The following is a 56,821-nucleotide window of genomic DNA, read 5'->3' on the forward strand; positions in this document are numbered from 1 at the left end:
GTGGCGCTCACGCTGCCGGTGCGGCCGTCTTCGAACTTCACCTGGGTTTCAATGAACTGCTCGGTCTTGCCGCTGTACAGGGCGTCGACCAGCACGCTGTATTTGTCGGCGATGAAGCCGCGGCGGACCTTGTTGGTGCGCGTGAGTTCGCCGTCGTCGGCGTCCAGTTCCTTGTGCAGCACCAGGAAGCGGCTGATCTGGCTGCCGGCCAGCAGCTCGTCGCGGCTCAGGTCGGCGTTGACCTTCTCCACGCACTCGCGGATCAGCTCGTAGACCTCGGGCTTCTGCGCCAGGTCGGTGTAGCCGGCGTAGGGCAGGTTGCGGCGCTCGGCCCAGTTGCCCACGGCCTCGAAGTCGATGTTGATCATCGCGCAGACCTTCTCGCGCTGGTCGCCGTAGGCCACGGCTTCCTTGATGTGCGAGAAGAACTTGAGCTTGTTCTCCACGTACTTGGGCGCGAACATGGCGCCGTCGTTGGCACCGCCCTTGATGCGGCCCACGTCTTTCACGCGGTCGATGATCTTCAGGTGGCCCGAGGCGTCGATGAAGCCCGCATCGCTGGTGTGGTACCAGCCGTCGGCCGTCAACACCTCGGCCGTGGCCTCGGGGTTCTTGTAGTAGCCCTTGAGCAGGCCGGGCGATTTCACCAGGATCTCGCCGGTCTCGCTCAGCTTGATCTCCACGCCCTCGCAGGGAACGCCCACGGTGTCGGCGCGCGCTTCGTTGTCGGGCTGCAGGCAGACGAACACGGCCGTCTCGGTCGAGCCGTAGAGCTGCTTGAGGTTGATGCCGATGGAGCGGTAGAAACTGAACAGATCAGGCCCGATGGCCTCGCCCGCGGTATAGGCCACACGCACGCGGGAGAGCCCCAGGCTGTTGCGCAGCGGGCCATAGACGAACACATTGCCCAGCGCGTACTTGATCGAGTCCAGCAGGCCCACCGGCTTGCCGTCAAGCTTGTCCGGGCCGACGCGTCGCGCCACGTCCATGAAGCCGTGGAACATCTTGCGCTTGATCGCGCCCGCGTCTTCCATGCGGATCATCACCGTGGTGAGCAGGCCCTCGAACACGCGCGGCGGCGCGAAGTAATAGGTGGGCCCGACTTCCTTCAGGTCGATGGTGACGGTGGCGCCCGACTCCGGGCAGTTCACCACGTAGCCGGCCACCAGCCACTGCGCGTAGCTGAAGATGTTCTGCCCGATCCAGGCGGGCGGCAGGTAGGCCAGCACCTCGTCGTTTTCGGTCAGCTTGTCAAAGCGCGCGCCCACGGCCGCGCGGTCGATCAGCGTGTTGTGCGTGTGCACCACGCCCTTGGGGTTGCCGGTGGTGCCGCTGGTGAAGAACATCGCGGCCACGTCGTCGGGCTGGGCCATGTCCACCTGCTGCTGGAACAGCTGGGTGTGGATCTTCGCGAAGGCCTGGCCAGCGCCGATCAGTTCTTCCAGCGCGCCCAGGCCGGGTTGGTCGTAGTTGCGCAGGCCGCGCGGGTCGTCGTAGTAGATGTGCAAGAGCTGCGGGCAGCGGTCGCGGATTTCGAGCATCTTGTCCACCTGCTCCTGGTCTTCCACCACCGCGAAACGCACCTCGGCGTTGTTGATCGGGAACACGCATTCGGCGCCCACCGCGTCCTGGTACAGCGGCACGGGAATGGCGCCCAGCGACTGCGCGGCCAGCATGGTGGCGTACAGGCGGGGCCGGTTGGCGCCGATCACCACCATGTGTTCACCGCGCTGCAGGCCGGCCTGGTGCAGGCCGCAGGCGATCGCCTCGACCAGCTGCGCCATGGCGGCCCAGGTGGTGGTCTGCCAGATGCCGTATTCCTTTTCACGCATCGCCGCCGCGCCCGGGCGGCGTTTCGCGTGGTCCAGCAAGAGCCGGGGGAAAGTGTTTTGCATTGCCGAAGTCTCCTGAGTCCGAGGGTCGTGGCAGACCGCTTCCGGGGTCTGTGGGCACCCCAGGTTTGAATCATTCTGGGCGCGATGTTAGGCAGATGTTTGACGTTGTGTTGTCGGTACGACGACAATTGAAGGGTCTGCCCTCCTAGGACTTTCCCTAGGGAAGTCCCACAAAAACCGCCTCCCGAAGGGCATGCATGCTGTTTTTCCTCTCTCTGCTGTTGACGGTCTGGGTCTCGCTGCGCTGGGCCTCGTGCTTCGCCCGTTCACCGGCCGACGGCTATTGGATCTTTGTCGCCAGCGTGATGCTGCAGGTCGGTGCGATCACCAGCCTGACTTCATTGGTTCACCAGTTGACCCCGTCGATGTGGGTGCTGGTTCAGGTGCTCGTTGGCGCCGTCACGGTGCTGTTGACGGGCGGTCCGCGCCGGCCAACGGGGATGGCGTGGAGCCGGTGGTATTCAAGACTCGCAGCGTTCGTGTCGGGGCTCTCGCTCTGGGGGGGCTTGGCGCTGAGTGCCATCTGCGGTATGTCGCTGGTGTCGATGGTGGTGCAGGTGGCGACCCCCCTTCAGGGTTACGACGAGAGGATGTACCACGCCTCACGGGTCATCTACTGGATTCAGCACCAGACGGTCTTTCCCTTTGACACGCACAACATCCGGCAAACGATCGTTCCTTTCGGAAGTGAACTGTTCTTCTTGTGGCCGGTGCTGCTGACGAAAACCGAGGCAGTGGGCCGTCTGGTCTTCTGGTTGGCGCTCCCGTTGGCATCGGTCGGCCAGTACGTTCTCTTGCGCACGCTGAAGCTGAGCCAGACGGTGGCCCTGGTCGGTGTGCTGATCCTGATCTCGACCCCTCTCATTGCGTCCAGTACGGTGGGACTCAAGCCGGAAATCTGGTCCATCGTTGCCTTGCTGGGGCTTGCCTATTGGGCCGTTTCCATTGGCGCGGGAGCTGAGGAGGCAAAGGCGAAATTTTTCTTTCTGGGGGTGTTCGCGGTCCTGAGCATCAACGTCAGGTCCTTTCCCCTGTCGCTGCTTCCCAGCCTGTTGCTGATCGTGTGGTGGGCGCCCGGTCCGTTTTCGTTCGCCACGCGGTTGAAACCTTTCGCTGCCGGTCTGGTGGGCGCGGGTCTTTTGAGTTCGCTGCTCATTCCACTGGCATTCAACACCGCCCTCTACCACCACCCGCTGGGGCCGGGTGAGGTTCGGCGCATCATCCAGGCCGATGTCTCGCCAAGGGTGATGTACACGCACGCCGTCCGCTTTGCATCCTTGCTGTGGGAGCTGCCCGACGTGCCTGCTTCGGCCGAAACGCGAAGCCACTTCAGTGGCGCCGCCAACCGATTCATCTCGGCCATGGGCGCTGGCGTGCCCTTGGCCGACGAAAACGATCGCCCCTGGCCCGGCCGGTTCGCGTATTCATTGCCGGAGCATTCCACCCGGTTTTCACTGTGGGGGCTGCTGTGGATTCCCGTGCTGTTGACGGCGGTGCCACTCTTGATCCGCAACGTGTTGACCACCTGGCCCCGGGTGAGGCTGACGGCTGTTTCGGCACACGCGTTGCTGGCCATTCCATTGCTGGGAGCCATCCTCTTCGGCGCGCGGTGGATGGTCCAGTCCGAGGTGCCGGGGCGGTTTCTCGTGGGGCCCTATGCCTTGGCGTTGCCCATGGGCATCGCACTGATCGCGCCGTACCTCTCCAGCAGGAGAAAGCTCGCGCAGCTGCTCATCGCGGGGGTGGTCGCGTATGGCGTGTACCAGCCTATCCGGGGGCGGGCTGACGCTGCCGTGCAGGCCATTGCCGTGCCTGTTTCGGAAAGGGTGGTCAACGAACCCTTTGACGAAGTGGTGGGGGCGCTCATGCCACCCGGCTCTCGTGTGCTTTTTGTGGGGCATCAGCACGCCCGCGACTATCCGCTCTTCCTGCCCGAGGCCCACTATGCCAACGCCGTGATCCCCTGGGGCACAGGGTCTTTCGATCCGGCAAGAATGCGCCGGTTGATCGCATCGGAACAAGTGAGCCACGTGCTGATCCAGGACGAAAAGCGGGTGGTGTTCAAGTGGTTTCCCGCCCTCGATACCCGCGAAATGGTGACGTGGCTGACCGCGCAAGCAGGGCTGAAGGCCGTCCATCTCAAGACACCCCACATGCGACTGTTTGAGGTGAGTGGCGCCGCGGCAATGGATGAGTGGCCGTTCAGTACCACGGAAGCCCCGCCCGCTGCGCCCTTGATCAAAGTCGACGACACCCTCAAAACCCAGGTGGGCATCGATCCGACCCTGCTGGAGACAGCTTGGCCGGTCGAGAACCCAGGGGGCAGCGAGGGCGGATACCTGTGGATGGGGCAGGGGTCTGCCGAAGGCCTGGGGTTCGCGCTGTGGTCGCGGCAGGATCGCGACGTGGACTTCCGGTTCCAGGTGTCCCCCGGCCCCGGGCTGGACGCGCCCGGCAGGAGGGTCATGGTGCTCCACGACGGCATACCCGTTGGGGACGAGCACCGCTTCCAGGGCGAGGCGGCCATCGTGTTGCGCACCCGTCTCCATGCGGGGCGAAACCTCATCGACCTCTTTGCCGTGGATGCCGCCACGATCCGTCCGCTGCCCAATGGCGACCCCAGGGGCCTGGTGGTCGGTCTTCACGAGGTTCGCATCGAAGCGGTGCCCGTGGCCGCGGTGGACGACATTCGCCCCGATTCGCCGGGCCAGGTCGGCGAAAACGCCCGCAGCACTGGGAGCGATGACCTGGCCCGCAGCGCACGCCAGGCGGTGGGCCTGATCAACCGCCGGCAGCAGGCCGATGGCTATTGGCTCACCTCGCACACCAGCGAGGCGCAGTTTGACGAGCCGACGGAGGAAATGAACACCTACGTCACGTCGATGATGGTCGACCTGCTGGGATCCAGGCGTGACCCCGTGGGGCTTGGCGGAGGCCTGGAGCGGGCCCGCACCCATCTGCGCAGCCAGATCGAAGCCGGCGGACTCGTTCGATACCACGGCCGGCCAGGCACCCGTGCCATGGCCGCGCACGGGCTGTGCACGATCACGCCCGATGCCGACGACACCGCACTGGTCTGGCGGATCGCCCCCGGTGCCGATGCGTTGCGATCGCCGGCCTTGGAGACGCTGCGGCGGTACCGCACGGCCGAAGGCCTGTACAAGACCTGGCTGGGGCAGCGGCGTGAGTACCAATGCATCGACCCCGGTGCCAACCCGAATCCCACCGACGTGGGCATCCAGATGCATGTGCTCATGTGGCTGGCCCAGGCCGACCCACCGGCGGCCCGTGCGCTCTGCACGGCGCTTCGCCAAACCATCGACCAGGACCGCCTCTGGGTCTACTACGACAGGGCGCCGCTGGTGCCCGTCATGCGCCAGGCCGACCTGAAAGCCGCGGGCTGCGAGGTGCCACTGCCGCCATCGCGTTCACAAACGACCGTGGAAGGACAGGCGATCTGGTTGGCTGCGAGCCAGATGCTGCAGCAGCTGGAGGGCGGCCGGGACCACGCGCCCACCTCGGCGCAGGTGGTCCATCTGCTGCAAGCACTGTCGAGGGATGGCTTTGCGCCGGTGAGGCAGAACCCGCCCTTGCTGTACCACAACGATCTCACGGCCTCGGTGCGCAGGTTCTATTGGTCGGAAGACGTGGGCCATGCCCTCTGGTTGAGGCTGTATCTGGACAGCGTGCGTCTCGGCCTTCTGGCGGCCCCCGACAACGACAGCGACAAAGACCGTGTCGCCGACGGTGGTCGAATCCTTCGGAAATCACCATGACGGATCGTCCCAAAGGCGCCCGGTGGCTGCTGCGTCTGTTGTCGTGCATCCGGTTCGACGAGGTCCTGGTTCTTCAGGGCACGCCCCTGCTGGGCGCGGTGTTTGCGATGAACCACCTCACGATGCAGAGCGCCGCGGCGCTGTTGCTGCTGGCGGTGGGAAACGCCTTTCTGGTGGCCCACGTCTTTTTGCTCAACGATTGGGCCGGCATCCACCAGGATCTCCGTGATCCCGCCCGATCGGCCGGCGTGTTCCTGAACCGCGGCGTTCGGCGCCAAGAGATCGCGGCTTTGCTGCTGATCCTGCTGCTGCTGAGCCTGGTGGCTTTCGGCCAGCTGGGTCCGGCGACGCTGGGCATCGGTCTGATGATCGCCGTCGCGAGTGCCCTCTACTCCGTCCCGCATGTGTACATGAAGGGTGTCCCGCTGGCCAGCTCACTGCTGCATCTGGTCAGTGGGGTGCTGCACTTCTTGCTGGGCTATTCGGTGTTTCAAAGTCCCGACGTCCATGGCTTGCAGATTGGGCTGTTCTTTGCCGTGATCTTCGGCGCGGGGCACCTGACACAGGAGGTTCGCGATTGCGAGGCCGACCAGGCCAACGGCATTCAAACCAATGCCGTGACATTCGGCAAGAGGCGGAGCTTCATCGCCGGTTTCGTGCTCTTCACGTTCGCCGACGCCCTGTTGATCGTGCTGGCCATGGGCGGAGCCGTGCCGCAAGAGCTGGCCTTTTTCGTCGCCGCGCTCTACCCGTTGCATTTCCATTGGACGCTGCAGGCGATGCGTGAGGGCCTGCCGTTCGAGAGCGTGCGCCGGCTGCAGATACGGTACCGCGCCTTGTATGCGGGCATTGGCGCCGTCATGATCGTTTCCGTGCTTTTGACGTGAAACCGCCGACATTGAAACCACGAGTGACAGGATCCCTGCCATGGCTCCACTGACCCCCCTGCGCCCCGGCTCCGCGTTGCGCGAACGCGCCCGCCCACCCACCGCCCAGGAGCTGGCGGAAATCCCCTGGCTGCACAGCCTCACCGCGAGCGAGAGCGAGCGCGCGCGTGCTGCGCTGGTGGTCAGCGAAGTGCTGGCCGGCGAATACATCTGCCGCATCGGGCGGCCCGTCACCTACTGGTTTGGTCTGGTCGATGGCCTGCTCAAGATGAGCAACGACGACTCCATGGGGCCGGTCATCACCTTCACCGGCGTGGCGCCCGGCGGCTGGTTCGGCGAAGGCACCGTGCTCAAGCACGAGCACTACCGCTACAACATCCAGGCGCTGCGCAAGAGCCGTGTGGCCGGCCTGCCGGTGGACACCTTCGACTGGCTGCTCGACCACTCGCTCGGCTTCAACCGCTTCGTCATGCACCAGCTCAACGAACGGCTGGGTCAGTTCATCGCCGCGCGCGAGATCGACCGCATCAACAACCCCGACCTGCGCGTGGCGCGCAACCTCGCCGCCCTGTTCCACCCGCTGCTTTCGCCCAACGTGGGCGACATCCTGCGCATCACCCAGCAGGAGCTGGCCTACCTGGTGGGGCTGTCGCGCCAGCGGGTGAACGAGGCGCTGTCCACGCTGTCGGACAAAGGCTGGATACGGGTGGAATACGGCGGCCTGCGCGTGCTCGATCTGCCAGCGCTGCGCAGCGGCGAGTTATGAGGCTCTGTGCCTCGGTTCTCCGTGGCGCCGCGGGCCACCCGCATCGGGGTGTTTCCTCATCAGCGGATGAAGCGCCCGTTGCGCCCCACCAGTGTCAGTTCCACGAAACGCGAGGCGTTGCGTTCGGGCGTGCTGGCGTTGATCTCGAAGCCACCCAGGTCCCACTTCTTGAGGTTCCAGGTCGCGTCGATGAAGGCCGCGCGCGTGGGGTTGCGCCCGGCGCGCGCCAGGGCCTCGGCGAACACGCGGGCGTTGATGTAGCCCTCCAGCGCCAGGTGCGAGGGCTCCGCCGAAGCGCCCGATGCTTTCCAGTCGGCCTGGAAGTCGCGCACCACCGGCATGACCGCATTGGTGGGCAGGGGCACCACCTGCGAGATCGCCATGCCCGTGGCGTCGGCGCCCAGCGCCTTCACGGTGGCGGATGAGCCCATCACCGACAGCGCATACAGCGTCACGCCGCGCTGGAGCGCTCGGAAGGCCTTGACGAACTCCAGCGTGGGCTTGCCCGCCAGGCCGATCACGATGGCATCCAGGTTGCCCTGCGCGAGCTTGTCGGCGGCGGCGCCCGCGTCCGAGGCGTTGTTCTCCACCGTGACGGAAATGGCCTCGGGCAACTGGAGCTGGCCCATGGACTGCCTGGCGGCGTTGAACACCTCTTTGCCGAACGCATTGTTCTGGTAGACGACACCCAGGCGCCGGATGCCGATGGTGGACAGGTGCTGCACCAGCTTCTCGGTCTCGTCGGCATAGCTGGCGCGGATGTTGAACACGTTGCGGGCGGTTTTCACGCGGCTGAGCTGCGCGCCCGTGAACGGTGCGAAGAAGGGAATGCCGCTGTCGATCACCTTGGGCAGCATGGCCTCGATCATGGGCGTGCCCATGCAGTTGAACAGGGCGAAGGTGTCGCGCTCGGCCAGGAAACGATCCACGTTGGCCAGGGCCTTGGGCGTGTCGTAGGCGTCGTCCTGCGTGACCAGTTCGATGGCGCGGCCGTGCACGCCGCCGCGCGCATTGAGGGCCCCGAACGCGGCCTTGGCGCCCAAGTGCATGGCCGAGCCCAGATCGCCCAGCGGACCGGTGAGCGCGATGGACTGCGCGATCCTGAGCGCGCCTTCCTGTGCCTGGGCGTGGCCGATGCCCAACCAGGGCAGGCCGACGGCGGCGGCCAGGAGCTGGCGCCGGGCGATGCGGGATGGGGGGTGTTGCATGTTGTCTCCTCGATGGCTGGAGGCCGTGGGGCCCAGGGAGGCCGCATCATCCCGTATTAATTGGCGTTATTTTGTCGTTCTGACGACAATTGGAGTCGTGGTATTCCCGCATTCGCGCTCGGCTCGCCGCCTGGCGCCGAGCCTGCGGACACCGGAGTCAATCTGGGATGATCCCCCCATGACCACCGACAAAAAGCCCAGCACGCTCAAGCTCAACCCGGGCGCTGCGAAGAAGACCCCGGCCGACCCCTTCGCGCCGCGCCGCGCGCCCGTGCGCCCGCCCGGCCCGGCCCGTGCCAAATCGGTTTCCGCCTCCGCGCCCAAGCCGCCGCGTGAGCCCTCGCCGGGCTTCGGCGCCAAGCGCGCCGGCACCGAAAGCGAGCGCAACGAGCGCCCGCGCTATGGCGCAGACCGCCCGGGCAGCGACCGGCCCGCTGGCCCGCGCCCCACCGGCGACCGCCCGCGTTCCGGCCCAGCCGCCGGCCCGCGCGGCGACGACCGCGGCTGGAGCGAGCGCCCGGCCCCGCGCCGCACCGACCCGCGCGACCCACAACCCCATGGGGCGGGAGACCGTCCGCAGCGCGGCCCGTCCGCTGCACCGCGCTTGCCGCAGCCCCACCGGCCCGATCTCGCCCGCGTCGGCAACGTGCGCGGCGAGATCCGCCTCAACAAACGCATGGCCGACCTCGGCCTGTGTTCGCGCCGCGAGGCCGACGAATGGATCGCGCGCGGCTGGGTGCTGGTCAACGGCGAACCCGCCGTCATGGGCATGCCCGTGGCGCCCGACGCCCAGGTGGAGGTGCTGCCCCAGGCGCGCCACCAGCAGGCCGGGCAGGTCACCATCCTGCTGCACAAGCCCATGGGTTACGTGAGCGGCCAGCCCGAAGACGGCCACGAAGCCGCCGCCACGCTGATCGGCGCGCCCAGCCAGTGGCGGGGCGACGCCCGCCACCCGGCCGATGGCCGCCGTTTCGCCCCCGAACACACCCGCGGCCTCGCGCCCTGCGGCCGGCTCGACATCGACTCCGTCGGCCTGCTCGTGCTCACGCAAGACGGCCGCATCGCGCGCCAGCTCATCGGCGAGAGCAGCGGCATCGAAAAGGAATACCTGGTGCGCGTGCACTACGCACCCAACGGCCCGCAAGGCGCAGGCGTGGTCACGCAGAACGTGCAGGCCGTCTTCCCCGCCGACAAGCTGGCCCTGCTGCGCCACGGCCTGAGCCTGGACGAGCAGCCATTGAAGCCTGCGCAGGTCGACTGGATGAACCCCGAGCAATTGCGGTTCATATTGAAGGAAGGCAAGAAGCGCCAGATCCGCCGCATGTGCGAACAGGTGGGTCTGCACGTGGTGGGCTTGAAGCGCATCCGCATCGGCAACGTGGTGCTGGGCAATCTGCCGGTGGGGCAGTGGCGGTATCTGGGGGCGGGGGAGAGTTTTTGATCGCTTTCAAACAATGGCTCCGATTCGATCAAGGTACTTGACTCATCTGACGACCACCGGCGACTTCATCGTTCATCCAAAGAATGCCACCACGCCACCGCATCTTTGTCCGCTCCCACGCCATCCAGCAAGCCCAACGCAAACTGGAGGCTGAGTCCTACCCTCGTTTGCAGATGACCTTGATCGCGACATTGACAGGTGCTTTCGGGTTGCTCTCGTCTTTCCTGCTGTTGCGTCAAGGCGTGGAGAGCATGGCCATTCGATATCCGACGGCGGTACTGTCGGCCTACGTCATGTTTCTGTTCCTGATCTGGTTGTGGCTCAGGACCAATCGTGATGACTACGTCGATGTCCCGGACTTTTCGTCTCCGTCTGGTTCGGGCTCGGGATGCGGCAGTGGTGCGGAGTCCGCCGCACCGATCCGAAGTGGAAGCGGTGGCGATTTTGGCGGTGGCGGTGCGAATGCCAGCTTTGATGGAGCCGGCTCCTCGGTGGACGACGGCCCAGGTCTGGGGTCGGAGATGGGCGATGCGGCTGGGGCCATCGCGGAAGCCGACGAGCTGGCGATTCCGCTGCTGGCGGTTGTGATGGCGGTGGGGCTGGCCTTCGCCTCGCTGTACGTGATCTACATTGCGCCGACGCTGCTGGCCGAGGTACTGGTGGACGGTGCGCTGTCGTATGCCTTGTACCGCTACGTTCGTGGGGACGATTCAGAACACTGGTTGCCCACAGCTGTGCGGCGCACGGTGCTTCCTTTCCTCGCCACCGCGATTTTCCTGGCAGCTGCGGGAGCGGGCATGGCAGCTTACGCGCCGGGCGCGCGTTCTATTGGCGAGGTGGTGCGAAGCGGGGTTTCCGCGCCATAGGCTTGCAGGCGACGCTAGGCGTGCTCAACGTCATCGATAGGGTGGGCCAGTCGGTGCGGCGGCCTGGGTTCACGCATGCGCAGAAGCCATAAGTTGTAGTTTCGGCATTGTGTAACAAGGCTGGCAGGAGGATACTGCGACTGTAAAAAAATGAAACGGTGTGCATCAGCGCCGCCCAGGTGAGGACCCGAGCTTTTTCCAGGTGGATGCCGACCCAACCGTACCGAGGAGACCGATCGTGCTTGAGATGAAGGCACTCCTGCTCGTGAAGGGCCTCGCCAAGAATGACAAACGAATGATCGAACGCCTGGCGCGTGGTACCGACGGCTTGTCCGGCCCGGGGGTGTCCAGACGTGGTGCGCGCGCGGCGGTTGCGGTCGTTTTGACGCCGGGCTTGTTGCTGTGGCCGCTGCCAGATGCCATGGCGACCAGCGCCGTCCGGCTCGCATCGGCGGGGAGCCCGGCGATGGACGTGGCCGGCATGGACATCGGGGAGCTGGTCAACGTCAGGGTTTCACCCTTCGAGGTTTCCACGCATCTGGACCAAGGCTACCGGGCCTCGAATTCGGTGTCCGGTTCGCGTTTCGACGCGCCGATCCGGGACCTGCCGTTCGCCATCCAGGCGTTCACCGAGTCCTTCATTCAGGACCAGAATCCGCAAAACCTCTTCGACATCGCGCGCTATTCGCCGGGCGTGACGTACCGCAGCAACGACTTCAACGAGGGCAACGCCAACCTCGCCATCCGCGGCTTCGCCGTCAGTGCCACGCCCGGCAACGTTCAGGTGTTGCGCGACGGCTTCCACGGTCCTTCGATCTTCGACTTCACCAACATCTCGCGCGTGGAAGTGGTCAAGGGCCCATCCTCGTTTCTCTACGGGCAAGTGGCTCCCGGCGGCATCGTCAACGTCATCACCAAGACCCCGCAGCCGACGTTCGCCGCCACCGCCGATGCGCGCTACGGCTCCTATGGCCAGTACCGATTCGATGCCGACGTGACCGGGCCGGCGTCGAAAACGCTTTTCTACCGGATCGCGGCTTCCCACGACCAGGACATGCACTACTGGAAGCCCTACGACGCCCATTCCCGGAACATCTCGCCCTCCCTGCTCTGGCAGCCCAACGACCGCGTCAGTGTATCGGTCAAGTACGAGCACTTCCTCAAGGTCGAGAGTCCGCAGGTCATGCAGAAGCCCGGCTACAACACCCAGGCCGGCATCGTGCCGACCGCCTCCGACCCCAACCGTTCCGGCGTCGACGTGCCCGGCCTGCCGGACAACTGGAACAGCATGTCCAACGCGGACCATCGCCGCAGCGAAACCAACGGCCTGAGCACATGGATCGATGTCAAGGCCAACGATCACTGGAACCTGCGCGCGGGCTACGCCCGCCAGTCCTACGAGGTTGACGCGCTGTTCTCCGGCAACCTCGGCATGGCCAACAACGCCACCCTCATGCAGGGTCGCCGCGTCAGGTTCCAGACGTACACCAACCTCGACGACACCTACGAGGCCCAGGCCGTCGGCAAATACACCTTCGGCGACACCAGCCTGCGCCTGCTGGTCGGCACGCAGTACAGCCGCCGCCGTTTCGACAACCGGGCCGCGCAGGCGCCCAACGACCCGGCGCTCGGCAGCGATCCCACCGCGTCGCCGCTGCCGCTCTGGGACTTGAGCAACCCCGCCACCTGGAACCGCGATGGCGCGATTCCACTCTCCGCGCTGACGGCAAACGCGACCGACACGACCACCGACTATGTCGACAAGTCGGTCCATGGCGGTTCGACCTTCGGCTTCTTCGGCGACCGCTTGCTCGTGCTCGCGGGCTGGCGCAAGACCGCGACGGAAAGCCAGCTGGTCAACCACCTGACCGGTCTGTCCCAGGCCAAGATCACCGCCAGCGCGGTCACGCCCCAGTACGGCGTGCTGTACAAGTTCACCCCCGGGCTCTCCGCATTCGCCTCCTACGCCGAGTCCTTCGTTCCCGGCACGCAAATCCTCCGCAACCCCGACGGAACGAGTCGAGCGGCCGAACCCACCCGGGGGCGCGGCCACGACATCGGTCTCAAGGCCGACCTGTTGGACGGCCGACTCTCCGGCACGCTCACGTTCTTCGACATCCGCAACAAGAACATCGTCAACGATCTGGCCGTCACGGATGCACAAGGCAACGTGGCCATCTACAACGTGCAAAGCGGCGAACAGCGTTCGCGCGGTTTCGAGCTGGACACGACGGCCGCGCTGACCGACAACTGGCAGCTGTATGTTTCCTACAGCCGCATGAACGCCCGCATCACCGAGTTCAGCGGCCACGACGCCGCCATCCTCGCCCAGGACCCGGCGACGCTCGACGCCTCCGGGCTGGCGAACTACAAGAACGTGCTGCGCTTCCACAACGCGCCCTTGCAGATGAGCGCGCCCCACCTCGCCAACCTCTGGACGCGCTACAACTTCACACAGAGCGGACTGCAGGGGCTCTACGTCGTCGGCGGCGCCAACTTCGTGCGCGACCAGACCATCCTGCCCGACGGGCCGGCGTCGGCACGCCAGACCTACACGCTCGTCAACGCCGGCATCGGTTATGGGTGGCAATCCAACGGCCGGCGGATGAGCATTGATCTCATGGGCAAAAACCTCACCAACGAAAAGTACCGGCCTTCGCAGAGCACGCGCGGACGCCCTCGGGAGTTCCAGCTTACCTACGTGGCCAGGTTCTGATGCCGACCAAATCCATGAGAACCGTTCTCAAACTGTGGGTCATCGCACTGCTGTGGATGCTGCATCTGCCGGGTCTGGTCGCCAGCCAGGAACTGGCGCTGGCCAACCCGAACCGGGTCAAGGCCGCCTTCCTGCGCAATTTCGCCCACTACGTTGGTTGGCCGGCCGATGCGTTTCCCAACAGCAGCACGCCCTGGCACATCTGCGTCCTGGGGCCGGATCCTTTTGGCGACATTCTGGAAACGAGCTTGAAGGGGCGCACGGAGCAGGGGCGCTCATTCGAGGTCTTCCGCGCCGAGACGCTGGACCAATTGCCGTCGTGCCAGATGGTTTTTCTCGCCTACAAAGACGACACCCGGCGCCGTGCCGTGCTCGACAAGTTGAAGAACAAGCCGGTGCTGACCGTCGGCGACGCGCCGGAATTCCTGCGCGAAGGGGGAACCATCCGTTTTGAGGTCGATGACCGGGTGCGCCTGAGCATCAACCTGGACCAGGCCCGGATCGCGGCGCTGACCATCCAGACCCGCATGCTGGAGGTCTCCAGCGAGGTGCTCGACAACGGCGTGGTCCGGCGGATGAGGTAGCCCATGTTCGGCCACCTGAGCATCCACAAGCGGCTCACGCTGGTCCTCTGGGGGACGGCCCTGTTGGCGTTCGTCGCGGCGGGCGCCGGGTTGCTGCTCTACCAGGCCCTGACCCTGGAGTCTCGCGCCCGGCAGATCATGGAGCCCTATGCGCAAATGGTCGCCGTCGGCACCGACGCGGCCGTGGCCTTCGCCGACCCCGTTCGGGCGCAGGAGATTCTCGACACCCTGCGAACGAACCCACAGATCCGGGAGGCGGAAATCGTCCTGGACGACGGGCGTCGCCTGGCCGGCTTCAGCAGCACGCCGGACGCCATGCTGCGGTCGCTGCCAGACAAGCCGGACGGCATCTACCTCGGCTCCGATGCCGCGCAACTGCTGCAAGGTCTGCCGAAAGGAGGGCGCCTGCGCATCAGCATGGGGCTGGAGCAACTCAGCGAGCAGACGCATCAGGCCATGTGGATCTTTGGCGCCGGCATGCTCGTGCTGCTGGCCGCCACGCTGGTCCAGATGGCGGTGCTGCGCCGAACGATTGTGCGGCCCATCGCTTCGCTGACCGAAGCGACCGAACGGGTTCGCGCCGGGGCGGACTACACGCACCGCATCCCGGTCTCCGGTGCCGACGAGCTGGCCCGGCTCGGCCAGAGCTACAACGCCATGCTCGATGGCATCCAGCAGCGGGAAGACGACCTGCGCCGGCTGGCGGCCTTCCAGCGCGCGATTCTGGCCAACGCGGCCTACGGCATCATCTCGGTCACGCCCGAGGGAACCGTCACTAGCTTCAACCCGGCCGCCGAGCGCCTGCTGGGTTACACCGCCGACGAGGTCGCCGGAAAGCACACGCCCGCGCTTTGGCACGACCCCCAAGAGGTGGCGCAGCATGCCCGGTACCTGTCCTCGGATCTGGGCGAGACGATCGCGCCGGGATTCGAGGCGTTCGCGGCCCGCCCGCGCCACGGCCTGCCCGAGGAAAGGGAATGGACCGTCACCCGCAAGGACGGGGCCCGCGTACCGGCGAATCTGTCCGTCACCGCCTTGCGGGACGAGGGCGGCGGCATCACCGGATTCGTGGGTTTGATCTACGACCTCACCGAGCGCAAACAGGTGGAAGCAGAAATCCACCAGCTCAACCTGGAACTTGAACAGCGCGTCGCCGAACGCACCGCCCAGCTGACCGAGGCCAACAAGGAGCTGGAAGCCTTCGCCTACTCCGTTTCGCACGATCTGCGCTCGCCGCTGCGGCACATCGACGGATTTCTCGGCCTGCTCAAGGAGGAGTTGGCCGCCACACTCGATGCGCAGAGCCAGCACTACATGGACACCATCTCCCGGGCGGTCAAACGCATGGGGACGTTGATCGACGACCTGCTGTCCTTCTCGCGCATGGGCCGCCAGGAAATGACCAAAGGGCCGGTCGATCTGGGTGCCCTGGTGAAGGACGTCATCCACGAGTTCGAGCCGGAGGCCAAGGACCGGACCATCCACTGGCGCATCGGGGAGCTGCCGGTGGTCGTCGGCGACCGCGCCATGCTGCGGGTCGTGCTGGCCAATCTGATTTCAAACGCCCTGAAATTCACCCAGACGCGCGAGCAGACGGCCATCGAGATCGGTTGTCTGCCCGACCAGTCCGGCCACGAGAACGAAACGGTCGTCTTTGTGCGCGACAACGGCGTCGGCTTCGACATGCGGTACGCCAACAAACTGTTCGGCGTCTTCGAACGCCTGCACAGCTTCAAGGAATTCGAAGGCACGGGGATCGGCCTGGCCAACGTGCACCGCGTCGTTTCCCGGAACGGCGGCACGACCTGGGCCGAAGGCAAGGTGGACGTCGGCGCGACCTTCTTCTTCTCGCTCCCGCGGGAAAAACCGATGGCGGCCGCACCGATCGCGCCGAGCAAGGCGGCGGTGTCACAACCCTGTCCCACGCGCGAGGGCCTGATGGCACCCGTCGAAAGCGAGACCAGATGACCGCTCTCACCCCACCCGACACCCCCAAACGCGCCGTGCTGCGCCACATCCGCCCGTCCGACCTGAAGGCCGCGGTGCAGCTGGCCGCGCAGGCGGCGCAGGGTGTGATCAACATGGCCGAGGGGGTGCACCAGTCGGTGCGCCATCGCCTGGGCTTGGCCAGCGGGGCGGAGCCAGAGCAGACCGGGGGGGTGACCGGGCGCGTGTACCAGGGCGTGCGCGGTGCGACGCGGTTGGTGGGCCACGCCACCGACGCGTTGTTGGGCGCGCTGCTGCCGCTGCTGGACGACCCGGCCACGCACCCCGAGGCCTCGCCCCAGCGCGAGGCGGTGCTGGCGGCGTTGAATGGGGTGCTGGGCGACAGGTTGCAGGCCGCGCACAACCCGCTGGCCTGGCCCATGGCGCTGCGCCGGGGCGGCGAGACGCTGGCGCTGGACCCGTCGGCGGTGCTGGCGGCGCAGCTCGGCACCCACGCGAGCCCGCACCTCGTGCTGCTGATCCACGGCCTGTGCATGAACGACACGCAGTGGCGCCGCGCCGGGCACGACCACGGTGAACATCTGGCTCAGGCGCTGGGCTGCACCCCGGTTTACCTGCGCTACAACAGCGGTCTGCACACCTCGGTCAACGGGCGCGAACTGGCGCTGATGCTGGAGCAACTGGTGGCGGCCTGGCCGGTGCCGCTGCAGCGCATCACCCTCCTGGGCCACAGCATGGGGGGGCTGGTGGCGCGGTCCGCGGTGCAGGTGGCGCGCAGGGCGGGCCTGCACTGGCCGGGGCTGTTGCGTGAGCTGGTGTTCCTGGGCACGCCGCACCACGGCGCGCCGCTGGAGCGCGCGGGCCATGGGGTGGACCTGCTGCTGGCCGCCACGCCGTTCACCGCGCCCTTTGCCCGGCTGGGCAAATTGCGCAGCGCCGGCATTACCGATCTGCGGCACGGCCACGTGCAGGACGCCGACTGGCAGGGGCGCGACCGCTTTGCTTCGCCGGAGGACCACCGCCTTGTGTTGCCACTGCCCGAAGGCGTGGCCTGCTTCGCCGTCGCGGCGACCCTGGCCGGCCAGCGTGGGCTGCTCGCGGACCGGCTGACCGGCGACGGGCTGGTGCCCTTGCGCAGCGCGCTGGGCCAGCACGACGATCCGGCGCGCCGGCTGGTGTTTGCGAAGGACAGCCAGCGCATCGTCTACCGCACCGGCCACCTGGATCTGCTTTCCAGCCCGGCGGTGGCGCAGCAGCTCCTGCACTGGCTGGTACCCACGGCCTGAGAGGCTGAGTTTTTCCCGGCGAAGTTGGCACGGGACTGGCTTTGGTGTGTGCATGGACCAGAGTCATCAAATGTCAGTGCAACGGGATCAGCAACTGTTCGAGGATTTGGTGCGGCCCTGCACCGAGATCGATGCGGCAACGGCAGGCCGGCCCGCGTGCAGCAGGCCAGTCGATTGCAGGTGGGTTTGTCACGTGTTGAAAGATCGGCCGCTGGGCTCGTCCTCGTCGGGGCGTGACAACATTTCCCACTCGCGTGCCCAGGTGCCGTATGAACGCCTGGAGTTGGCCAAGTTTCTGAACTATCCTCCCCAGACATGATCAAGGTCGCCCTGCTGTTGATGTCTGCCTGCCTGTTGGTCGGCTGTGCGTCTTACGACCCCCTCGTCGCGCGTGACCTGGAACCGGGTCGCCTACCGCCGCCCGACGTCACGCTCAGCATTGCCGGCCTGGGCCCCTGCACCGACAACCCGGACCGCCGCCTGCACCTGAAAGCGGGCGAGCCGGTCACCGTGCTGGTCCACGGCTGTTTCGGATCTTCGGGCCAGTTCCGCGCGCTGGCACAGGTGCTGGCCTTCCAGGGCCAGCAATCGGCCTGCTTCACCTACGACGACCGCGCGGCGCTCGACGACAGCGCGGGTGCCCTGCGCAGCGCCGCCACGCAACTCGCCGCGCTGTCTGGCGGCCCACCCGTCACCATCGTCGGTCACAGCCAGGGCGCACTGATCGCGCGCAGAGCGCTGACCGATGCACTGGAGCCGGCACCGTCATTGCCAGCCCCCCAGGCTGTGAACTGGCGGCTGGTGACCATCTCCGGTCCGTTCTCCGGCATCGACGCGGCCAGCACCTGTGGCAAGAACTGGCTCTACCCTCTGACGCTGGGCCTGTTGCCGCTAAGCTGCCACATCTTCACCGGCCCAAAGTGGAAAGACATCACGTTTTCGTCAGACTTCATCACCGAGCCCGGCCAGCTGCTGGCGGGGGTCAACTACCTGAAGATAGACACCGATGAAGAGGGCACTTGCCGCCGAGAAGCCGACGGCCGTTGCCTGGAAAGCGATGATATTTTTTCGTTGACCGAGCAACGCAATGCACGGGTCGAAACCGGCGCCGCAGTGGACCGCGTGCAGGTGCAGGCCGGCCATGTGGAGATCGTGGGCGACAAGCTGCAGGCGCCGACCAAGCTGATCACGGTGCTGCAAGACAAGGGGGTGCTACGCCCCCTGGCCGCCAGCCGCCGGGCTGCGTTTGAGCGGATGTTGGCGGTGGCGTATGGCCTGCAGTCGGACGCCTTGCGCAGGCCGGCGGTCTCCCGTTGACACTCTGTTGGCAAAGCATGGGCTGCCGCGCCGCACCGATCCATTCGTTGTTGACCTGAACCACGGGCTTGCTGCGCATCGGAATTTCAATCCCCTTGGACCCGGCCAGGCACGGCCGGGGAACAATCTGCCGTAGGCTGAGAGTTTTTCCCGGCGAAGTTGGCACGGGACTGGCTTTGGTGTGTGCATGGACCAGAGTCGTCAAACGTCAGTGCAACGGGATCAGCAACTGTTAGGCGCGCGGCTCGGCCCCCGGGCGCCGGCAGATCGACGCAGTGGCGGACAAGACCTGTATGCGCTGGCGCTAGAAAAGCGAAAACTCCTCAGCCTCTGAGCGCTGGCCGGGTGGGGGCGGGCTGAAAAGCCCGGCGCCCGAGCCCGCCGCCTCAGAACGTGACCACCACCTTGCCGAAGGCGCCACGGGCCAGGTGGTCCAGCGCGGCGGGCAGATCGCTGGCCACGTAGCTGGCGGCGATGGTGGGCGTGAGCCTGTTCACGTCGATGGCGCGCACCAGGTCTTCCAGGGCCCGGCGGTGCCCCACGCCGATGCCCTGCAGCACGGCCTTCTGGCGGATGACGGGGTAGGCCGATGTGGAGATCCGGTCGCCGTCGAGCACGCCGATGACCGACAGCCGCCCGCCCGGCGCCAGGGCCTGCAGCGAGCGTTCCATGTTGGCACCGCCCACCAGCTCCAGCACGTGGTCGGCGCCGTGGCCCTGGGTCAGCGCGTGCAGCTCGGCCACCCAGTCGGCATCGCGCGCCAGCGCGTGCGTGGCGCCCATCGCCAGCACCTGCGCGCGCTTGGCCGGGTCGCCCGAGACCACCACCGTGCGCGCCCCGTGCAGTCGCGCCAGTTGCAGGCCGAACAGCGCGACACCGCCGGTGCCGTGGATCAGCACGGTCTGGCCAGCGCGCAGTGCGCCCTGTTCGATCAGCGCAAACCAGGCCGTCAGCGCCGCGCAGGGCAGGGTGCTGGCCTGGGCGGGGCTCAGGGTGGCGGGCGCGGCCGCGACCCATTGGGCGTCGAGCAGCACGTGCGTGGCCAGCATGCCCGGGCCGGGGCCGCCCAGCGGGAAGACCTCGGGCGTGGGCCTGCCGTCGAGCCAGCCCGCATAAAAAGTGCTGATCACTTCGTCGCCCGCTTGCCAGCGCGTGACGCCGTCGCCCACGGCCAGCACGCGGCCGGCCATGTCGGAGCCCGGTGTCCAGGGGGCGGTGAAGGGCGTGCCCATGCCGTTGTCGATCATCAGCAGATCGCGGTAGTTGAGCGACGCGGCGGCCACCCGCACCAGGATCTGGCCCGGCCCGGGGGTGGGCATGGGCGCTTCGACGCAGCTGAGGTGCTGGCGGCCGTAGGCGCCGAGTTGCCAGCGGGAAAGGGTGGGGGGTGCATCGGTCATGGCTGTGATTTCGGAGGGAGGGTTGGAGAGAGCGACCGATGCTATTGGTTCCTTGGTTGATCGTGTGGTGGATAATTTTCAACATACTGGTGATCTGGAGTCGTCAATGAGCGAGCGTTTTCGGGGGGTGGAGGAGTTCGTGGCGGCGGTGGAGGCCGGCAGCTTTGCCCAGGCGGCGCAGCGCCTGCACATCACGCGTTCGGCGGTGGCCAAGAGCATCGCGTTGATGGAGTCGCGCCTGGGCGTGCGGCTGTTCCACCGCACCACGCGCAGCCAGAGCCTGACCGACGAAGGCGCCGCCTGCTACGAACGCTGCCGCCGCGCGCTGCAGGAACTGGAGGCCGCGCGGCAGGAGATCGACGCGGGCCGGCTGGTGCCCACCGGGCGGGTGCGCGTGTCCCTGCCCGACGTGGTGGGGCGCCGCTGCGTGGTGCCTTTGCTGCTGGAGCTGGCGCAGCAGCACCCCGAGCTGGTGCTGGAGGTGTCGCTGAACGACCGGCGCGTCGATCTGGTGGAAGACGGGGTGGACGTGGCGCTGCGCAGCGGCGCGCTGCCCGACAGCGCGGTGCTGTCGGCGCGCCCGGTGGGCCACCAGTGGATGGGGCTGTACGCCGCGCCGGCCTACCTGGCGGCCCGGGGCCGGCCCACTGGCCTGGCCGACCTGCGCGCCCACCAGGCGGCGCACCGCTTCATCGTCTATGGCCGTGCCGGGGCCTCCGGCCTGTGGCGGTTCGGTCAGGGCGAGCGGCCCGAAGACACCCTGCCCATTCCCGCGCCGGCGCTGGTGTTTGACAGCATCGAAGCCATGAGCGCCGCGGCCGTAGCCGGGCTGGGCCTGGTGCGGCTGCCGAAGTGGCTGGTGGCGCCGGCCGTGGCCGCCGGGGAGTTGGTGCCGGTGTTCGACGAGCCGGTGCCGTTCGGCTTCCCCATGCACCTGCTGTGGCCGCACAGCCGGCGCCTGCCCCTGAAGACCCGGGTGGTGCTGGACCTGCTCGGGCAACGGCTGCCCGGTCTGTTGGCGGCCTCTTGAAACCGCGCCGGCCACCCCGGAGATTTCAGAATGTCCGGGTCAGTACACCAGCGAGCACCTCCAGAAGCTGCTGGACGAACAAGGCATCACATGCAGCATGAGCAGGACTGGCGAGGGTTGGGACAACTCGGCAATGGGGAGCTTCTTCAGTTCGCTCAAGACCGAACACACGGCCAGGAAGGTGTACCGACTCAGACGTGTTCGACGACATCGAGTGCTTCTACAACCCAATGCGCGCGCATTCGACGCTCAGCTATCTCAGTCCCGTGCAGTTCGAGCAAGCTCAAGAAGCTTAGGTCGGTGTCAACGGAACCGGCAGCAGCCCATTCCAGGCAAAGCCCGCGAGGCTACCCACATCGGGTGGATGAATTTGCGCAACACCGCCAAGGTGGCACACGGCATCGTTCCGGCATCGTGAGCGCTCATTCCGGTCACCCCGCAAATCGGTCACGTTGCTCCGGAATATCCTGCTGTTTTCCCGGCTTAGCCAAAGAAGTCCTGACCGAGTGTTCCTGCGAGCCGCTCCTTGAGGCCCGATGAGAACTCACGAACGACGGGAAACGGGCTTTGGAAGAGCTTGATGTTGTTGATGAGGCCAGACTCATTCCGAGTGAGGATGGTGACGCCGGCGATCGGCTTGCCACCGTGGACGCCACCCCACTCAAGGTACGTCTTCGCACCGTCAACAGTCTCCGCAGTGAACACGAAGTCTTCGTACATCGTGCTCGTCGCGGCAAAGAACGCCCCGATGAGTGTCGGGCCGATCACGGCCTTGCTGAGGGCTGAGGTCTGAAGGCTGACGTCAGCGGTGAACGCCGCCGCAAAGTCGCTCGTTCCCTTCTTCTTGACGATTTGCATCCATGCCGTTCCCGGTGGGTTGGTGCCAGTAGTCATTGTTATCTCCCAGCTCGTGTCTGCGTCTTCGCAGAGGGGTGCGCCCGTTGGCGCGGACTGAAAAGCGCTGCTGCGCTTTGTCGGATGTGCGCGGTAGTCGCTACCGCGCAAGTGATGCTTCAGCTCACTTCAGGTTGACGAAGGTCGCTGGCACCCAGTCGTACCCAGTGCCGGCGTCGGCCTTGCGAACACGGCCCAGGCCAGGGAACGGCATGTGGGCGGCGGCGATCATCGTCTTGTCCGCAGCGAGCTTCACCAGAAGGTCTTCACGCGTCTTGATGGCCATCTCGCCGTCTGAGTCGAAGGCGATGCCGATTTCCGGGTGCGGCATCTGGACGGCGATGACGTGAGTGACGTCGCCCCAGGCCAGCAGCGACTGACCCTTGGAGGAAATCATGTAGCCGGTGTGACCGGGCGTATGGCCGGGAATGGCATAGGGAGCAATGCCGGGGACGATTTCGCTCATGCCTTCGAACGGCTTCCATTTGCCGGCAGCGATGTAAGGCGCGGCGCCATCCTGTGCCATCTTGAAGAAGATTTTTGCTTCTTCCGGGGCCTTGGCGGCGATGTCCTTCGACAGCCAGAAGTCGGCGTCGGCCTTCTTCATCACCACGGTCGCGTTCGGGAAGACGCGTTTCCCGTTCTTGTAGATCCCACCAACATGGTCAGAGTGAAGATGTGTCAGCAACACCTGATCAACCTGCTCCGGCTTGTAGCCGGAGGCCTTCAAGTTCTGCACGAGCTTGCCCAGCGTGGGGCCACCCCAGTGGCCGCCTGCACCCGTATCGATGAGAACGAGCTTGGAGCCGGTGTTGACGAGGTAGCCTTGGACGGTGGCCGGGACATTCTTGGGATCGTTCTGGAAGGAGCGCGCCAGAAGGGACTGGATGAGCGCTGGATCGCCATGCAGGAGGCTGGAGTCGATGGCGCCGCCGCCGTCAAGGAGCGCGGTGACTTCATAGTCGCCAATCATCGTGCGATAGAAGCCCGCAACCTGCTTGTGCTGCATCGGCGCTTCAGCTTGGGCCGGTGCGACAGCAACGAAGGTGCTGGCGAATGCCAACGATACCGCGAGCACGGTGCGCGAAGTGAAATTGGAGAGTTTCATAGTGTTTCCTATCCGTTGGATGTGGTGGGGTACGTACGCAATGATCTTCAGCGGACCGCCAGCGCGTCGTGCCATGTCGTTGTTGCCATCTCTTTGGTCGCCCGCACGACCGAGTCGCCGCTGTAACCAGAGATGAAAGCCGCGCGCATGTTCGATTCCTCTGTCGATTTGCCAAGACCTCTTTTGTGATTGCATTATGCAAGTGGTCGAATGATATTCGAACATCTTGCATAATGCAAGTAGAAATTCAAGGAGAGTGGCTGTGCCGCAAACAAGACGATCGGGCTGCCCGATCAACCTGACGCTTGAGCAGATCGGCGACCGCTGGAGCCTGATCGTTATCCGCGATGTCATGTTCGAGAACAGGCGCAGCTATGGCGCCCTGCTGGAGCAAAACGAGGAAGGCATCGCCTCGAACATCCTCGCAAGCCGGCTCAAGCACTTGATCGCCTCTGGCCTGCTGACACGAAGTCCGGATCCGAATCATCAGCAGAAGGGGATCTACAGCCTCACGGAAGCGGCCATACAGCTTGTACCTCTGCTGGCCCATGTGGCTGCGTGGGGCATTCGGCATACGCATCCGAGCAAGGAGGCGTCTTTGCGCTCGCAGCGGCTGGAAAAGGGCGGCCCATCGCTATGGAGCGCCCTTATGGATGAACTGCGTTACCTGCATCTCGGTGCACCGCGTCCGGCGCGCTCAGTATTGGGCGAGCTCGGGGCCGACAGCGAGAAGGAAATGGCTAACTAGCTGCATGCAGGGTTAAACAAGGGCGAGGCCCGCAATGCGCGGGCCAGTGTGAACCTATACCCGATTCAGTACCGCCCTGAAGTAGAAACTGCCGGCTCCTCTGATATCGCTGTTGCTGCCTGCAGGCAGCAACAGCGCGCGAATTCGGCAGGTGTCGCCCACTCCAGCGCCGACAAGTTCTGGAAGCAGCTCAACCGCGAAGGCCTTGCCATTGCCCGCTGCACGGTCGAGCGGCCAATGTGGCGCCTGGGTTTGCAGGGCCTGCGCCGTGGCACTCCCCGAACGAAGAACGGTCCTGCCCTGGCGGGTTACGGAGCCATCACCATGGCCAACGCACTCAAGAAAACAGCGATGAAGCTACCTACCCAGCTATGGCAGTCATTGACTTGGGGTCGTGGCAAGGAGCTGTTCGGCCATGCACGGTTCACCATCGAGTCCGGGGTCAAGGTCCTCTTTGCCGATCCTCGCAGTCCATGGCAGCGCTGTACGAGCGAGAACACGAATGGGCTGCTGCGCCAATACTTCCCCAACGGCACCGACCTTGAATAACAGGGGGCGCAAGACGTTGGGTTGGAAGACACCGGCTGAAGCGCGGAATGACTACCTAAAATCCGCTGAACACCCCGGTGTTGCGACGGCCGGTTGAATCCACCCTGCGTGCCAGTGCCAGAATGCCGGTCCGCGCGATGCGCTATTCGATCCGGTGTCCCCCGGTCGGTCGTTTTCCAGCCAATTCACATCATGAGCAAACAAACCCTGTCGTTTCAGGCCGAGGTGGCGCAACTGCTGCACCTCGTCACCCATTCGCTGTATTCCAACCCCGAGATCTTCCTGCGCGAGCTGGTGTCCAACGCGTCGGACGCCTGCGACAAGCTGCGTTTTGAAGGCCTGAACAATGCCGCGCTGTTTGAGGATGCGCCCAACCTCGACGTGCGCGTGGCCTTCGACAAGGACGCCAAGACCATCACCATCACCGACAACGGCATCGGCATGAGCCAGGCCGAAGCGGTGGAGCACCTGGGCACCATCGCCAAGAGCGGCACCAAGGACTTCATGAGCCACCTGAGCGGTGACCAGAAGAAAGACGCTCAGCTGATCGGCCAGTTCGGCGTGGGCTTCTACTCGGGCTTCATCGTGGCCGACAAAATCACGGTCGAATCGCGTCGCGCTGGCCTGCCGGCGGCCGAGGGCGTGCGCTGGACCAGCGGTGGAACCGGCGACTTCGAGGTGGAGGCCATCGAACGCGCCGCGCGCGGCACCACCATCACCCTGCATGTGCGCGAGGACAAGACCGAGTTCCTGAGCCACTGGAAGCTCAAGTCGCTGATCACCAAGTACTCCGACCACATCAGCCTGCCGATCCTGATGCAGAAGGAAGAGTGGGACGCCGAGAAGAGCGAGTACGTGCAGCAGGACGCGTGGGAGGCGGTGAACTCGGCCAACGCACTGTGGGCCCGCAGCAAGAAGGAGATCTCCGACGAGCAGTACGCCGAGTTCTACAAGAACCTCAGCTACGACCAGGAGGCGCCGCTGGCCTGGAGCCACAACCGGGTGGAAGGCAGCACCGAATACACGCAGCTGCTCTACATCCCGGCCAAGGCGCCGATGGACCTGTGGAACCGCGACCGCAAGGCCGGCATCAAGCTCTACGTCAAACGCGTCTTCATCATGGACGAGGCCGAGGCGCTGATGCCTTCGTTCCTGCGCTGGGTCAAGGGCGTGGTCGATTCGGCCGACCTGCCGCTCAACGTGAGCCGCGAACTGCTGCAGGAAAGCCGCGACGTCAAGGCGATCCGCGAAGGCAACACCCGCCGCGTGCTGGCCATGCTGGAAGACCTGGCGAAGAAGGACGTGGCGCCCAAGGCCGAGGAGGGCGTGGACGGTGTGACCGACGTGGTCAGCGCCGAGGACAAGGCCGCGGCCGAGAAGGACGTGGGCAAGTACTCGGCCTTCTACGCCGAGTTCGGCTCGGTGCTGAAGGAAGGCCTGGGCGAAGACTTTGCCAACCGCGAGAAGATCGCCAAGCTGCTGCGCTTTGCCTCGACCACCACCGACATGGTGAGCGTGAGCCTGGCGGACTACAAGGCGCGCATGAAAGAAGGCCAGGCCGCCATCTACTACATCACCGCCGACAGCCTCGCCGCCGCCAAGAACAGCCCGCAGCTCGAGGTGTTCAAGAAGAAGGGCATCGAGGTGCTGCTGATGGCCGACCGCGTGGACGAGTGGGCCGTGTCGCACCTGCACGAGTTCGACGGCACGCCGCTGCAGAGCGTGGCCAAGGGCGCGGTCGATCTGGGCACTTTGCAGGACGAAGAAGAAAAGAAAGCCGCCGAGGCCGCGGCCGAGAGCTTCAAGCCGGTGCTGGACAAGCTCAAGGAAGCGCTCAAGGACAAGGCGCAGGACGTGCGCGTGACCACCCGTCTGGTGGATTCGGCGGCCTGTCTGGTGGTGGGCGAGGGCGACCTCTCCAACCAGCTCGCCCGCATGCTCAAGGCCGCCGGCCAGCAGGCGCCCGCCAGCAAGCCCATCCTGGAGGTGAACGCCGAGCACCCGCTGGTGAAGAAGCTGGACGGCAGCGCGCATTTCGACGACCTGGCGCACATCCTGTTTGACCAGGCGCTGCTGGCCGAAGGCGGCCTGCCGGACGACCCGGCCGCCTACGTCAAGCGCGTCAACGCCCTGCTGGTGTGACGCTGGTCGGCAACGGATGATCCAGAGGCACTTCGGTGCCTCTTGTCTTTTGGGGCCATGGCGGATCGGGCGTGCCAGGCGGCGGTGACCGGTCGCTTACCATCGGCAGGCCGGCGGCGCAGAGGCCCTTGCGTCTGGCTGGCGCCCGGCACCCCGGCACGCGATCCGCGCCCGGTGGGCTCCCGTTTCCCGATCATCTGACCGAAACCCCGCGAATGAAGCACGCAAAAACACTGTTCAAGGCACTCATGTACGCGGCCGTGCTGGCCTCGTGCGTGTATTTCGTGCTGGCCATCAAGACCCATGTCGCGAACCTGCCGCCCATCGCGTTCAACGTCCAGACCCTGGCCGTGACCGTGCTGAGCACGGTGGCGGTGGTGGTGACGCACTTTCTGGGCACCCACGTCTGGCGCCTGCTGATGTCCGACCAGGGCTACCGGGTTCCCATGCGGCTGGCGGTGCAGGTGTTCTTCATTTCGCAGCTGGGCAAGTACCTGCCGGGCAACGTCGGCCAGTTTCTGGGGCGCGGCGTGCTGGCCAAGTCCACCGGGATTCCGGTCGGGGTGGCGGTGGGCACGGCGGTGTTCGAAGGCATCTGGAACCTGGTGATCAGCCTGTCGCTGGCCTTGCTGTCGACCTGGGTGCTGTGGGACCTGGTCACCGTGCATTCGGTGAACCCCCGGTTTGGCCAGCAGGCCGGCTGGCTGCTCCTGCTGGCGCTGGTGCTGCCCTGGCTGAGCATCAAGGTCCTGAACGCCGTGTTGCCGCAGTTGAGCCGCAAGGTCGGCGGCGGGCAACTGCTGCGGCCACCCCGCCTGAAAACCTCCCTCCTGGTGTCCTTGCTGATCCTGGTCAACTTCATGCTGCTCGGGTACGTGCTGAAACTGCAGTCGGAAGTGTTCTTTTCCACGCCGCCGGTGGAGTGGCTCAGCATCACCTTGCTGTTCAGCAGCGCCTGGGTGGCCGGGTACGTCGTGCCCGGCGCGCCCGGTGGCCTGGGGGTGCGCGAGGCCATGATGGTGGTCCTGCTCACCCCGCTCACGGGCGCCCCCGTGGCGACGGGGCTGGCGGTCAGCATGCGGCTCACCTCGCTGCTGGGCGATGGTCTGACCGTGCTGGTCGGGGTCCTGGGGCGTTACATGCGGGGCCAGGCCGAAGTCAGCCGGCTGACCTGACCTGACCTGACCTGACCTGACCTGACCTGATAGGTCGAGCGCCGGCTGACAGCGGCGCGGCTCCATGCCCATGCATGCCCCAGGCGGGCTGCATGGGTTTTTTCATGGGATCGAAGGGGTTGGCGCGGTGGCGCGCGGCATGTCCGGGCCCATCGGTGGCCATTGGAGGGGGGTAACACATAGCGTCGTGTGAGATGACTACACTGGGCATCGGGGAGTCCTTTCAGGGACGGGGTTCCGGCGCCGTCTCTCCACCTGATCAAACGGTCTCAACGTGTACCTACAGCGCCCCTTCGATAACGTCGTCACCTTCCGCAACAGCCAGGGCGAGAGCGCGCGCGGTTCCCTGACCAGCCTGCAGCGGCGTTCGCTGGTGATGGAGATCTACAACCCTTACTCCATCGTGCAGGTCAGTGAGGTGTTGTCGGCACTGACCATCCGGTCGGGTGAACGCATCATTTACGACGGCAAGGCGGTCGTGGTCAGCCTGCTCAACACCGGTCTGATGGCGGTGGTGTCGGTGGCGTTGATCGATGAATGGTCCGACCTCAACGCCATTCGCGGCGACATTCACCAAGTGCGCGGCGAGGCGGAGCGTTTCGTGTCCGACTGGGAGGGACGCTTCAGGATCAGGCAGAGCTACCAGGTCATGATCAGCGAATTTCGTGCCTTTCTGGCTGACACCGCACGCTGGGCGGATCAGGCCGACTTGTCATCCTTCCTGCCCCGCGAGGCCGATGGCCGTATCCGCGCGGATGTGTTCGACGAGCTGTCCGCGCCCATCATGGAGAAGAGCGCGGAGTACCTGGTCTGGCTCGAAGACGAAGGCCCGCGCGTGCCACTGGAGGACTCCGTGGCACACCGCAACTTCGCACAGACCTCGCTGCACCCCTTGATGCTGCGTGCGCCCTTCGTCTACCGCACCTTCACCAAGCCGCTGGGTTATGCGGGCGACTACGAAATGGTCAATCAGATCCTGGGTGACCCGCGCCAGGGCCCCAACACCTACTTCCAGATCGTCAACGCCGCATTTCTAAAGGCAGGTGTCGCCCAGGCACATCGCAACCGCATCGATATTCTGGTCGAGTCGCTGTTGCGAGTCGCCCAGCAAGCGCGGCGCGAAGGCCGCCAGGCACGCGTGCTGAATGTGGGTTGCGGCCCGGCCGTGGAGATTCGACGCTTCATCGCCCAGGACGAAAATCCGGACAGCATTGCCTTCACGCTGATGGACTTCAGCGAACCGACGATCGAGTACACGCGGAGCAAGATCGCCGAGGCTGCTCGCGAGACTGGCCGACGGGTGCAGGTCGAGTTCGTCAAAGAGTCCGTGCACGACCTGCTGAAGCGCACCAGCCGGCAGGCGCCTGTTCCCGAAAGCGAATCCCTCGATTTCGTGTACTGCGCGGGCCTGTTTGACTATCTTTCGGACAAGGTCTGCTCTCGACTGCTGCGGTATTTCGTTTCGCGCGCGCAAGCCGGAGGGCGGGTTCTCGTGACCAACGTGCATTCGAACAATTTGCAGAAGACTCTCATGGAGCATCTGCTGGAATGGCACTTGATCTACCGCGACGAGGTGGGGCTGGAGTCTGTCCTGCCGCCGGAGCGGCAGGACACTTCGATCTACACAGACGCCACGGGTCTCAACGTCTTCGCCGAGTTCCGCGTCCCAACGATATGAGGGCCCGATGATGCTCAGCTTTTCGCAGTTCCAGGTACCTGGATTGTCGCCCTACCACGCGGAGCAAAACGAGTATCGTCGGGCGTATTCCAAGGGCACCGCGCTGGTGGCCTCGCTGCTGATCGTGCTCGGCTTGGGACTCGATTTCTCGCTATACAACGAGTTATTTGTGGTGCTGGCGCCGGTGCGTATCGGGACTGCGCTGGCAATCCTTCTAGTCTACTTGGTATTGCGGTCGCGCGTAGGCGCTGCCTGGGTCAGTCCGCTCACAATGCTCTGGCTTTCGATGCCGCAGTTGATGATCAGCTGGATGATCTGGCGCACGGAAGGTGATCGGTCGATCTACTTCGTGGGTCTGCACCTGGCGCTCTATGCCACAGGCATCATCCTGCCAGTGCGTTTTTTCGAAAGCCTGGCTTTCGGACTTGGCACGCTGGCGATATACGTTGCCGCCTGCGTGTTGCATCCGGGCGGCATCCAGGACGCATACCGATTTATCGGTTACTCGTTGTTTCTCCTCACAGCGGCTGTCCTGAGTTCCTTCTGCACGTATTTCAACGAGCGCGGTCGATTCAGCCTGTTCGCGCTGCGCCGCGAGGTCGCCGACCAGAACAAGGTCTTGATGGAGACCAATCGCACCTTGGCCGAACTCAAGGGCCAGTTGATCCAGCGCGAAAAAATGGCCGCCATCGGCACGCTCTCGGCCGGTCTGCTGCACGAGCTGAACAACCCGGTGAACTACAGCCTCATGGCGATCAACATGGGGCTGGCCATGCCGGTCGCCGCCGCCGATGCCATGCTCAAGGAAAGCTTGCAGGACGCCCGCGAGGGCATGCAGCGCATCCAGAACATCGTCTCCGACTTGAAGACCTTCGCCTACCAGAAACCCGGTGAAAACAGCCAGCGCCCCTTCCTGCTGGAAAACGCCATCCGCTCGGCGCTGCGCCTGGCCGGCTACGAGCTCAAGGGCATCGACGTGTCGGTCGAGATGCCGCAGGACACGCACGTGCTGGGGGACGAGCCGGCCATCATTGGAGTGCTGATCAACCTGCTGAGCAACGCCGCGCACGCGGTGCAGAAGGCCCAGCGCGAGCAACCGCAGATCGCGCTGCGCGTGCAGGCGCGCGAGGGGCGCCTGTGGGTGTCGGTGCGCGACAACGGCCTGGGCATCGAACCGGCCAACATCGGACGCGTGTTCGAGCCCTTCTTCACCACCCGCGACGTGGGCGCCGGCCTGGGGTTGGGCCTGAGCATGAGCTACGGCATCGTGCAGCGCCATGGAGGCACCCTGATGGTCGAGAGCGAGCCGGGTGCCTGGACCGAATTTGTCTTTGATTTACCGAGGCCACCCGCATGAACTCCAACCCCGCAGGCAGTTCGCCCGCACAGATGGGCACGTACGCCATCCTGATGGTGGACGACGAGCCGCAGGCCTGCAAATGGTTTGCGCGCATGTACGGCGACGAGTTCTCCGTCCTCACGGCCGGCAGCGTGGACGAAGCGCTGGCCCTGCTGGAGCAGCGCGGGCACGAGGTGGCCGTGCTGCTCACCGACTACGCCATGCCGGTGCGCGACGGCGTGACCCTGCTCAGCGAGGTTCGGCAGCGCTTTCCCCACGTGGCGCGGCTGCTGGTGTCGGCCTACGCGGACAAGGACGTTGCCATGTCCGCGGTCAACCAGGGGCATGTGGAGGCGATCCTGGAAAAGCCGCTGGACGAGGCCCTGACGCGCCAGGTGCTGCGCGAGGCGCTGGCCTCCAGCGTGCGGCGCGCGCGCGAGCACGCGCTGATCGAGCGCCGCGCGGCCACCCTGCGCGAGACCCTGGGCTTCCTGGCGCACGAAGTCACCACGCCGCTGGCGACGGTGCGCGGCTACCTCGCGGCGATGCGCGAGCGCCACCGCGACCTGCCCGAGGGCGAGGCCGGCATGGCGCACATCGCGCAGCAAAAGCCCGGTGAAGTGCTCAAGATGATCGAGGCGGCGCAGCGCCGTGCCGATTACGCGCAGTCCCTGGTGTCCACCTTTGTGCTGACCGCGCGCGACGCCTACCGCCGAGAGGCCTCCGAGAGCCTGCTTGCCAGCGATCTGGTGGGGGCCGTGCGCGACGAATACCCGTTCGACGGCGACGAGGCGCAGTGGCTGACCTGCGACCTGGCGGCCGATTTCCGCCTGCCGGGCCGTCGTGACCTGCTCTACCTGGTGCTGTGCACCCTGGTGAAGAACGCGCTGCTGGCGCTGCGCTCGGACTTGCCCGCGCAGCCCGGGGTGCTCATCGCGCTGCTGCGGGCGGTGCCCGCGCCGGGCCTGCCCGAGCAGGCCGCCATCTGCGTGAGCGACAACGGCCCGGGCGTGCCGCCCGATGTGTTGCAGCGCCTGACCCGGGAGCCCGTGACCACGCGGGCCGATGCGGGCGGCAGCGGCATGGGCCTGCTGTTCTGCCGGCGTGTGATGACCACCCTGGGTGGCTCCATCGACGTGCGGTCCGAACCGGGTCAGGGCACGGCGGTGACGCTGTATTTCCCATCCACCGACGACTTCAAACCCGAGGAGGCTCCATGAAGCCCACCAAGATCCTGTATGTCGACGACGAGGCGATGGCCTTGAAGTATTTCGAGCGCCTGGTCGGCCCGCTCGCACCGGTGCTCACCGCCGGCTCGGTGGAAGAGGGGCGCGCGATGTTGCGCGACCACGGCGACGAGATCGCCGTGCTGGTGTGCGACCAACGCATGCCGGGCGAGCGGGGCAACGAACTGCTGCGCCACGCCCGCGAGTACTACCCCGGCATCGTGCGCATGTTGACCACCGCGTACTCCGAGCTGGGCGAGGCCATCGAGGCGATCAACACCGGCGAGATCTACCGCTACATCAACAAACCCTGGGAACTGGACAGCCTGCGGGCCGACCTGCGCAACGCGCTGGAGCTGGCGGACTTGCGCGGCGAGCGCGACGGCCTGCTGCGCGACAAGCTGCTCGCGCAGCAAGGCCAGCTGCTGGGCAACCGCCTAGCCGCGCTGCTGATGGTGGGCGCGGCCGTGCACGGCGAGGGGGCCGAGCCGGCCCTGTACCGCTTTGCCCAGACCGCGCTGGCCGCGGGCTGCACGGCACCCGCACTCGACTGGAACCACTGGGACCACGCCGACCTGTTGCAGGCCGAGGCGCGGCGCGGCGCGTCGATCGCCGCGCAGTTGCGGCTGTGGCAGGAGCGTTTCGGTCCACGGAGTGACGGCGCCACGGCGCTGTCCGCGCTGGCGCAGGCGGTGGGGGGGGAGGTGCAGGACGACAGCGTGCGGCTGAACGACGCGGTGCCCTTGACGGCACTGCTGTCGGCACCGGCCGGCGCTGCCGCCAGCGAGGCGCAATGTGCCTGGCTGGCCTGGTTGCTCTGGCAGGGCGGGGGCGCGCAGATCGAAGCGGTGGACGGCGCCTGGCGCGTGAAACCCGCGAGCGCCGAGACGCCGCCTGTTGACTGGCTGGCCGATGCGATGGAGCGCGTGGGCGGTCATGCCTGAGTTCCGGGCCGCAGCGGGCGGGTGACCCCCAAAGGGCGCCACCCGCTGCCATGACCCGGGGAGGCGATCAGGCGGCCAGAGCGATCGTCACGTCGATGTTGCCGCGCGTGGCGTTGGAGTACGGGCACACCTGGTGCGCGGTGTCCAGCAGGTCTTGCGCCACGGCGCGGTCCATGCCGGGCAGGCTCACGGTCAGGCGCGCGGCGATGCCGAAGCCGGCCGGGATCGGGCCAATGTCCACTTCGGCGTCGATCGACGCGTCGGCCGGAACGGCCACTTTCTTCATGCCCGCCACGTGCTTGAGCGCGCCCATGAAGCAGGCCGAATAACCCGCGGCGAACAGCTGTTCGGGGTTGGTCGCATTGCCGGCTCCACCCATGGCCTTGGGCGGGGACAGCTTGATGTCGAGCAGGCCGTCGTCGGTGCGCGAGCTGCCTTCGCGGCCGCCGGTGGTGTGGGCGCGGGCGGTGTAGATCACTTTGTCGAGGGAGGTTGCCATGGTGGTTCCTTTGAGGGTGGTTGCTTCAGCGAAGCGGGGTGAAAAAGAGGTGTTTAGGCGACGAGCCGGTTGCGCAGCGCCTGGATCTGGTGGGTCAATGCCATGGCGTCGGCCACTTCGCATTGCGTGGCCTGCAGCACGCAGCCCGGCAGGCGGGCGGCGCGGGCCTTGAGCTTGCGGCCGGCGGCGGTGAGGCGGATCAGCACCCGGCGCTCGTCCTGCGCATCGCGCAGCCGGGAGACCAGACCGGCCGACTCCATGCGCTTGAGCAGCGGGGTGAGGGTGCCCGAGTCGAGGTAGAGCCGCTCGCCGAGCTCGGAGACGGTCGGACCATCCTGTTCCCACAGCGCCAGCAGGGCGAGGTACTGCGGGTAGGTCAGGCCCAGCTCGTCGAGCAGGGGCTTGTACAGCTTGGTCATGGCCAGCGACGCGGAGTACAGCGCAAAGCAGAGCTGGTTGTCCAGCCGCAAGGCCTGATCGGTGTTGAGAGTGGGTGTTGCCATGGGGTGAACTGTAGATGGCAATTAAATTGTGTGCAATTGAATTGCTAAAAACCTTTTTAAATACAGGGTCATCGCGGAGCGCGACACGTGACGCGCGAAGTGGTCCAGCCGGGGCCAGCGCGGAACCGACTTTGCCGGGCCGCTGCTGGCGCCCCTTGAGGGGGGGCGCGAAGCGCCGCGGGGTGGGCACTCCTCTACACCATCAAGGGCGCGCCCTGCATTTCCTCGATCTGCTCGACCAGCATGTCGACCTGGCTTTGCCAGTAGTCGCGGCTGCCGAACCAGGGGAAGTTGACCGGGAAGGCCGGGTCCTGCCAGCGGCGCGCCAGCCAGGCGCTGTAGTGGATCAGGCGCAGGGTGCGCAGCGGTTCGATCAGCGCGAGTTCGCGCCGGTCGAAAGGGCGGAACTGTTCGTAGCCGTCGATCAGCGCGCCGAGTTGCTGCGTCTGCTGGCGCCGGTCGCCGCTGAGCAGCATCCACAGGTCCTGCACCGCCGGGCCGGTGCGCGCGTCGTCCAGGTCCACGAAATGCGGGCCGGCGCCGGGCTGGCCTTCGGGGGTCCAGAGGATGTTGCCGGGGTGGCAGTCGCCGTGCAGCCGGATGCGGGCGATGCCGCCGTCGTTTGCTTCCTCCGTGGCCGCGCCGGGCGCCTGCGGAAGCAGCGCCGGGTGCGCCTCGATCAGCGCCAAGGCTTCTTGCAGGGCCTCGGTCCAGGCGGTGCGCACCTCGGGCGCGATGGCGTCGTGTTGCAGCAGCCAGTCGCGCGGCTCGTGCGCGAAGGTGGTGGCGTCGAGCGCCGGGCGGCAGACGAACGGGCGCGATGCGCCCACCGTGTGGATGCGCGCCAGAAAGCGGCCGATCCATTCGAGCACCTCGAAGTCGTCCAGCTCGGGCCGGCGCCCGCCGCGGCGCGGGCTCACGGCAAAGGCGAAGCCGCCGAAGTGGTGCAGCGTGGCCCCCTGGACCACCAGCGGCGGCACCACGGGGATTTCGGCCGCCACCAGTTCGGCCGCAAAGGCGTGCTCTTCGGCGATCTGTTCGTCGCTCCAGCGCTCGGGGCGGTAGAACTTGGCGACCACCTGCTCGTGCCCCTCGTGCGGCGTTTCCAGATGGATCTGGTAGACCCGGTTCTCGAAGCTGTTGAGCGCGGCCATGCGCCCGTCGCCCCACAGGCCGATCTGGCCCAGCGCGTCCTGCACCACGTCGGGGGTGAGGGCGGTGTAGGGGTGGAGGTGGGGGGCATCGGAGGTCATGGGCGATTGTCGCCGCGCCGGGTGGGCGCCGCCATAGCCCTCGCCTATGATCGGCGCATGTCCAAAGCCGCCCTGAAAAAACGCCCGCCCCAGACCCTGGAGGAGCAACTGCCCGAGCTGCGGCCGGGCCAGTCGGTGGAGCTGCTCAAGGAGCTGCACATCCTCACTCGCGAGGGCAAGCTCAACCAGGACACCCGGCGCAAGCTCAAGCAGGTCTACCACCTGGTGCAGTTCATCGAACCGCTGCTGGCCGAGGTGCTGAAAGAGCGCGGCGACGTGACCCTGGCCGACCACGGCGCGGGCAAGTCCTACCTGGGTTTCATCCTCTACGACCTGTTCTTCAAGGACAAGCCGGTGGGCCACGTGTATGGCGTGGAATCGCGCGCCGAGCTGGTGGAAAAGTCGCAGGCGCTCGCGACCCGGCTGGGCTTCGAGCGCATGGCCTTCCTGGCCACCACGGTGCAGCAGGCGCTGAGCCACCTCGAGCTGCCGCCGCGCATCGACGTGGTGACCGCGCTGCACGCCTGTGACACCGCCACCGACGATGCAATTCGCTTCGGTCTGGCCAAGCAGGCGCGCTTCATGGTGCTGGTGCCGTGTTGCCAGGCCGAGGTGGCGGGCGTGATGCGCAGCAACAAGGCGCTGAACCTGGCACGCACGCCGCTGGCCGAACTCTGGCGCCACCCGCTGCACACGCGCGAGTTCGGCAGCCAGATCACCAATGTGCTGCGCTGCCTGCAGCTCGAAGCCCATGGCTACGGCGTCACCGTGACCGAGCTGGTGGGCTGGGAGCACTCCATGAAGAACGAGCTGATCCTGGCCCGCAAGGCCGGGCCGGACCACACCGCGCAACAGGCCCGGGCCCGCGCGCGTCTGCAGCAGGTGCTCGAAGAACTCGGCCTGCAGGCCCTGAGCGAACGGTTCCTGGGCGGCTTGCAGGCTTGACTATTTCCCGGCGGGTTTGGCGGGGACGGAGGCCGCCGGCGTGGCGGGGCCCCCCAGGCGTTTGCTGATCGATTGTTCGAGCTGCTTGAGCTTGGGTTCGACGGTGCCGCGCGTGTCGGCCAGCAGCTTTTCCTGCAGGGCCTTTTGCATGCTGCCCGTGAGCTGCATGTATTTGGCGTAGACCGGCGACTCCAGCAAGGTCACGATCTGGAGCAGTTCGGCTTCGCTGAACTTCTCTTCCAGCAGACTGCCGACCGTGGTGGGCGCGAGCTTGACGGCGCGGGTGGTCACCAGCGGCACGGTCTCGTTCAGGTATTTGGCGGTGTCGGCCTGGATTTCCTTGGCCACGGTCTCGCGCCGGTCGGCGCTCACCGCGTTGGGCAGGATGACGTCGGCGCGGTCGAGCAACTGGGCCGCGGGCTGTTCGGCCATGGCGCGCGCCAGGGCTTCGATGCCCGGTTGTTGCAGCTTGAGCAGGCGGGCCACCAGCTCTTTCTTGGCGGCCGGGGCCGGGGTCTGGGCGCTGGCGCCGGTGGCGGCGATCAACAGGGCCAGGGTGAGGGTCAGGGTGTGCAAGGGTTTTTTCAGCATGGCGGATGGTACCCACATCGCCGAAGCGCGGATGTAACCAGCCATGTGCACCGCCGCTGGCCCCCGGGCTACCATGGCGCCATGCTTGCTCTGCCTGTCTTGTGGTTGCCCGCCCGCCTGAGCCGCTTCGCCGTGGGGCTGGCGATGTCGTTGGGGCTGGGGGGCTGTGCGGTGATGGACGGCGCCGGGCCACCGGTGTTGTTGCCCTCGGACCCTGCCACGCAGCAGTGCCTGCAATGGTTCGAGCGCCTGGACGCGGTGACCGATGCCCACCATGTGCGCGACGGTGGCGCGGCGCGCATCGCGGGCTTCCCGTTTTTGCGCACCGACCGCCTGCTTGCCTCGTTTCGTGACGAAGCCACGCGCAGCGACGCGGCTTTCCAGGCCTGGGGCGCGCGCCTGCGGGCGCTGGACGCGCAGGCGCGGGCGTTCGAGCGCGCCCACCTGCCCGCCGCGGCGCTGGCCGAATTGGGCGTGCCGGACGTGGCCAGCGCCGGCGCGCGCGCGCAGCGTTGCGCCGACACGCTGTGGGCCGAGGTGGTGGCCCACCCGGCGCTCAGGAGCACCCTGGCGCAGCGCGCGCAGGTGCCCGACGACTACAGCGATTGGCGGCGGGCACTGGGGCTGTACCCGCTGACCCGGGGGCCGTTTTTTGCCGGCGTCGAGCGCTGGCAGCAGCGCTGGAGCGCTACCTTTGCTCACACACCCGCGCGAATCGATACCACTGCGGGCTGGCAGCGCCATGTGCCGGCCACCGCATCGGGGTCGCCCGGTGGCGCCGAGCTTGCGGCCCTGCTCGGCGCCGTGCCCCGCGACGCGCTGGGCATCCCGACGCCCGACGCGGCCACCACGCAGCGCCTGCTGCAGGCCCATGCCCCGGTGCTGGTGATCCAGAACCGGGGCGCGCACGACCGGTTGGGCCGCCTGCACTGGGGCGAAGGCCCGGCGCCCCAGGTGGACGCCAGCCAGCCCGTGGTCTACCAGCGCCTGGCCCACACGCGGTTCGGCGAGCAGACCCTGCTGCAACTGGTCTACAGCGTGTGGTTTCCGCAGCGCCCGCCTGAGGGCGCGCTGGACCTGCTCGCCGGCGCCGTGGACGCGGTGGTGATGCGCCTGACCCTGGCACCGGACGGCCGCGTGTGGCTGTTCGACAGCATTCACGCCTGCGGTTGTTACCACCTGTTCGTGCCCACGCCCGCGCTCGTGCCCCGGCCGGCGCCCGATGCGCGCAGCGAGTGGGCCTTCGTGCCCACCACGCTGCCGGCGATGCGCGTGGGCGAACGGCTGCGGGTGGTGATCGAGTCGGGCAGCCACATGGTGGTGGGCGTCGCGCCCGAACCCGCGGCCAACGCAGCGGCCGATGGCACGGCCCCGGCCCAGACCTACACCTTGTCCGATGAAGATGGCCTGCGCAGCCTGCCCGGCGCCGACGGCCGGCGCCGCAGCGCGTTCTGGCCGCATGGCATCATGCCCGGCACCGAGCGCGGCGAACGCCTCCTGTTCTGGCCCATGGGTATCGAGAGTCCGGGTGCGATGCGACAATGGGGCCGCCAGCCGACGGCCTTTGTCGGACGGCGGCATTTTGACGATGCACGGCTGCTGCAAGAGCGGTTCCGGTTGCAACCGTCACTCGGCGCTCCCTGAGGCCCGGTTCCCGGGCGTTCTTTCAGGCGGCGAACTGTTTCAACCGTCGCACGCTGCTGCGACCCACTCGCCCGATGGCCGACGGGGTGTGTTACACCCGCCATCCGGAACGTTGTCCCCATCCAGGAGAACCTGCCCATGGTCACCGATTTTCCGTTTCTGTTGCAGTCCATGGCCTGGCCGCTGGTGCTGCTGATCGCCTGGTTTCTGGGGGAGCGGCTGCACGAAACCTGGCAGGTGCCGCGCGTGTCGAGCTACGTGGCGGTGGGCCTGCTGGGCAGCCTGATCAATCTGCCCGGCCTGACCGACGCCGTGCCCGGCCTGCCGTTCCTGGCCAACGTGGCGCTGTCGCTGGTGCTGTTCGAACTCGGCTATCGCATCAACCTGCGCTGGTTCCGCCACAACCCCTGGGTGATGGCGCTCGGCCTGGTGGAATCGGCCCTGACCTTCGCCGCGGTCTACCTGGCCAGCGGTTGGTTCGACATGGGCACCGACACCCGCCTCATCTTCGCCTCGCTGTCCATCTCGGCCTCGCCGGCGGGCATCGTGCGCGTGGCCAACGACCTGCGCAGCGCGGGCCAGGTGACCGAGCGTGTGCTGCACCTGTGCGCCATCAACTGCCTGGTGTCGGTGCTGGCCTTCAATCTGGTGGTGGGCTACTGGCACCTGAGCACCTCGGGCGACCTGGTGCTGGCGGCGTTCGGCAGCGTGCACGTGCTGGTCACCTCGGTGGCGGTGGGCGCGCTGCTCGGTGTGGCCGCTCCGTGGCTGCTGCGCGCCCAGCGCGTGCAGGCGCGCGACGTGACCGTGGTGTTCGCGCTGGCGGTGGTGCTGCTCACCACCATGGCCTATGGCCTGAAGCTCTCGCCCCTGCTGGCCGCGCTCACCTTCGGCATCGTGGCGCGCGAGCGCCGCGTGCACCTGACCAACGCGCAGCGCGGTTTCGGCACCGCCGGCGACCTGCTCACCGTGTTCCTGTTCGTCTACATCGCCTCGCTGCTGAACTGGGCCGATGTCGGGACCGGCATGCTGTTCGGGCTGGTGCTGATCGTGGTGCGCACCGCCACCAAGGTGGGCTGCAGCGTGGCGGCGGCGCGCCTGTCGGGCAGCACGGAGCGCAAGGGCCTGCTCACGGGCCTGGCGCTCACCCCCATGTCGGCCTTCGCCATCCTGTTGCTCGAACAGAGCCGCCTCTACGGCTTCGAGCCCGCCGCGCACGTGCTCTCGTCCATGGCCGGGATGATGCTGGTGCTGGAACTGTTCGGCCCCGTGGTCACCCAGCGCGCGCTGCTGGCCGCCCACGAAACCCACGTGACCAAAGAATAGGAGTTCTCTCATGCCATTGGAAACTTTCAAGGCCTCCGACTCGCTGACCATGGGTGTGGAGCTGGAACTGCAGCTCGTCAACACCTACGACATGGACCTCTCCAGCAGCGCCAACGACCTACTCGAACTGCTGCGCCGCAAGCCCTTCCCCGGCGTGGTCACGCCCGAGATGACGCAGAGCATGATCGAGATCGCCACCGACGTGCAGCGCGAACACGGCCCGCTGCTGGCGCAGTTGCAGCAGATCCGCGACACGCTGGTGCACGCCGGCGACCGGCTCAACATCGAGATCGCCGGCGGCGGCACGCACCCCTTCCAGCGCTGGTTCGAGCAGCGCATTTTTTCCAAGCCCCGCTTCCAGCAGCTCTCGGGCCTGTACGGCTACCTCGCCAAGCAGTTCACCGTGTTTGGCCAACACGTGCACATCGGCTGCGCGTCGCCCGACGAGGCGCTGTTCCTGCTGCATTCGCTCAACCGCTACGTGCCGCACTTCATCGCGCTGTCGGCCTCGTCGCCGTTCTCGCAGGGGGTGGACACGCTGTTCGATTCGGCGCGCCTGAACTCGGTGTTCGCCTTCCCTTTGAGTGGCCGCGCCCCGTTCACGCTGAGCTGGGACGAGTTCGCCAACGTGTACTTCACCAAGATGGAGAGCACCGGCGTGGTCAAGTCCATGAAGGACTTCTATTGGGACATCCGGCCCAAGCCCGAGTACGGCACCATCGAGCTGCGCGTGTGCGACACGCCGCTCACCGTGGAGCGCGCCGCCGGTCTGGCCTGCTACCTGCAGGCGCTGTGCCGCCATCTGCTGGAGCGCAGCGAGCCGCCGCCCGAAGAAGACGACTACCTCGTCTACACCTACAACCGCTTCCAGGCCTGCCGCTTCGGGCTGGACGGCATGATGGTCAACCCCAAGACGCGCGAGCAGATCAGCATCCGAGAGGACATCCTGGCCACGCTGCGCCACCTGGGGCCGCATGCCGATGCGCTGAACTCGCAGGCCGCGCTCGACGAGATCGAACGCACCGCCGCGCGCGACGGCAACCACGCCATCTACCTGCGCAAGCAGTACGCCGAGAGCGGCAGCGTGCAGGGCGTGGTGCGCGCCAGCGTGGACGCGCTGCGCTTCGGACCGAAGGCCTGAGCGGCTGAGGGTTTTGAGGCCGGGTGGCGGTTGCCCGGCTGAGAACTGGGGGGTGAAACCAGGCCAGTTCCGGGCTTGTCAGGCAACTTCCTACAGCCCGAATGGCGGTGCGCCGACTTAACCAATTGATACAGGCTGAATACAGTTTGTCACACCGACAAACGTTTCATCACCAACCCCTTTTCAGCCCAGGACACCGCCATGAACTCCATCCACCGCCGCCTCAATCCCTTTGTCCTCATGCTCGATCCGGAAGCCGTGATCACCGCCATGGAGAGCAGCATGAACCTGCGCGGCCTGCGCCAGCGCGTCTGCCGCCCGCTGGACAAACCACTGATTCCCAAGACCCACGGCCAGACGTTCGAGTACGACAGCGTGATCGACACCGAGGATTTCATGGACAGCGGCATCGACAGCTACGTCGAAGCCCAGCCTGCGCTGCAGGCGGTGCATTGACCCACCCCCGCCGCGCTGCGCGCGACCCCCTCAAGGGGGCAACGCGAGCGGCCTGGCAAAGCCAGTTCCGCCGCGTTCTTGGTTGGGACACGTGCTCCGGAGAGGGGCGTCAGCCCAGGACATCCTGAGCCGGCTTGTATGGTTGAGGTGTTGCCCCTTGAGCCGGTTCCGCCGCGTTCTGAGGGGGAGCCCGCCCAGAACACCGCGGAACCGGCTTCGCCGGGCCGCAGGTGTTGCCCCTTGAGGGGGTGACGGGCGAAGCCCGGCGCGGGGGTGGGCCTATTTCGCGAACCGTTTTCGCGTGAGCGCCAGCGCCAGCCAGAAGGCGGCCACGGTGTAGACCAGCAGCACGGCGGCGTGCAGCCAGGCTTGTTCGGGCCATTGGTCCATGAACAGGGGGCGCACCAGCTCCACCGCGTTGGTCAGCGGCAGCCAGTCGGAAATGGCGCGCACCACCCCGGGCAGTTGCTCCCTCGGGAAGAACACCCCGGAGAGAAACATCATCGGGGTCAGGAACAGGGTGAAGTAGTAGGTGAAGAAGTCGTAGCCTTGGGCCAGGGCGTTGAACACCAGGGCGATGCACGAAAACGTGATGCCCACACCCAGCAGCACCGGCCAGGCCAGCAGCAGTTTCGGCGAATGGCTGATGCCCAGGCCCAGCATGACGACCATGATGGCCGTGACCGAAAACAGCGCCTTGAAACCGGCCCACAACATCTCGGCCAGCACCACGTCGTCCAGGCTCACCGGCGCGTTCATGATGCCGTCCCAGGTCTTTTGCACGTGCATGCGCGAGAACGCCGAATACAGCGCCTCGAAGCTGGCCGCGTTCATCGCGCTCATGCAGATGCTGCCGCTGGCCAGGAACAGGATGTAGGGCACCGCCGTGTCGCCCCGCGGCGTGCTGATGGTCACCTGGCCCACCAGCGCGCCCATGCCGTAGCCGAACGCCACCAGCCACATCAGCGGCTCGGCGATGTTGCCCACCAGGCTCGGAATCGCGAGCTTCTTCCAGACCAGCAGGTTGCGCAGAAACACCGGCCACCAGCGGCCCGAAAGCCTGGGGACGGCAAAGTGAGCACCCCCCGCCGCGCTGCGCGCGACCCCCCTGGAGGGGGGCGCACCCTGCGGCCCGGCCAAGCCGGTTCCGTGGGTGCTCTGGGTTCGCTCCTCTCGTCCTCCTGCAGGTGTTTTGGGGTTGTTTTTCATGTCATCCATCTTCTCGGATCTGGCGCCCCGTCAGCTTCAAGAACAGATCTTCCAGATTCGCCGGCCGGTGCAAGGTGCGCAGCTGGTGGTGTTGGCCCAGCGCGGCCAGCAGCGGCAGGGCCTGCGCGGTGTAGAAAAACACCGTCTCGCCGCTCACTTCCACGCGCGCGGCCAGCGCCCGCAAGGCAGCGTGCTCCTCGGCCTGGGCCAGCGCCAGCGCGCCGTTGCCGTAGACCTCCACCACGTCGGGCTCCAGGTGCTGCGCGATCAGTTCGCGCGGGCGGCCCTCGGCGATCTTGCGGCCGTGGTCCAGCACCAGCAGGCGCGAGCACAGGCGCTCGGCCTCGTCCATGAAGTGCGTGGTCAGCAGGATGCTCTTGCCCTGTTGCAGCAGCTGCTGCAGGCGCTCCCACATCAGGTGGCGCGCCTGGGGGTCCAGCCCGGTGGTGGGTTCGTCGAGCATCAGCAACTGCGGGTCGTTCACCAGGGCGCGCGCCAGCGACAGGCGCCGCTTCATGCCGCCCGAGAGTTCACCGGGTTTGGCGTCGGCCTTGTGCGAGAGGGCAGCGAACTCCAGCAGCTGCGGAATGCGGGGGCGGATCTGCGCGGCGCTCATGCCGAAGTAGCGGCCATAGACGAGCAGGTTCTCGGCGCAATTGAAGTCCGGGTCCAGCGTGTCGATCTGGCTCACCACGCCCAGCTGCGCCTTGATGGCCAGGGCGTCGCGCGGCATGTCCAGGCCGAAGGCGGTGATGCTGCCCGCATCCGGGGCGGTCAGGCCCAGGCACATGCGGATGGTGGTGGTCTTGCCCGCGCCGTTGGGTCCGATCACGCCCAGGCATTCGCCCGGCGCGATGCGGAACGACAGGTCGTCCACCACGGTGTTCTCGCCATAGCGCTTGGCGAGGTGCTGGCATTCGAAGAGGGGTGTGTTCACGGAAGTACCTTCGCCCTGCGGGCTGCGGTGCGCACTGGCCGGGGAACGGCCCAGCGCTGTGCTCATGGATTGGCATTGTGCCCGCTTGCCCCCACCTACAATGTCGGCCAGCCTGACCAGCGGTCACCCAGCAGCCCACGCGAGCCACCAGACGTGTCCTTATCCCCAGCCGTTGTTCTGCAATACCTGTTGCCCAAGCGGGCGATCACCGAGTTCGCCGGCTGGTGCGCCGGTTCCCGCGCCACCTGGTGGACCCACAACGTGATCCCCTGGTTCATCCGCCGCTACGGGGTCAACATGGACGAGGCCGCCAACCCCGATCCGCGCAGCTACGAGACCTTCAACGCCTTCTTTACCCGCGCGCTCAGGCCCGGCGCGCGGCCGCTGGCGCGCTCGGCCTTCGTCTGCCCGGTGGACGGCGCGATCAGCCAGCACGGCGCCATCGAACGCGACCAGATCTTCCAGGCCAAGGGCCACCACTACAGCACGCGCGCCCTGGTGGGCGGCGACGTCGCACTGGCCGCGCAGTTCGACGACGGCGCTTTCGCGACCATCTACCTCAGCCCCAAGGACTACCACCGCATCCACATGCCCAGCGCCGCGCGCCTGCGCCGCATGATCCACGTGCCGGGCGAGCTGTTCTCGGTCAACCCGACCACGGCGCGCGGTGTGCCCGGTCTGTTCGCGCGCAACGAGCGCGTGGTCTGCGTGTTCGACGTGCCGCACGGCGACAGCGGTGAGACGCGCCCCTTCGTGCAGGTGCTGGTGGGTGCCACCATCGTCGGCAGCATGGCCACCGCGTGGCACGGCGTGGTGAACCCGCCGCGCCCGGGCCAGGTGCGCGAGTGGCGCTACGACGACCAGCCGGTCGTGCTGCGCCAGGGCGAAGAAATGGGCCGCTTTCTGCTCGGCTCCACCGTGGTGCTGCTCTGGCCCAAGGACACCATTCACTTCAACCCGCAGTGGCTGGCCGGGCAGGGCGTTCGCATGGGCGAGGCCATGGGCGAAGCCGTGTGAACGAGCGCCGCGCCCGCCCCTGAACCCCTTGAACCGACCACCCCTCCAGGACACACCATGACCACCCTCGGCACCCCCCTGTCTCCCTCGGCCACCAAAGTGATGCTGCTCGGCTCCGGCGAGCTCGGCAAGGAGGTGCTGATCGCGCTGCAGCGCCTGGGCGTGGAAACCATCGCGGTGGACCGTTACGACAACGCGCCGGGCCAGCAGGTGGCGCACCACGCCCGCACCATCACCATGAGCGACCCGGCGCAGCTCAAGGCGCTGATCGAGGCCGAACGCCCGCACCTGGTGGTGCCCGAGATCGAAGCCATTGCCACGCCCATGCTGGAGCAGCTGGAGGCCGCGGGTGTGGTGCGCGTGATTCCCACCGCGCGCGCCGCGCGCCTGACCATGGACCGTGAAGGCATCCGCCGCCTGGCCGCCGAGACCCTGGGCCTGCCGACCAGCCCGTATCAGTTCTGCGACTCGCTCGACGAGCTGCAGGCCGCCATCGACGCCGGTATCGGCTATCCCTGCATCGTCAAGCCGGTGATGAGCAGCTCGGGCAAGGGCCAGAGCAAGATCGACGGTCCGGCCGATGTGCAGAAGGCCTGGGACTACGCGATGGCCGGTGGCCGGGTTGGCCCGGGCCGCGTGATCGTGGAAGGCTTCATCGCCTTCGACTACGAGATCACCCAGCTCACCGTGCGCGCGCTGAATGCCCAGGGCCAGGTGCAGACCCATTTCTGCGACCCGATCGGCCATGTGCAGGTGAGCGGCGACTACGTGGAGAGCTGGCAGCCGCACCCGATGACGCCCGCCGCGCTGGCCGAGTCGCGCCGCATCGCGAAGACCGTGACCGACAACCTCGGTGGCCAGGGCCTGTTCGGCGTGGAACTGTTCGTCAAGGGCGACCAGGTCTGGTTCAGCGAAGTCAGCCCGCGCCCGCACGACACCGGCATGGTGACCATGATCACGCAGTGGCAGAACGAGTTCGAACTGCACGCCCGCGCCATCCTGGGCCTGCCGGTGGACACCACGCTCAAGAGCCCGGGCGCCAGCGCCGTGATCTACGGCGGCGTGGAAGCCCAGGGCATCGTGTTCGACGGCGTGGACGAGGCCCTGCGCGTGCCCCACAGCGAAATCCGCCTGTTCGGCAAACCCGAGAGCTTCGTGAAGCGCCGCATGGGCGTGGCGCTGGTGTTTGATGCCGACGTGGAAGTGGCCCGCACGCAGGCCAAGCTGGCCGCGTCCAGGGTCAAGCCCCGGGTGGCTTGAGCGCCAGGCGCGCGAGCTGCGCGTCGTGCCAGCGCGCCAGCAGCCACTGCGCCGCCATGGCGCCGATGAAGGCCAGCGCCATGTCTTTCTGCGTGTCCCAGGGGTCGCCCTGCGTGCCCAGGAAGGCCTCGGCGCCCGCGCCGATCGCGACGGCCGCGCCCCATTCGATGAGTTCGTAGAGCGCGCTGATGGCGCCACAGACCGCCACCACCAGGGTGAACAGCCAGACGCCCGGGCGCAGCGGGGTGTGGCGCAGCAACAGCTCGCGCGCCACCATGGCGGGCACGAAACCCTGGGCCAGGTGGCCGACGCCGTCGTAGGGGTTGCGCGCCAGGCCCATCAGCTCCTGCATCCAGAAGCCCAGCGGCACCTGGGCATAGGTGTAGTGGCCGCCCAGCATCAGGACCAGGGCGTGCACGAAGATCAGTGCGTAGACCAGCGGCGTGAGGGGAAAGCGCCGCCAGCTGAGCCAGAGCAGGGGCAGGGCGATGAACACCGGCGCCACCTCCATGGCCCAGGTGTCCAGCTCCAGCGGCCGGACGCCCGAGAGGGCCAGCAAGGCCAGCAGGGCCACGGAATAGACGGCCAGGCCGCGCGCGCTCAGGGATGGGGATGTGGTCGGCATGCGCGCATGTTAGCGGGGCAAAGGCCCTCGTCGTCGGCCTGGCCGGTGCATCCCGGCCTCACTCGTGCCGCAGCGCGTCGATCGGGTTCAGCCGCGCCGCGCGCCGCGCCGGGAAGTAGCCGAACAACACGCCGATCGCCGCTGAAAACACGAAGCTCAGCACGTTCACGCTCAGGTTGAACTGGTAGGGCACGTTCATCAGCGCCGACAGGCCGAGCGAGGCGCCGGTGGCCAGCACGATGCCGAGGAGTCCGCCGAGGGCGGCCAGCACCACGGCCTCGATCAGGAACTGCAGCAGCACCTCGCGCTCCAGCGCGCCGATGGCCAGGCGCAGGCCGATCTCGCGGGTGCGCTCGGTCACGCTCACCAGCATGATGTTCATGATGCCGATGCCGCCCACCAGCAGGCTCACCGCGGCCACCGCGCCGAGCAGCATGGTCATGATCTTGGTGGTGCCCGAGAGCGTTTCGGCCAGCTGTTTGGTGTCGAGCACGTTGAAGTTGTCTTCGTCGCTCTCGGCCAGCTTGCGCCGCTCGCGCAGCAGCTCGGTGATGGTCGCGGTGATGCGGGTGGCGTCCGCGCCGTCGCTCATGGACACCAGCAAGGTGTTCACCCGGGTGTGGCCGACGATGCGGCGTTGCAGGGTCTGGATCGGCATGAGCACCAGGTCGTCCTGGTCGTTGCCGAAAGCGCCCTGGCCCTTGGAGGCCAGCGTGCCGATGACCTCGCAGCTCATCGCCTTGACGCGCAGTTGCGCGCCCACCGCGCTGGTGCTGCCGAAGAGCTCGCGCTGCACCGTCTGACCGATCAGGCAGACCGCGCCGCCCGCGCGCAATTCGTCGTTGCTGAACGCGCGGCCGTCGGCCAGTTTCCAGTTGCCGGTGGTGAGCCAGTCGTTGGTGCTGCCGATCACGCTGCTGCTCCAGTTGCGGCCGTTGGCCACGAGCACGGAGCCGGTGCGCGCTTCGGGCGCCACCGCGGCGATGCCGCCGATCTGCGCGGCGATGGCCTCGCCGTCGCTTTCCTTGAAGGCGGGCGCACCACCACCGCCACCGCCCGGTCCCATGCGCTGGCCGGGGCGCACCTGCAGCAGGTTGGTGCCCAGGCCCGAAATCTGGTTCTGCACCGCGGCCGTGGCACCGTTGCCGACCGTGACCATGGTGATCACCGCGCTCACGCCGATCACGATGCCGAGGATGGTGAGGAAGGAGCGCAGCAGGTTGCGCCGGATGGAGCGCAGCGCGAGCAGCAGGGTGTTAAGCCACATGGGGGGCCTCCTCGCCGGAGATGCCCGAGACTTCCGCGTCGCTCACGGTCGCGTGCGCGGCGCCCGCCTGCAGCGCCACCGGGTGCGGGTTGCGCTCATCGCTCTCGACCACGCCGTCCACGAAGTGCACGATGCGTTTCGCATACGCCGCCATGTCGGGCTCGTGCGTGACCATCAGCACGGTGATGCCCTGTTCGGCGTTCAGGCGCCAGAGCAGTTCCATGATCTCCTGGCTGCGGTGGGTGTCGAGGTTGCCGGTGGGTTCGTCGGCCAGCAGCACCTGCGGCTCGGTGACGATGGCGCGCGCGATCGCCACGCGCTGTTGTTGCCCGCCCGAGAGTTCGCCCGGCGTGTGGTGCTCCCAACCCTTGAGGCCGACTTTTTCCAGCGCGCGCCGGGCCAGGCTGTGCCGCGAAGCCGCGGGCTCGCCGCGGTAGATCAGGGGCAGCTCCACGTTCTCCTGCGCCGAGGTGCGCGCCAGCAGGTGGAAGCCCTGGAACACGAAGCCGAAATAGCGCCGCCGCAGGCGCGCACGCTCGTCGCGCGCAAGCGCCTCCACGTGCACGCCGCGAAACAGGTAGTCGCCGGTGGTGGGCACGTCCAGGCAGCCCAGTGTGTTCATCGCCGTGGACTTGCCCGAGCCGCTGGGCCCCATGATGGCGACGAATTCACCCTGGTGGATGTCCAGGTCCACGCCCTTCAAGGCCTGGAAGGCGGTGTTGCCTTCGCCGTAGGTCTTGGTGATGCCGCGCAGGCGGATGAGCGGTGTCTCGCTCACGGCGCCGTCCCTGAGCGCTGTTCGGTGATCACGGCCATGCCTTCGGAGAGCGCTTCGCCGATGACTTCGGTGTTGCGGCCATCGCTGATGCCGGTCTTGACCGACACCGACACCGGCTGGCCGTCCTGCAACACCCAGATCTGGCGCGGGCCGCTGCCACGGCGGTCGGTGCCGGCGGTCTTGGTGCCCGAGCGTGGCGGGCGCGGCATCAGCTTGGACAGGATGCTGGTGTCGGTCGCAGCCGCCGCGCCGTTGCCGCTGGCGGGGGAAAAGCGCAGCGCGGTGTTGGGCACCAGCAGCACGCCCTTCGCTTCCTTGGCCACGATGGTGGCGGCCGCCGTCATGCCCGGGCGCAGGCTCAGGTCGCTGTTGTCCACGTTGAGCGTGGTGGTGTAGGTGACCACGTTGTCGGTCTTGGTGGAGCCAAAGGCCACGCGGTGGATGGTGGCCGGGTAGCGGCGCGCCGGGAAGGCGCTCACGGTGAAGGTGGCCTTCTGGTCCACCTTGACGGCGCCCACGTCGGCCTCGTCCACCGCCACGTCGAGCTTGAGCTGTGCAAGGTCTTCGGCCACGGAAAACAGCGTCACAGCCTGCAGCGAGGCGGCCACGGCGTTGCCCGGGTCCACCGAGCGGCTGAGCACCACGCCGTTGATGGGCGAGCGGATCGAGGCCTTGGACAGATTGGTTTCGGTGGTGGCGAGGGCCGCGCGCGATTCGGTGACCGAGGCCCGTGCGGCGGCCTCGCTGGCCACGGCGCGCTCCACGGCCGCCCTCGCGCTGTCCAGTTCGGTGGCCGAGGGCACCTTGCCGCCCGAGAGACGCGCCACTTCCTCAAAACGCGCCAGCGTGGCCCGCGCTTCCTTGGTCGTGGCGACGGCCTGAGCCAGCTGCGCCTGGGCCGAGGCCAGACCGGCGCGCGACTGCGTCACCTGGTCCACCAGCTTGGCGGTGTCCAGTTCCACCAGCACCTGGCCGGTCTTGATGCGGTCGTTCACGTCCACGTGCACCCGCTTGACGGTGCCCGAAAGCTCGCTGCCGATGTTGACCGAGCGCGTGGGCTGCAGCGTGCCGTTGGCGGCCACGGTGAGCGTGATGTCGCCCTTCTTCAGGGGTTCGGTCACATAGACCGGCGCGGCCTTGGCCTTCTGCTGCGCCTGCCAGTAGGTGAGGCCGCCGGCCACGACGATGATCGCTGCGATGCCGATCCACAGCGAGCTGCGCTGCCACCAGCGCGGGGGGTGGTCGCTGCCCAGAAGGTCCTGCAGGTCGGCGGGGGGTGCGTCTTTTTTGGGGCTCATGGCGGTTCGGGTTCTGTGGTCGGGGTTCAGCGGGTGGTGGTTTCAACCGGCTGCGCATCGGGCGACCAGCCGCCGCCCAGGGATTTGTACAGGCGCACCAGGTCCGCGCTCAGGCTGGCCTGGGTGCTGGCCACGCTGTCCTGGGTGGAGAGCAGGGTGCGCTGGGTGTCGAGCACCGAGCGGAAATCGATCAGGCCGCTTTCGTAGCGCTGGCGCGCCAGCAGCTCGGCGTTGGCCGCCGCGCTGCTGGCGGCTTGCAGCCGTTCCAGGCGCTCGCGGTTGCCCTGCAGCGACACCAACGCGTCTTCCACATCTTTCAAGGCGGTCAGCACGGTGGCCTCGTAGTCCACGCGCGCCGATTCCAGTGCGGCTTCCTGGGCCCGCACCTGGGCGCGCGCGGCCCCGCCGTCGAACAGCGGCGCCGACACGCTGGCCAGCAGCGAATTGACGACCGAGGCGCCGTTGGTCAGCGTGCCCAGGGTCAGCGCGGAGAGGCCCAGCGAGCCGCTGAGGCGAAAGCTTGGGTAACGCGCGGCCTCGGCCTGCGAGACCCGGGCCAGCGCGGCGCTGATGCGCAGCTCGGCGGTGCGCACGTCGGGGCGCTGGCGCAGCGTCTCGGCGGGAAAGGCCAGCGCGAGATCGGCCGGCCCTTGCGGGATCGCCGCGGCCTGTCCAAGCGGGGTCTGCAGCGCCCCAGGGGCCTGGCCGGTCAACACCGCCAGGCTGCTGATGGCCTGGGCGATGCTGGTCTGCAGCGCCGGGATCTGGGCCGCGGTCTGTTCGCTGGAGGCCGTGGCCTGCTCCAGATCGAGCGACGAGGCCAGGCCGGCCTGGACGCGCCAGCGGGTGATCTGCAGGGTTTCGGTCTGCGCGGCCAGGTTGCTTCGCGCGATCGCCAGCCGCGCCTGCAGGCCACGCAGTTCGACATAGGTCACCGCGACCTCGGCCGCCAGCGACACCCGCACGTCCGCCAGGCTGGTTTCGGAGGCCTGGGCGTCGGCCTCGCTGGCGTTGAGCGCGCTGCGGTTGCCGCCGAACACGTCGGGCTCCCAGCTGGCGTCAAAGCCGGCCTGGAAACGGTTGTTGCTGCCGCTGCTGCCCGACTTGCTGCGCTGGGCCGAACCCGAGGCGTCCACCGTGGGGCCCAGGCCGGCCTGTTGCACGTCGCGCTGCGCGCGTGCCTGCAGCAGCGCGGCCTGGGCGCTGCGCACGCTGGTGTTGACCTGCAGGGCCTGCGTGACCAGAGCGGTGAGGGTGGGGTCGTTGAACCGCTGCCACCAGTCGGCCAGCGCGGTGGCCGACCGGCCCGACGCCGCCTGGCCACCGGGGCCGGACCAGGCGGCGGGCACCGGGGTGTCGGGCAGCGCGGTGCCGGTAGGCGTCAGGCTGGCGCAGGCGCTGAGCAGCAGCGCGGCGGCGAGGGCGGTCAGGGCAGCCGGGTGGCGGGCCGGGCGGGCGAGCGGTGGGGATGGGTTCATGGTGTTCATTCAGCATACTGTGTATGCCGGTGGTCCATTGTGCGCAAACCCATGCGGCCGAACCAGCGCGCGGAGGTGAAGTTTCCGTAAAGAAATTTGTCAGGCCGCGTTCAGCCGTTGTTCGGCCTCGGCCAGCTGCGCCATCAGATTGGCAAACGGCGGCGGCTCGCTCATGAACATGGGACGCATCGTCGCGTAGTCCCGTGCCAGATCGGCCTGCCGTTGCGGGGCTGGTGTCAGGCGGAACGTCCCATGGCTCGCCAGGTCGTAGCGCGCCCAGCTGCGGGAAAACACCCGGCTTTTCCAGTCCACCACGCGCTGGCACTGCGCCTGGTCGGCCAGGAACTGTTCCGCCAGTGGGTGCGCCAGCAGCTTGGCCATGTCGAAGTAGTGCCGGGCATATCGCGTGGGCGTGGGCGAACCCTCCGGACGGTGAAACTCCGCGTGCAAGATCGTCGCTTTCTCCCAGAACGTGCGTTTCAGCTCCAGCGCCGTCACCTTGCAGGCCCATCCGTTGAACAACTCGGGAAAGGCATTGGCCAGCAAAGGCCTCACCTCGTAGCGGCCCGTGGGCTGCTGGTCCGTCAGCGTGCCCAACTCCAGCTTCACCTCGCGCCGCAGGTAGTCAAAACCACTGACCTGGCTGCTGGGGTAGGCGAAGTACACGTTGGGTGACTTCGCGTCCGCATCCACCTCAAAGCGCAGCCAGCCACCTGCGGTGGATGTGCCCAAGGCGCTCGCAATGGCGGCCTCCAGCGCAGGCATCAACATCGTCTGGGCCCTGGCGCTGCACAGCGCCTGCATCTCCATCACTGCGGCATCCCGTTTGCCTCGGCTGGTGAGTGCATCAAAAGCCGCCGCGTCGGCCCCCACAAATTCCGGGACCAGGCACAGGTCGATGTCTTCCGAGAACCGGTCGATCACCCCGAACACCTTGGACAAGGATGTGCCGCCCTTGAACACCAGATGCGGCGCCACCTCGGGCAGCGTGAACAACACACCCAATAGCCAGCTCACCCAAAAGTCCTTTTCCAGGATCACGGCTTCGGTGCGCAGCGTCAGCGCGGCATCCGAGAATGCGGTCTTCCGGTCTGCGGACGAGAGGGTCAGCAAGGGGTTGTTCATGGTCGCGCCAGCTCCTTCAAATGGGCATGCATCCACGCGGGGGCCAGGGCCAGATCGGCCAGCACCCGGGCCCGCTCTTCGGCTGGGATGTGGCTGCGCAAACGCTCGATGTGCCGGGGCGTGACGTGCTTTGCCCCCATGCTGCGAAACGCCTGAATCACCAGCCCGCTCAGCCGCCCCGCCGCCGCCATCTGGCGCGGCGTGGTGCGTTTGAACACGATCTCGGTTGGCCCCACCTTTACCGTGCGCGAGGCGCCATCGGTCAGGTACACCACCTGCGCCGGCACCTGCTCCGAGAGGCCCAGCAGATTGGCCGCATGCACGCCAACCGGCTGCAGGCGCAAACCGTCTTTTCGCGCCACGGCCTCGGCCACCTGCTCGATCGGCGGCCAGAGCGTGCCCAGCAGAGCGTGCTGGCGCGGCACGTCGTACAGTCCCCGTCCCAGCGGCCGGATCGTGCCCGCCGCCTTGTGCCGCTTGAGCGCTGTGGCCACCGCATCGCGGCTGCCCAGGTCCACAAAGTCGGCCGGCGTGAACACCCAGCCCGCCCCGTGTGACTGGATGCGCTGCAGAACCTGCGTGTCGGTGGATTCGGTGTGTTTGCCCATTTGTGCCACGAAAAATAACATTTATTTGTGGCAAAAACAAGTGAATTGGGGCCGAGATCGAAATCTCGCCACAAAAAGATTGTATTTTTCGTGGCAGACAGGCGCTTTTGCTTTGTAGCAGGCCGGCAAAGGCATGCTGCTGAGGCGAGGCGAAAAGCGTGTCCGTGTCCGGCTCGGCGCGCCCGCAGGCTCAGGCCTGAGTCGGGTCAGGCACGGGTGGCGTCGACTCGGGGGCCGATTCGAGGCGCAGCGTCTGCGTGGGAAAGGCGATCCCGGCGCCGTGGCTGGCCACGATGCGACTGATGGCCAGCAGCAGCTCCTGCTTGAGCGCCAGGTAGTCCACCCAGGCGCGGGTGAGGGTGTGGCGCCAACTGATGTACTCGACCGTGCCCTCGATGCTCTTGTCGGGCGAGCGGATCCAGTCGCCGACGCTGAACGGGCGGTCGAGGTAGATGGTGAGGCCGCCGAAGAAGTTGGCCAGCAGGTCTTTGGCGGCCAGGCCGACCGCGATGCCGCCCACGCCGCCGAGCGCGAGCAGGCCGCCGATCTGGAAGCCCAGGGTGTGGGCCACGGTGATGACGGTGACCACGATCACCAGCAGGCGCAGCAGCTTGCCCAGGGCGAGCGCGGTGGTGAGGTCGAAGGGTTCACCGCTGTCGGTGCGGCGCCGGATGCTGGTCTGGGTGACGAGCCCGATGAGTTTCCACAGGAACCAGGCCAGGCTGATCACGAGGCCGACGTCGTGCCATTGCAGCGCGCCCATCAGCAGGGTGGGCTCGGGCCAATGTGCATTCAGCGCGTGCGCCACCCAGCCCAGGCCGATGAGCCAGATCAGCAGTTGCGCGGGTCTGCGTGCAGCGCCCAGCAGGGCTTCGTCCCAGGGATTGGCCGTGCGCTCTGTCCAGCGATTGGCCTGCAGGAACGCCACCCGAACGGCCTGCCCGACCAGCAGGGTGAGCAGGAGGATCGCCAGCGCGGAGGCCAGCCAGAGTTCGACGCCGATGGATTGTTGAAGGGTTTCGGAGAGTCGGTTCATAGCGCGGTTTACTGGAACGCCACTTCGGCAAAGCTGCGCAGCTTGCGGCTGTGCAACTGGTCGGGACCGCCTTCGCGCAGGCGGTCGATGGCGCGGATGCCGATGCGCAGGTGCTGGTCCACGCGCTCGCGGTAGAAGTGGTTGGCCATGCCGGGCAGCTTGATCTCGCCGTGCAGCGGCTTGTCGCTCACGCACAGCAGGGTGCCGTAGGGCACGCGGAAGCGGAAGCCGTTGGCGGCGATGGTGGCGCTTTCCATGTCCAGCGCGACCGCGCGCGATTGCGAGAAGCGGCGCTGGGGCTTGTTGTCGGGCAGCAGTTCCCAGTTGCGGTTGTCGGTGCTGGCCACGGTGCCGGTGCGCATGATGCGCTTGACTTCGGCCGGCGGCACGCCGGTCACGTCGGCCACGGCGGCTTCGAGCGCGAGCTGGATCTCGGCCAGCGCGGGGATCGGCACCCACAGCGGCAGTTCTTCGTCCAGCACATGGTCTTCGCGCACGTAGGCGTGGGCCAGCACGTAGTCGCCGAGCTGCTGGGAACTGCGCAGGCCGGCGCAGTGGCCGATCATGAGCCAGGCGTGCGGGCGCAGCACGGCGATGTGGTCGGTGATGGTCTTGGCGTTGGCCGGGCCGACACCGATGTTGACCATGGTGATGCCGCTGCGGTCGGCGCGGATCAGGTGGTAGCCCGGCATCTGCGGCAGCCGCGGCGGGGCGGTGCCCAGTTCGTCGTTGGGCTCGGCCGGCAGGCCGGCGCGGCGCATCACCACGTTGCCCGGCTCCACGAAGGCGATGTACTCGCTGTCGGGCCGGGCCATCTCGGCGTGGCCCAGGCGGATGAACTCGTCGATGTAGAACTGGTAGTTGGTGAACAGCACGAAGTTCTGGAACCACTCGGGCGCGGTGCCGGTGTAGTGGCGCAGGCGCTGCAACGAGTAGTCCACACGCGGCGCGGTGAACAGCGAGAGCGGGTGCGCTTCACCGGGGCGCGGCTCGTGCGTGCCGTTGGCGATGCCGTCGTCCATCACGGTCAGGTCGGGCAGGTCGAACACGTCGCGCATGAGCGCGCGGCGCTCCGGGCCCATGCTGCCTTCCACGTGGTCGTGCTCGGCGAAGGAGAAGTGGATCGGGATGGGCTGCGCGCTGGTGCCCACCTCCAACTCGCCGCCGTGGTTGGCCAGCAGCAGGCGGAACTGCTCCAGGTAGTAGTCGCCGTACAGGTCGGGCCGGGTGAGCGTGGTCTCGAAGCGGCCGGGGCCGGCCACGAAGCCGTAGCTCAGTCGGTTCACCGGCGGGCTGTGGGGCGCGCTGTTCTTGCGCGAGACGCTGTGGGTGTGCAGCCGGACGTAGGGGTAGCAGGCCCGCACGTGGGCGTGCGCGAAGTCGCCACCGGAGACGAAATCGCGCATGGTCTGGCGCAGAAAGTCCACGCTGTCCTGGTAGATGCGCTGCACCTGGGCCAGCGCCTGGGCCGGGTCGCGGTAGAACATCGGGGCGGTAAAGTCGGGTGTCTTGTGCATGGCGCTATTGTGGCGCCGCACCGTGTCGGCCCGCCGGGCCGGCACCATGCCCCTACCGATCCGGAGCCTTGATGACCGATACCGCCGCAACGGCGCTGCTGAATGGCAACGGGTGGTCCAGCGCTGCGGCCACACTGGCCGCGGCGCTGGGCTGCTGATCGGCATCGAGCGCGAGCGCAGAAAAGGCGAGGGACCGGGTCGTGCGCTGGCCGGGCTGCGCACCTTCGCGCTGGTCTGCGTCACCGGTGCGGCGGCGGCGCTCACGCAGACCAGCGGTCTGGTGGTGGCTGGCGCGTTTTCGTGGCGGCGCTGGGGGTGGTGGCCTACTGGCGCGACCGCCGCGACGACCCGGGCGTGACCACCGAGGTGGCGCTGCTGCTGACCTACCTGATCGGCGTGCTGTGTGTCTGGAGCCTGCCGCTGGCGGCCGCGCTGGCCACCGGGTTGACCGCGTTGCTGGCCGGGCGCGAGCGTCTGCACAGCTTCGCGCGCCACTGGCTGCGCCCGGCCGAGGTGCGCGACGGCATCGTGCTGGCCGCGCTGGTGCTGATGGCGCTGCCCTGGATGCCCGACCGGCCGCTGTGGGGCCCGGTGCTCAACCCGCACACCCTGGTCCAGCTGCTGGCGCTGCTGCTGGCGGTGCAGGCACTGGCCCACCTGAGCCGCCGGCTGTTGCAGGCCCGTGACGCGGTGACGCTGTCGGCGCTGGCCTCGGTCTTTGTATCGAGCACGGCCACCATCGCCACACCGCGGTGCGCCGGAGGCGGCCGGCGCCGCCGAACCCGCGGCGCCGGCCGACGGCGCGCCGCGACCCGACGATGAAGAGCGAATGTTCAGCCTGAAGGGGGCGGCCGCGGTGGCCGCGCTGCTCTCGGGTGTTCAGGCGATGGTGCACGGGCTCAGCCTCTGGCTGGGTTCTGCCGGGCTGCTGGCCGGTACCGTGTTGGGCGCGCTGGTCGAGCTGCATTCGACGCTGGCGGCGGTGTTCGCCACCACCCTGCCCACGTCCGACGGCGCCGCGATACGGGCCGTGATGCTGGCGCTGGCGGTGCATGCGCTGAGCAAGAGCGTCACCGCGGGCCTGGTGGGCGGTGTGCGCTACCTGGCCTGGCTGGCACCGGGGCTGTGGGCGCACACCGCGCTGGGCATCGCCTTTCTGTACGGGATGTGAGCGATTCGAAGGCTACGCGGCCCCCTCGGGGGGCAGCGACCCGCGCAGCGGTGGAGCGTGGGGGTCAGCAGATTCGCCGCCGGGCCGCCCCAAGGCGAAGCGGCCCCCTCGGGGGCAGCGACCCGCGCAGCGGTGGAGCGTGGGGGTCAGTTCTTCACGGGCTCGCGCATGGTCACGAACTCTTCTGCCGCCGTGGGGTGGATGCCGATGGTGCT

Annotated in this window: 49 protein-coding genes and 2 pseudogenes (2 of these 51 only partly in view); 30 read left to right on the forward strand and 21 right to left on the reverse strand. The window is 67.2% G+C overall.

Going from position 1 to position 56,821, the window contains the following annotated elements:
- Window positions 1-1,895 carry the 5' portion of an AMP-dependent synthetase/ligase gene (locus tag KIH07_RS07320; protein WP_226491345.1) on the reverse strand. 52 nt of this gene lie to the left of the window's left edge, so 1,895 of the gene's 1,947 nt are visible here — the first part of the coding sequence; it begins with the start codon at window positions 1,893-1,895; its stop codon lies beyond the left edge, outside the window.
- Between the two features lie 197 nt (window positions 1,896-2,092).
- On the opposite strand from KIH07_RS07320, the gene KIH07_RS07325 reads away from it, so the two are divergent.
- The 3 genes from KIH07_RS07325 to KIH07_RS07335 are packed head-to-tail and all read left to right on the forward strand — an operon-like array spanning window position 2,093 to window position 7,324.
- Entirely contained in the window at window positions 2,093-5,671 is a 3,579-nt protein-coding gene (locus KIH07_RS07325) for a glycosyltransferase family 39 protein (protein WP_226491346.1), read from the forward strand.
- Window positions 5,668-6,558 carry a UbiA family prenyltransferase gene (locus KIH07_RS07330; protein WP_226491347.1) on the forward strand — a complete coding sequence of 297 codons (891 nt, stop codon included), beginning with the start codon at window positions 5,668-5,670 and terminating at the stop codon, window positions 6,556-6,558. Before KIH07_RS07325 ends, KIH07_RS07330 begins: the two co-directional genes overlap by 4 nt.
- Window positions 6,559-6,598: 40 nt before the next feature.
- Window positions 6,599-7,324, forward strand: a complete 726-nt coding sequence (locus tag KIH07_RS07335; RefSeq protein WP_226491348.1) for a Crp/Fnr family transcriptional regulator — start codon at window positions 6,599-6,601, stop codon at window positions 7,322-7,324.
- A 59-nt stretch (window positions 7,325-7,383) separates the two neighbouring features.
- Here KIH07_RS07335 and KIH07_RS07340 read toward each other — a convergent pair whose 3' ends face one another.
- Entirely contained in the window at window positions 7,384-8,532 is a 1,149-nt protein-coding gene (locus tag KIH07_RS07340) for an ABC transporter substrate-binding protein (protein WP_226491349.1), read from the reverse strand.
- Between the two features lie 178 nt (window positions 8,533-8,710).
- Here KIH07_RS07340 and KIH07_RS25540 point away from each other — a divergent pair, with 178 nt between their 5' ends.
- From KIH07_RS25540 to KIH07_RS07375, 7 genes are all read left to right on the forward strand, one after another.
- Entirely contained in the window at window positions 8,711-9,973 is a 1,263-nt protein-coding gene (locus tag KIH07_RS25540; protein WP_413465714.1) for a pseudouridine synthase, read from the forward strand.
- Between the two features lie 83 nt (window positions 9,974-10,056).
- Entirely contained in the window at window positions 10,057-10,839 is a 783-nt protein-coding gene (locus KIH07_RS07350) for a hypothetical protein (RefSeq protein ID WP_226491350.1), read from the forward strand.
- A 247-nt stretch (window positions 10,840-11,086) separates the two neighbouring features.
- Window positions 11,087-13,555, forward strand: a complete 2,469-nt coding sequence (locus tag KIH07_RS07355; RefSeq protein WP_226494641.1) for a TonB-dependent siderophore receptor — start codon at window positions 11,087-11,089, stop codon at window positions 13,553-13,555.
- Entirely contained in the window at window positions 13,555-14,139 is a 585-nt protein-coding gene (locus tag KIH07_RS07360; protein WP_226491351.1) for a YfiR family protein, read from the forward strand. The genes KIH07_RS07355 and KIH07_RS07360 overlap by 1 nt, the downstream gene beginning before the upstream one ends.
- A gap of 3 nt (window positions 14,140-14,142) precedes the next feature.
- Window positions 14,143-16,107 carry a PAS domain S-box protein gene (locus KIH07_RS07365; protein WP_226491352.1) on the forward strand — a complete coding sequence of 655 codons (1,965 nt, stop codon included), beginning with the start codon at window positions 14,143-14,145 and terminating at the stop codon, window positions 16,105-16,107.
- A complete protein-coding gene (locus KIH07_RS07370) occupies window positions 16,104-17,372 on the forward strand; it encodes an esterase/lipase family protein (RefSeq protein ID WP_226491353.1) in 1,269 nt (422 codons plus the stop codon). Before KIH07_RS07365 ends, KIH07_RS07370 begins: the two co-directional genes overlap by 4 nt.
- 315 nt (window positions 17,373-17,687) lie before the next feature.
- Entirely contained in the window at window positions 17,688-18,689 is a 1,002-nt protein-coding gene (locus KIH07_RS07375) for an esterase/lipase family protein (protein ID WP_226491354.1), read from the forward strand.
- Window positions 18,690-19,075: 386 nt separating this feature from the next.
- Here the strand turns inward: KIH07_RS07375 and KIH07_RS07380 are convergent, their stop codons facing one another.
- Complete coding sequence (locus KIH07_RS07380) at window positions 19,076-20,089, reverse strand: zinc-dependent alcohol dehydrogenase family protein (protein ID WP_226491355.1); 1,014 nt, start codon at window positions 20,087-20,089, stop codon at window positions 19,076-19,078.
- Between the two features lie 106 nt (window positions 20,090-20,195).
- Here KIH07_RS07380 and KIH07_RS07385 point away from each other — a divergent pair, with 106 nt between their 5' ends.
- Both KIH07_RS07385 and KIH07_RS07390 read left to right on the forward strand, forming a co-directional pair.
- Window positions 20,196-21,119: a LysR family transcriptional regulator gene (locus KIH07_RS07385; protein WP_226491356.1), complete on the forward strand. Its 924-nt coding sequence runs from the start codon at window positions 20,196-20,198 to the stop codon at window positions 21,117-21,119.
- A 25-nt stretch (window positions 21,120-21,144) separates the two neighbouring features.
- A pseudogene (locus KIH07_RS07390) lies at window positions 21,145-21,415 on the forward strand (IS3 family transposase); the annotation flags it as partial.
- Between the two features lie 187 nt (window positions 21,416-21,602).
- On the opposite strand, the gene KIH07_RS07395 reads toward KIH07_RS07390, so the two are convergent.
- Together KIH07_RS07395 and KIH07_RS07400 are read right to left on the reverse strand one after the other, a co-directional pair.
- Window positions 21,603-21,977, reverse strand: coding sequence for a hypothetical protein (locus KIH07_RS07395; protein ID WP_226491357.1), 375 nt, complete (start codon window positions 21,975-21,977; stop codon window positions 21,603-21,605).
- A gap of 160 nt (window positions 21,978-22,137) precedes the next feature.
- The gene (locus KIH07_RS07400) at window positions 22,138-23,121 is read right to left on the reverse strand and encodes an MBL fold metallo-hydrolase (RefSeq protein WP_226491358.1); all 984 of its coding nucleotides are present in this window, start codon (window positions 23,119-23,121) and stop codon (window positions 22,138-22,140) included.
- A gap of 262 nt (window positions 23,122-23,383) precedes the next feature.
- On the opposite strand from KIH07_RS07400, the gene KIH07_RS07405 reads away from it, so the two are divergent.
- The 8 genes and pseudogenes from KIH07_RS07405 to KIH07_RS07440 all read left to right on the forward strand — a co-directional run bounded on the left by KIH07_RS07405 (window position 23,384) and on the right by KIH07_RS07440 (window position 32,922).
- Complete coding sequence (locus KIH07_RS07405; protein ID WP_226491359.1) at window positions 23,384-23,869, forward strand: winged helix-turn-helix transcriptional regulator; 486 nt, start codon at window positions 23,384-23,386, stop codon at window positions 23,867-23,869.
- Window positions 23,870-24,145: 276 nt separating this feature from the next.
- A pseudogene (locus tag KIH07_RS07410) lies at window positions 24,146-24,515 on the forward strand (IS30 family transposase); the annotation flags it as partial.
- Between the two features lie 95 nt (window positions 24,516-24,610).
- Window positions 24,611-26,560 carry a molecular chaperone HtpG gene (gene htpG, locus KIH07_RS07415; RefSeq protein WP_226491360.1) on the forward strand — a complete coding sequence of 650 codons (1,950 nt, stop codon included), beginning with the start codon at window positions 24,611-24,613 and terminating at the stop codon, window positions 26,558-26,560.
- A 215-nt stretch (window positions 26,561-26,775) separates the two neighbouring features.
- Entirely contained in the window at window positions 26,776-27,735 is a 960-nt protein-coding gene (locus KIH07_RS07420; RefSeq protein ID WP_226491361.1) for a lysylphosphatidylglycerol synthase domain-containing protein, read from the forward strand.
- Window positions 27,736-28,009: 274 nt separating this feature from the next.
- Window positions 28,010-29,413 carry a methyltransferase domain-containing protein gene (locus tag KIH07_RS07425; RefSeq protein ID WP_226491362.1) on the forward strand — a complete coding sequence of 468 codons (1,404 nt, stop codon included), beginning with the start codon at window positions 28,010-28,012 and terminating at the stop codon, window positions 29,411-29,413.
- A gap of 7 nt (window positions 29,414-29,420) precedes the next feature.
- Window positions 29,421-30,770, forward strand: a complete 1,350-nt coding sequence (locus KIH07_RS07430) for a sensor histidine kinase (protein WP_413465715.1) — start codon at window positions 29,421-29,423, stop codon at window positions 30,768-30,770.
- A complete protein-coding gene (locus tag KIH07_RS07435; RefSeq protein WP_226491363.1) occupies window positions 30,767-31,972 on the forward strand; it encodes a hybrid sensor histidine kinase/response regulator in 1,206 nt (401 codons plus the stop codon). Before KIH07_RS07430 ends, KIH07_RS07435 begins: the two co-directional genes overlap by 4 nt.
- A complete protein-coding gene (locus tag KIH07_RS07440; RefSeq protein ID WP_226491364.1) occupies window positions 31,969-32,922 on the forward strand; it encodes a response regulator in 954 nt (317 codons plus the stop codon). The genes KIH07_RS07435 and KIH07_RS07440 overlap by 4 nt, the downstream gene beginning before the upstream one ends.
- A gap of 67 nt (window positions 32,923-32,989) precedes the next feature.
- Here KIH07_RS07440 and KIH07_RS07445 read toward each other — a convergent pair whose 3' ends face one another.
- The 3 genes from KIH07_RS07445 to KIH07_RS07455 form a co-directional block, all read right to left on the reverse strand.
- Window positions 32,990-33,421 carry an organic hydroperoxide resistance protein gene (locus tag KIH07_RS07445; RefSeq protein ID WP_226491365.1) on the reverse strand — a complete coding sequence of 144 codons (432 nt, stop codon included), beginning with the start codon at window positions 33,419-33,421 and terminating at the stop codon, window positions 32,990-32,992.
- Between the two features lie 53 nt (window positions 33,422-33,474).
- On the reverse strand, window positions 33,475-33,924 hold the full coding sequence (locus KIH07_RS07450) for a MarR family winged helix-turn-helix transcriptional regulator (protein WP_226491366.1): 450 nt from the start codon (window positions 33,922-33,924) through the stop codon (window positions 33,475-33,477).
- A gap of 194 nt (window positions 33,925-34,118) precedes the next feature.
- A complete protein-coding gene (locus tag KIH07_RS07455; RefSeq protein ID WP_226491367.1) occupies window positions 34,119-35,177 on the reverse strand; it encodes a serine/threonine protein kinase in 1,059 nt (352 codons plus the stop codon).
- 57 nt (window positions 35,178-35,234) lie between these two features.
- Here KIH07_RS07455 and KIH07_RS07460 point away from each other — a divergent pair, with 57 nt between their 5' ends.
- Window positions 35,235-36,122: a class I SAM-dependent methyltransferase gene (locus KIH07_RS07460; protein ID WP_226491368.1), complete on the forward strand. Its 888-nt coding sequence runs from the start codon at window positions 35,235-35,237 to the stop codon at window positions 36,120-36,122.
- Here the strand turns inward: KIH07_RS07460 and KIH07_RS07465 are convergent, their stop codons facing one another.
- Window positions 36,123-36,698, reverse strand: a complete 576-nt coding sequence (locus KIH07_RS07465) for a hypothetical protein (protein ID WP_226491369.1) — start codon at window positions 36,696-36,698, stop codon at window positions 36,123-36,125.
- 96 nt (window positions 36,699-36,794) lie between these two features.
- Between KIH07_RS07465 and KIH07_RS07470 the strand changes: the two genes are divergently transcribed.
- The 4 genes from KIH07_RS07470 (at window position 36,795) to KIH07_RS07485 (ending at window position 41,280) form a co-directional block, all read left to right on the forward strand.
- Complete coding sequence (locus KIH07_RS07470) at window positions 36,795-38,357, forward strand: hypothetical protein (RefSeq protein WP_226491370.1); 1,563 nt, start codon at window positions 36,795-36,797, stop codon at window positions 38,355-38,357.
- Between the two features lie 138 nt (window positions 38,358-38,495).
- Window positions 38,496-39,683, forward strand: coding sequence for a cation:proton antiporter (locus KIH07_RS07475; protein ID WP_226491371.1), 1,188 nt, complete (start codon window positions 38,496-38,498; stop codon window positions 39,681-39,683).
- Window positions 39,684-39,693: 10 nt separating this feature from the next.
- Window positions 39,694-40,824, forward strand: coding sequence for a YbdK family carboxylate-amine ligase (locus KIH07_RS07480; protein WP_226491372.1), 1,131 nt, complete (start codon window positions 39,694-39,696; stop codon window positions 40,822-40,824).
- A 201-nt stretch (window positions 40,825-41,025) separates the two neighbouring features.
- Window positions 41,026-41,280: a hypothetical protein gene (locus tag KIH07_RS07485; RefSeq protein ID WP_226491373.1), complete on the forward strand. Its 255-nt coding sequence runs from the start codon at window positions 41,026-41,028 to the stop codon at window positions 41,278-41,280.
- Window positions 41,281-41,559: 279 nt separating this feature from the next.
- On the opposite strand, the gene KIH07_RS07490 is transcribed toward KIH07_RS07485, so the two are convergent.
- The gene (locus KIH07_RS07490; protein WP_413465800.1) at window positions 41,560-42,420 is read right to left on the reverse strand and encodes an ABC transporter permease; all 861 of its coding nucleotides are present in this window, start codon (window positions 42,418-42,420) and stop codon (window positions 41,560-41,562) included.
- A gap of 70 nt (window positions 42,421-42,490) precedes the next feature.
- A complete protein-coding gene (locus KIH07_RS07495) occupies window positions 42,491-43,426 on the reverse strand; it encodes an ATP-binding cassette domain-containing protein (RefSeq protein ID WP_226491374.1) in 936 nt (311 codons plus the stop codon).
- Window positions 43,427-43,579: 153 nt separating this feature from the next.
- Here KIH07_RS07495 and asd point away from each other — a divergent pair, with 153 nt between their 5' ends.
- Window positions 43,580-44,443 (forward strand): archaetidylserine decarboxylase, encoded by an 864-nt coding sequence (gene asd, locus KIH07_RS07500; protein WP_226491375.1) that lies wholly within the window; start codon window positions 43,580-43,582, stop codon window positions 44,441-44,443.
- 57 nt (window positions 44,444-44,500) lie between these two features.
- Window positions 44,501-45,703, forward strand: a complete 1,203-nt coding sequence (gene purT / locus KIH07_RS07505; RefSeq protein ID WP_226491376.1) for a formate-dependent phosphoribosylglycinamide formyltransferase — start codon at window positions 44,501-44,503, stop codon at window positions 45,701-45,703.
- Here purT and KIH07_RS07510 read toward each other — a convergent pair.
- The 9 genes from KIH07_RS07510 to KIH07_RS07550 form a co-directional block, all read right to left on the reverse strand.
- On the reverse strand, window positions 45,684-46,328 hold the full coding sequence (locus KIH07_RS07510) for a DUF2238 domain-containing protein (RefSeq protein WP_226491377.1): 645 nt from the start codon (window positions 46,326-46,328) through the stop codon (window positions 45,684-45,686). The genes purT and KIH07_RS07510 overlap by 20 nt on opposite strands.
- Window positions 46,329-46,386: 58 nt before the next feature.
- Window positions 46,387-47,595 (reverse strand): ABC transporter permease, encoded by a 1,209-nt coding sequence (locus tag KIH07_RS07515; protein WP_226491378.1) that lies wholly within the window; start codon window positions 47,593-47,595, stop codon window positions 46,387-46,389.
- A complete protein-coding gene (locus KIH07_RS07520) occupies window positions 47,585-48,373 on the reverse strand; it encodes an ABC transporter ATP-binding protein (protein WP_226491379.1) in 789 nt (262 codons plus the stop codon). Before KIH07_RS07520 ends, KIH07_RS07515 begins: the two co-directional genes overlap by 11 nt.
- Complete coding sequence (locus KIH07_RS07525) at window positions 48,370-49,671, reverse strand: efflux RND transporter periplasmic adaptor subunit (RefSeq protein ID WP_226491380.1); 1,302 nt, start codon at window positions 49,669-49,671, stop codon at window positions 48,370-48,372. The genes KIH07_RS07520 and KIH07_RS07525 overlap by 4 nt, the downstream gene beginning before the upstream one ends.
- 26 nt (window positions 49,672-49,697) lie before the next feature.
- A complete protein-coding gene (locus tag KIH07_RS07530) occupies window positions 49,698-51,149 on the reverse strand; it encodes an efflux transporter outer membrane subunit (protein ID WP_226491381.1) in 1,452 nt (483 codons plus the stop codon).
- 99 nt (window positions 51,150-51,248) lie between these two features.
- Window positions 51,249-52,274 (reverse strand): nucleotidyl transferase AbiEii/AbiGii toxin family protein, encoded by a 1,026-nt coding sequence (locus tag KIH07_RS07535; RefSeq protein ID WP_226491382.1) that lies wholly within the window; start codon window positions 52,272-52,274, stop codon window positions 51,249-51,251.
- Window positions 52,271-52,882 (reverse strand): DUF6088 family protein, encoded by a 612-nt coding sequence (locus KIH07_RS07540; protein ID WP_226491383.1) that lies wholly within the window; start codon window positions 52,880-52,882, stop codon window positions 52,271-52,273. The genes KIH07_RS07535 and KIH07_RS07540 overlap by 4 nt, the downstream gene beginning before the upstream one ends.
- Window positions 52,883-53,072: 190 nt before the next feature.
- Complete coding sequence (locus KIH07_RS07545) at window positions 53,073-53,918, reverse strand: mechanosensitive ion channel domain-containing protein (RefSeq protein ID WP_226491384.1); 846 nt, start codon at window positions 53,916-53,918, stop codon at window positions 53,073-53,075.
- 8 nt (window positions 53,919-53,926) lie between these two features.
- A complete protein-coding gene (locus KIH07_RS07550) occupies window positions 53,927-55,435 on the reverse strand; it encodes an AMP nucleosidase (protein ID WP_226491385.1) in 1,509 nt (502 codons plus the stop codon).
- On the opposite strand from KIH07_RS07550, the gene KIH07_RS07555 reads away from it, so the two are divergent.
- The 3 genes from KIH07_RS07555 to KIH07_RS07565 are packed head-to-tail and all read left to right on the forward strand — an operon-like array spanning window position 55,434 to window position 56,606.
- Window positions 55,434-55,793, forward strand: coding sequence for an MgtC/SapB family protein (locus tag KIH07_RS07555; protein WP_226491386.1), 360 nt, complete (start codon window positions 55,434-55,436; stop codon window positions 55,791-55,793). The genes KIH07_RS07550 and KIH07_RS07555 overlap by 2 nt on opposite strands.
- Entirely contained in the window at window positions 55,736-56,257 is a 522-nt protein-coding gene (locus KIH07_RS07560; RefSeq protein WP_226491387.1) for a hypothetical protein, read from the forward strand. The genes KIH07_RS07555 and KIH07_RS07560 overlap by 58 nt, the downstream gene beginning before the upstream one ends.
- A 7-nt stretch (window positions 56,258-56,264) precedes the next feature.
- Complete coding sequence (locus KIH07_RS07565; RefSeq protein ID WP_226491388.1) at window positions 56,265-56,606, forward strand: hypothetical protein; 342 nt, start codon at window positions 56,265-56,267, stop codon at window positions 56,604-56,606.
- A 146-nt stretch (window positions 56,607-56,752) separates the two neighbouring features.
- Here the strand turns inward: KIH07_RS07565 and gorA are convergent, their stop codons facing one another.
- A protein-coding gene (gorA, locus tag KIH07_RS07570) for a glutathione-disulfide reductase (protein ID WP_226491389.1) crosses the window boundary here: on the reverse strand, window positions 56,753-56,821 show its 3' portion. The gene runs 1,362 nt beyond the window's last position; only the last 69 of its 1,431 coding nucleotides appear in the window; its start codon lies beyond the right edge, outside the window — the gene reads right to left on this strand; the stop codon is at window positions 56,753-56,755.

Origin of the sequence: Hydrogenophaga taeniospiralis, assembly GCF_020510445.1 — a bacterium.
GTDB lineage: Bacteria > Pseudomonadota > Gammaproteobacteria > Burkholderiales > Burkholderiaceae_C > Hydrogenophaga.

What these genes read in the sequence shown, in the direction of transcription:
- KIH07_RS07510 (WP_226491377.1), bottom strand. Translation starts at nt 46,328, where the DNA reads ATGCCGACCACATCCCCATCCCTGAGCGCGCGCGGCCTGGCCGTCTAT.
- KIH07_RS07330 (WP_226491347.1), top strand. Translation starts at nt 5,668, where the DNA reads ATGACGGATCGTCCCAAAGGCGCCCGGTGGCTGCTGCGTCTGTTGTCG.
- KIH07_RS07365 (WP_226491352.1), top strand. Translation starts at nt 14,143, where the DNA reads ATGTTCGGCCACCTGAGCATCCACAAGCGGCTCACGCTGGTCCTCTGG.
- KIH07_RS07325 (WP_226491346.1), top strand. Translation starts at nt 2,093, where the DNA reads ATGCTGTTTTTCCTCTCTCTGCTGTTGACGGTCTGGGTCTCGCTGCGC.
- KIH07_RS25540 (WP_413465714.1), top strand. Translation starts at nt 8,711, where the DNA reads ATGACCACCGACAAAAAGCCCAGCACGCTCAAGCTCAACCCGGGCGCT.
- KIH07_RS07440 (WP_226491364.1), top strand. Translation starts at nt 31,969, where the DNA reads ATGAAGCCCACCAAGATCCTGTATGTCGACGACGAGGCGATGGCCTTG.
- KIH07_RS07375 (WP_226491354.1), top strand. Translation starts at nt 17,688, where the DNA reads ATGATCAAGGTCGCCCTGCTGTTGATGTCTGCCTGCCTGTTGGTCGGC.
- purT (WP_226491376.1), top strand. Translation starts at nt 44,501, where the DNA reads ATGACCACCCTCGGCACCCCCCTGTCTCCCTCGGCCACCAAAGTGATG.
- KIH07_RS07450 (WP_226491366.1), bottom strand. Translation starts at nt 33,924, where the DNA reads ATGGCAACACCCACTCTCAACACCGATCAGGCCTTGCGGCTGGACAAC.
- htpG (WP_226491360.1), top strand. Translation starts at nt 24,611, where the DNA reads ATGAGCAAACAAACCCTGTCGTTTCAGGCCGAGGTGGCGCAACTGCTG.
- KIH07_RS07525 (WP_226491380.1), bottom strand. Translation starts at nt 49,671, where the DNA reads ATGAGCCCCAAAAAAGACGCACCCCCCGCCGACCTGCAGGACCTTCTG.
- KIH07_RS07545 (WP_226491384.1), bottom strand. Translation starts at nt 53,918, where the DNA reads ATGAACCGACTCTCCGAAACCCTTCAACAATCCATCGGCGTCGAACTC.
- KIH07_RS07515 (WP_226491378.1), bottom strand. Translation starts at nt 47,595, where the DNA reads ATGTGGCTTAACACCCTGCTGCTCGCGCTGCGCTCCATCCGGCGCAAC.
- KIH07_RS07565 (WP_226491388.1), top strand. Translation starts at nt 56,265, where the DNA reads ATGTTCAGCCTGAAGGGGGCGGCCGCGGTGGCCGCGCTGCTCTCGGGT.
- KIH07_RS07475 (WP_226491371.1), top strand. Translation starts at nt 38,496, where the DNA reads ATGGTCACCGATTTTCCGTTTCTGTTGCAGTCCATGGCCTGGCCGCTG.
- KIH07_RS07530 (WP_226491381.1), bottom strand. Translation starts at nt 51,149, where the DNA reads ATGAACCCATCCCCACCGCTCGCCCGCCCGGCCCGCCACCCGGCTGCC.
- KIH07_RS07430 (WP_413465715.1), top strand. Translation starts at nt 29,421, where the DNA reads ATGATGCTCAGCTTTTCGCAGTTCCAGGTACCTGGATTGTCGCCCTAC.
- KIH07_RS07360 (WP_226491351.1), top strand. Translation starts at nt 13,555, where the DNA reads ATGCCGACCAAATCCATGAGAACCGTTCTCAAACTGTGGGTCATCGCA.
- KIH07_RS07335 (WP_226491348.1), top strand. Translation starts at nt 6,599, where the DNA reads ATGGCTCCACTGACCCCCCTGCGCCCCGGCTCCGCGTTGCGCGAACGC.
- KIH07_RS07455 (WP_226491367.1), bottom strand. Translation starts at nt 35,177, where the DNA reads ATGACCTCCGATGCCCCCCACCTCCACCCCTACACCGCCCTCACCCCC.
- KIH07_RS07480 (WP_226491372.1), top strand. Translation starts at nt 39,694, where the DNA reads ATGCCATTGGAAACTTTCAAGGCCTCCGACTCGCTGACCATGGGTGTG.
- KIH07_RS07535 (WP_226491382.1), bottom strand. Translation starts at nt 52,274, where the DNA reads ATGAACAACCCCTTGCTGACCCTCTCGTCCGCAGACCGGAAGACCGCA.
- KIH07_RS07445 (WP_226491365.1), bottom strand. Translation starts at nt 33,421, where the DNA reads ATGGCAACCTCCCTCGACAAAGTGATCTACACCGCCCGCGCCCACACC.
- KIH07_RS07420 (WP_226491361.1), top strand. Translation starts at nt 26,776, where the DNA reads ATGAAGCACGCAAAAACACTGTTCAAGGCACTCATGTACGCGGCCGTG.
- KIH07_RS07470 (WP_226491370.1), top strand. Translation starts at nt 36,795, where the DNA reads ATGCTTGCTCTGCCTGTCTTGTGGTTGCCCGCCCGCCTGAGCCGCTTC.
- KIH07_RS07340 (WP_226491349.1), bottom strand. Translation starts at nt 8,532, where the DNA reads ATGCAACACCCCCCATCCCGCATCGCCCGGCGCCAGCTCCTGGCCGCC.
- KIH07_RS07350 (WP_226491350.1), top strand. Translation starts at nt 10,057, where the DNA reads ATGCCACCACGCCACCGCATCTTTGTCCGCTCCCACGCCATCCAGCAA.
- KIH07_RS07460 (WP_226491368.1), top strand. Translation starts at nt 35,235, where the DNA reads ATGTCCAAAGCCGCCCTGAAAAAACGCCCGCCCCAGACCCTGGAGGAG.
- KIH07_RS07395 (WP_226491357.1), bottom strand. Translation starts at nt 21,977, where the DNA reads ATGCAAATCGTCAAGAAGAAGGGAACGAGCGACTTTGCGGCGGCGTTC.
- KIH07_RS07485 (WP_226491373.1), top strand. Translation starts at nt 41,026, where the DNA reads ATGAACTCCATCCACCGCCGCCTCAATCCCTTTGTCCTCATGCTCGAT.
- KIH07_RS07385 (WP_226491356.1), top strand. Translation starts at nt 20,196, where the DNA reads ATGAGCGAGCGTTTTCGGGGGGTGGAGGAGTTCGTGGCGGCGGTGGAG.
- KIH07_RS07355 (WP_226494641.1), top strand. Translation starts at nt 11,087, where the DNA reads ATGAAGGCACTCCTGCTCGTGAAGGGCCTCGCCAAGAATGACAAACGA.
- KIH07_RS07370 (WP_226491353.1), top strand. Translation starts at nt 16,104, where the DNA reads ATGACCGCTCTCACCCCACCCGACACCCCCAAACGCGCCGTGCTGCGC.
- KIH07_RS07400 (WP_226491358.1), bottom strand. Translation starts at nt 23,121, where the DNA reads ATGAAACTCTCCAATTTCACTTCGCGCACCGTGCTCGCGGTATCGTTG.
- KIH07_RS07540 (WP_226491383.1), bottom strand. Translation starts at nt 52,882, where the DNA reads ATGGGCAAACACACCGAATCCACCGACACGCAGGTTCTGCAGCGCATC.
- KIH07_RS07380 (WP_226491355.1), bottom strand. Translation starts at nt 20,089, where the DNA reads ATGACCGATGCACCCCCCACCCTTTCCCGCTGGCAACTCGGCGCCTAC.
- KIH07_RS07555 (WP_226491386.1), top strand. Translation starts at nt 55,434, where the DNA reads ATGGCGCTATTGTGGCGCCGCACCGTGTCGGCCCGCCGGGCCGGCACC.
- KIH07_RS07435 (WP_226491363.1), top strand. Translation starts at nt 30,767, where the DNA reads ATGAACTCCAACCCCGCAGGCAGTTCGCCCGCACAGATGGGCACGTAC.
- KIH07_RS07550 (WP_226491385.1), bottom strand. Translation starts at nt 55,435, where the DNA reads ATGCACAAGACACCCGACTTTACCGCCCCGATGTTCTACCGCGACCCG.